The sequence below is a fragment of the Teredinibacter franksiae genome (assembly GCF_014218805.1).
GTDB classification, from domain to species: Bacteria; Pseudomonadota; Gammaproteobacteria; order Pseudomonadales; family Cellvibrionaceae; genus Teredinibacter; species Teredinibacter franksiae.
Genome location: NZ_JACJUV010000001.1, coordinates 3,927,033 through 3,984,703, shown reverse-complemented (window position 1 = coordinate 3,984,703; position 57,671 = coordinate 3,927,033). Strand labels below are relative to the sequence as shown.

The following is a 57,671-nucleotide window of genomic DNA, read 5'->3' as shown; positions in this document are numbered from 1 at the left end:
GGGTGTAATAGCCGACCCATCGGACCTTTTCGATCCAACGGAATACGAAGTAAAGGCGCAATGTTCCGGGCTAGTGATTGGTAAAAGCAATATCCCGTTGGTCAACGAAGGCGACGCCCTCTTTCACATTGCACGCTTTGAGGATATTAAAGAAGCTGCGGCTTCCGTTGAAGCATTCCAAAACACCGCAGAAAACACGCCCAACCCCGTGTTCGACGATCAGACCTTAATATAGTCCACCGGGTATCCCCCTGCTTGGAGCACATGTAAATGCCATCTTGGTTTGACCACCCACCGCAAGATCTTTGGACTTGGCTGGGCATTATTTTTTGTTTAACCCAGTCAGCGATGTTCTCTGGCTTGAACCTGGCCTTTTTTAGTTTAAATCGCCTGCAGCTTGAAGTAAAAGCCAGTGATGGTAACAAAGCCGCGGCCACTGTGCTTCAAATGCGCCAAGATTCGAATTTTTTGTTAACCACTATTTTATGGGGCAACGTAGGCATTAACGTTATATTAACCCTGCTATCCGACTCGGTAATGGCAGGCATCAGTGCATTTGCATTTTCCGCCGTATTTATTACGGTATTCGGCGAAATAACGCCACAAGCTTACTTTTCTCGTCACGCACTAAAAACCGCCTCTTTTCTAGCGCCTGCATTACGCTTCTATCAGATACTACTTTTTCCGGTCGCCAAACCCTGCGCATTGATTCTAGATTTATGGCTAGGTAAAGAAGGTATTACTTATATGCGCGAACGCGATTTACGCCAAGTGATAAAAAAGCATATGGAAGCCGAAGAAGCCGAAGTCGATGCAATTGAAGGTATAGGGGCACTCAATTTTCTTCAAATCGATGACATTCCGGTAAGTAAAGAAGGAGAAGTGGTCGACCCCGAAAGCGTTATTCAATTACCCACACGTTTGGATTTGCCGATATTACCAGAATTTGGTTCATCGCCCGACGACCCCTTCCTGCAAAAGATACAGCAGTCGGGCCACAAATGGATTGTTATTGTCAATGAACAACAACAGCCACTTTTGGTCTTGGACGCCGACGGTTTTTTACGCACTGCATTATTTAGTCAAGCAGCCGACTTCCAACCCTATGACTATTGCCACCGCCCCATATTAGTAACAGACCCAGAGCTACCCTTGGGCGATGTGCTTGGGCTATTCAAGAAAACACGCGATGCATTGTGCGATAACGTTATCGACAACGACATTTTATTGTTGTGGGGAAGCCAACGCCGCATCATTACCGGTGCAGATATTCTCGGCCGACTACTAAAAGGCATTCACGCAGCGACTTAATCCGCACCACGCATTTTGAGACATAAATTGTGAACCACATATTGCATTCAGTTGAGTTTCAAATGAGCGTGCTTTTATTTGTAGCGCTCAGTGGGTACTTACTAGCATCCATGCTCAAGCAACCCTCGGTAGTAGGGCAAATTTTAGCGGGTATCCTCATCGGGCCAAGTTTAATAGGCTTAATAACCTATACCGAATTTGTTCAAAGCCTTGGCCATTTAGGCGCAGCCATATTATTGTTCACCATTGGCCTAGAATTTAAAGTAAAAGACCTGTTACAACTGCGCTACGCGGTTATTGGTTTATTTGGTGTGTTAATCCCTTGGCTAAGCGGGTTTGGTTTAGCCTTACTATTCGATTTTGAGCCGGGGCGCGCGTCACTCATCGGTGTTGCGCTCTCGGCTACGAGTATCGCCATTACAGCCGACGTTTTGCGCGAGCTAGGCAAGCTCGACAGCGCAGCGGCACGTGCTATTATCGGTGCCGCCGTTATCGATGATGTTCTGGCATTATTGGCTCTATCCATTAGTATTCAGGCGGGTAGTGGCGAAACATCCCTACCCGACATCGGCCTTATGCTGGTAAAGGCTGTAGTATTTTTATCGGCCGGGATTTTCCTGAGCCAGCGCTATCTGCGTCATTGGATCAGCAAGTTGGATAACACGCTTTTCGCCCAACGTTATAAAGAAGCCGTTTTTGTACTCGCCATGATGCTCGCGTTTGCCTATGCCATTGCCGCAGAGCTGATGGGCTTATCCGCTATTGTGGGTGCATTTATTGCCGGTGTTAGCCTTGAAGGTGTACACCTTAAGCACAGCCGAAATTTCCATGAGGGTGCCGATTATCTTAGAATTGTTTTCGGGGCAATATTTTTTGTATCACTGGGCATTCTCGTCGATATGTCGATGTTTACCTCCGATATGATTGTATTCCTATTCGCGTTAACAACCGTGGCTATCCTCAGTAAAGTGATTGGCTGTGGTATACCAGCGCGACTCATGGGAATGAACAATAGAGATTCAATCGCGGTCGGTGTCGGTATGGCGCCGCGCGGTGAAATCGCAATGGTTGTGGCGTTATTGGCCCTAAATTCGGGCGCTATAGAACAAGCAGCATATATCGCCATGGTGTTAATGAGCCTGTTAACCGCGATATTCGCACCACTCGTGTTACGTAACTGGGTTTTCAACAAGCGACCTAGTCATTAATAAAATTTTTAATTAACGATAATGTAAACTTCTTATGACCGTTTTCACTACCTACCAGCTTATCGTAGAAATATTAGTTTATAGCTTTGTTTTAGTCGCAGGCCTGTGTGTACTCAGCATCATATGGATGTACATTGGCGACAAACTGCAAACCAAACAAGCCATACGCCATAACTTCCCCGTTATAGGTCGGTTACGCTACACGTTCGAACACTGGGGAACATTTTTCAGACCGTATTTTTTTGCCCAAGACAGAGAAGAAATGCCCTTTAATCGGGCGCAGCGTACCTGGGTCTACCGCGCGGCAAAAAACTTAGATAGCACCACGGCTTTTGGTTCAAGCCGCAATTTAAGCTCTCCAGGTACAATATTTTTTGCCAACGGCCTCTACCCGGTATTAGACAGCGAGCCAAGTCAACACACAACGGTAACCGTAGGTTCTGAAACCCAGCACCCCTATCACTGCGAACATTTCTTTCACATTTCGGCAATGAGTTACGGTGCTATATCCTCACCAGCGGTGAAAGCCCTATCGCGGGGCGCCAAAATAGCCGGCTCTTGGTTAAATACAGGCGAAGGTGGGCTTTCCCCCTATCACCTCGAAAGCGGCTGCGATTTAATTTTTCAAATTGGTACCGGTAAGTTCGGTGTTAGAGATGAGAACGGAAATCTTTGCGAAAAAAAATTGGCCGAAATTGCGGCTCACCCAACAGTAAAAATGTTTGAGATAAAACTTAGCCAAGGAGCAAAACCCGGAAAAGGCGGCATACTACCGGCAGCCAAAGTCACCGAAGAAATTTCACTTATTCGAGGCATACCCCAAGGCCACGCCTCCATTAGTCCAAATCGATTTTCCGAAATTGAAGGCCACGAAGACTTACTAAATTTGATTGACCGGGTACGAAACATTACAGGAAAGCCCGTAGGCATTAAATTATGCGTTGGTAACCCCGCCGAAATTGAATCACTCTGTGAGGCGATCACAAAAAGAGGCCCACAAAGTGCGCCAAATTTCATGACCATAGACAGCGGTGATGGTGGTACAGGGGCCGCCCCCATGAGCTTAATTGATAATGTGGGTATGTTGGTATACGAAAGCCTACCATTGGTTGCTGATATTTTAACCCGGCATGGTCTACGCGAAAACGTAAAACTTATCGCCAGCGGCAAACTAATTAACCCAGTAGATGTCGCCTGGGCGTTATGCGCCGGCGCAGACTTTGTAAACAGCGCGCGCGGCTTTATGTTTTCGCTAGGCTGTATTCAAGCCATGCAGTGTAATAAAAACACCTGCCCAACCGGCATAGCCACGCACAACAAACGCTTACAGGCTGGCCTTAACCCCATCGACAAATCTCAGCGTGTTGCACAGTATGCACAAAACATGGAGAAAGAAGTGGAAACTATCGCACACTCCTGCGGTGTTAAGCATCCACGGCTGCTCAACCGTCATCATGCCCGTGTCATTACCAGTAATGGAAGGTCTAAACCTTACGCGTAAATCAGTTCATTGATAGTAGAGCTGTCTGAAGCAGGCCTGTATCATGACTATTTGACGAGCCGTGACCGCGAGGGAAACACTTAAACACCATTCTCTATGGGGTGTGACAAGCTGGTAGAAAAACGTTAAACCTGCTCTTTCAGCTTCTCCAAAGCACGATAAAAACGCATTTTTGTTGCGCTTAGGCCTATTTTCATCACCACGGCTATTTCAACCAAAGACAGCTCACTCACAAAACGTAGCGTAAGAATTTGCTGCTCCTCTTCACTCAAACTTTTTACCATGCTTCCGAAGCTATCCTGCCACAGCGACTCCGGCGATGTATCGCTTTGATCGTTGCACTCATCGCCTTTTTCGTCGGTCAAATCGAAAAAGCGCTCTCGCTCTAGCTTAAGTTTTTGATGACGGCTAAAACAGGCATTCTTCACAATAGTTATTAGCCATGTTTTAAACGTCGAGCGACCCTCGAACTTCGGCAGCCCGTTAAATACTTTAAGCAATACTACCTGGCTAATCTCTTCGGCTTCTTCAGGGCTGCGTAAAACACCCAAACAGGTACGATAAATCAGCGGGTAATACCGCTTAATTAATCTCTCATAGGCGCATGTCACATAAGGCAACTCGACAACCGCTTGCGCAACGAGTGCGGCGTCATCAAGTTCAAGCAATGGCTCGACTGGGTTCACAGGCTTTTCCGATTTCAATAGCATAAAGCCGCCCCCCTAGGGTTGACGACATACCAGCGCTGTAAGCGAGTGCGACTAACGCATTACACTTACTTTTGCGTCGATTAGACTTTTATTCGAAACCGATACCAAAGCGCCATTATGCTGTTGAATTTGTGTTTTAACAGTTCCAATGCTATCTAGCGTGCCCTCAACATCTTCAACCTGCATCTGATCACCAGCACTATACAAATCACGCGCATACACGCCTGCCAGAATATTTGCGGCAAGGTCTCGGGTACCCAAGCCAAGCGATAATGCCGCAGCAATACCAATAGCACCAATTAAAATGGAAATAACGTTATCCAGTAAACCGGTATCCACTTCTAACTGGCCTATTGAAAGCGACACAATGACGACAAACAGAATGCCGTAAACCGCTGAAGACAGCGGTTTGGCATATTCCACACCAATACCTTCTGCACCACTGCGAATAAGATCTCGAACAAAGTGCGCTACAAACAACCCGATTATTAGAATAAGGGCCGCAGCAATAACCTTGGGCAGATACAATACAAACTCATCAATGGTTTCCGAAACACGTGGCAAGCCTAAGGTCTCGGTGGCGGTTACCAGGAAGGTGAGCATAATAATCCAAAACGCCAACTTGCCAACAATATCCGCAACGCTGAGTGTAATATTGGCGCGTGTCAGCGTTGCCGCAACACCCACTTTTTCACTGAGTTTATTAAAACCGGTTCGCTCCAGCCCTTTTGCCAAAATAAAGCCCACCATTCGGCTTATAAAATAGCCCACAACCAATAACAGAATGGCGCCAACTAAATTAGGCAGAAACCCAGCAAGCTTGGCCCAGAGCGTTGTCATTATTGTAAGAAGGGTTTCGCTCCAAATATTAACTTTTTCCACGGTATGTTCTCCAGCGGTGATCGTTCGAGTAAGGGGGAATTCAATTTTCGATGGCAGAGCTAAACTTTTGGCCCCTGCTTGTCCTTTAATGAGGCTGCTCGCGAATCAGATTTCTTTTTTCGCGAGACCGATGCAGCGACCAAGGGCGCGCCAAACATCAGTAACATTGCAAAAAATGAGGAAATGGCTAATGTCAGTAAATCTCGGGAACCCAACTGTACATTCGCCTGCCGTACACTTTTCTCAACAATTTCGTCTACCTCCGGCGGCTCTGGCACCGCATCAAAACCCAATTTCTTCAGGTATTGTTGTCGAAGATGCTTTTCGTCATCGGCTGCATTAGTCATAGCAAAACCTCTGTTGTGTACAAAGACGCGTGCGCGGCAGTAAAAATTACAACACTATTTAAACCCGTCAAATTTAGGACATTAGCCAGGGCCAAACTACCTTTGTGGTTAAAGGGAAATGGGCTGTCTTCACCTTTAAGCTGTACACTTCCACTTATTTCATAGGTTGAGGCATTAGCACTGTTTAGCGCAGAAAGCAGCTCAGGCAGATGCTCATCGTAAGTGACCGCAACGGGAACCGTCACCTCGCGGCGCTGCTGCGCAGGAAATCGTTCTTTCTGACGGATAATACCTTTTTTCACCGGTACATTATTGAGTACAAGGCTATATTGAATAGACTCAACCTCTATGTCGGTAGCATTCGGATTATGAACCACCAAGGTAATCGAAACTTGCGCACCACTGAAGTCAATCGACGTGAGGCTAATATCCTTCATTTCAACCCTAGGTGACTTAAGCTTATTCTCCGCCCCGGCGACAGTATAATAACTGGGCAGTATAACGAGTAGGAAGAGTAGCCTTAACACATACATGAGCGCGTAACGCTGTTTTTTCGGAAACGATAGGCTGATTAGGCTCTTGTCAAAACCCTGCTCCACCGCAGCAATAGTCATTTTGTTGGTTTGATACGTTATCAAGATTTGGTACTATTGTGATGTTGTCGAATTTCAAAAACCCCAAAGCCTATCAAAAAACCAATAGCAAAAGTGATGCCCAACATCAACGACCTCGGAAGGGTAAACTCCCAAAACAAAAAGCTCACGCTAATCAAGGCAATATTTTGAATAACAAAAATGGCTAACAAAACAAATATTGTGATATATAAAAATTTCTTTACCGTCATGGCTATTCCTTAACGCGGTTAATAAAACGAATTTTCATTGTAACAGCTAAATTTAAATCTCTAACCCAACAGGTTTGACAGCGCCGCTGCAATACCTAAAAAAGACATGAACCCGGCTATATCAGTGACAGTGGTTAAAATAATGGAAGACGACTGAGCCGGGTCTTGGCCCAACTTTTTCAAACAAATAGGCACCAAGGCACCGGCTGTTCCTGCAATGGTCATAGATATAACCATTGCCAATGCAATCACTAAAGCAAGCCCCGCATTCTTGCTCCAAAAATAAACACCAATACCGCAGGTAATCGCAATAGCAATGCCATTAATTAGACCGGCGCTGGCTTCTTTAAACATCACTTTATACCAGTGTCGAGTGGTGATTTCTCGTAACGTTAAACCGCGCATCGTCACAGCCAAGGCTTGTGCTCCGGTATTACCCGATTGCCCGGCAGCAACGGGCATTAAAATCGCGAGGGCGGTAAACTGCGCTATCGTGCTTTCAAACAAACCAACCACGGCGGCGGCCAAAAACCCGGTTAGCAAGTTAATTTGTAACCAAGGCTGGCGTTTGCGTACAGCAAAAAAACTACTAGAAAGTGCTTGCTCGTCGCGACTGGCGCCCACCATGGCCTGCAGGTCACCGGCAATATCTTCTTTTAGTACTTCAATTGCACTATCACCGCGGATAACTCCCAGCAGACGATTATGCACATCCACGACTGGCAGAATGTCAATGGCGTTTTTTTGCAGCTTTTCGGCAACATCGTCTTTAGGGTCTAACGCCGTTACGCTTACCGTAATGGACGAACTGAGGGCCGCAAGGGTTTGCTCTGGTTCAGCCGTAACTAGGTGCTCAAGGTCAACTTTCCCATGCAAACGCATATCACCATCCAAAGTGTAAATTCGGCGGCGCATAACAGCGGGATGTTGTTTCAACTGAATCATCGCCTCTGCAGTCGTCAACTGCATGCTTAACGCCAGCACACGCGTATCCATCATATGCCCAGCGCAGTTAGCCGGGTAATCCATGAGTTCACGTAACTCCTGTGACTGGCCTTCGTCCATTATTGTCAAATAATGTTCGCGTTTACTCTCCTCAAGGCGGGCCAGTAAACTGGCACATGGCCCCGCGTCCAATACAGCTAATAGCTCCAACGCGAATTCATCCGAGGTCATCAATAATATTTGACCGGCGGCAGGTGGCGTTAAATAAGCCCAAACTCGCTGCCGTAAAGTACTGGGCTGAGACATCAGTAACTCAGCGGCGTCTTCGGAGCTAAGCGACTCCAATTTACGCGCGGCATCACGTGGGTAGCGACTAAAAAATGCGTGCGTCAATATGGCAATCGACGGCAACTCCGGTACTTGCCCAACACTCGACAGCAATGCAGTTGGCAATTCAGCTCCCGGTAAAAAAGCTTGATCCTTTGTCATCGCCGTTCCCCCACATTTATAGCAGCCGTTTTATTGCCCTGCTGGCCACTAACCAACCCCAGCATCGCACTTAATGCACTCGAATAGACTTCACTAATACCACTCAATAAATCACTTTGCGGCACATGACCCGTTAATTCTCCAAAGCGCTCTAGGCTGCGCCGCAAGTCAAGATGACGCAGCATACCCACCAATTGTCTGTTGCGGTTAAGTACCATCATTATATCGCGCTGCCGCCATCCCTCATGACGAGAAGCGGACGCCAAACTTGTGCGACTGGATAACGCAGCCGGCACCTCGTGCATAATTTGGCTTACCGTTGTTTGCTCCTGTGCGCGCAATAAATCACGCATAGCGGCCGTGCCAGCCACCTGCTGTGATTTGTCGATCACCGGAATGGCTTCGCTATCGATTACACCCCCACTCAGAGCCAATCGCTGCAACGCTTCACCGGCTACACAATCAACAGGCAACATTACAATATCGGCGGTCATCCAAGCACCCACAGTATCTTCGGAATAACTCAGCATCAGCCGACAAAGCGCGGCGGTTTTTTCCGGCAGCCCCTTCACCAACGCTTTGCGGTTGGCATTGGGTAAACAACGTAAAATGGAAGCAACGTGATTAACGCCGCTTTCCACCAGTAAACCCACGGCCCTATCCACCGACAGTTGCGCACACACTCTTGCCGCGTAAGTTGGCAGCAACTGCTTCATAATCGCACGACCTTGGGGCAGCGGCAGTGTATTCATTAGGCTCGCCGTCATTTCAGGCAACTGCAATTCCAATTCCCTAGCAGCCGCATCGGGGTGGGCTTGAACGAAGGTTAACGCTAACTCCAACTCACTCGAATGCATCGTGATCGCCCTTTGTTTGAAACAGGTTGCCCATAAACGAACCACTACCCTCCTGTGATTCGGTAATTATTTCGCTCACTTGCTCGTGGAACAGTTTTGCCGGCACCGCAGCACGGCCCTTTTCGGTATCCAGTACAACCGACGTCGGAGTGATTTCCAACAAATAGCCCTCAACATCGCCGATCCTAACTAACTGACCTATTTGATACAGCTTGCGCATGGTTTGCGCACCAATAATGTTGGCCACAAAGTGCTTGGCACCCAGCCCAAACGCTAACGCGGCACCGCCCAGTAACACCCCGGCCACCACAATAAGCGTGGTGGTGAGAAACGCGACATTAATGCCCAGCTGCTCAACACCAATAACAATGGCCGTTAACAGCACAGTAATCTGCGCAATCCGCGCCAGTAAATCCACCTGCATAACACCGGTCGATTCCGCTGCACCAGCAACCGCCGAACGGGCTACACCACTTAAGGCAAACCCAGCCAAAATAATGAGCAAACCGGTAAGCACATTAGGCAGGTAGGTGAGTAGTGCCGTAGAAATACCCGAAAATATTTTCCAGTCCAGCATATTGGCGCTGGCGGCTACAAAAAACAGCAGCACGCCCCAAAAAATAATATCGCCCCCCAAGGCCGCGTAGGAGCGCACAGAAGACTGCGGCAATCCACGCTTTAGCGCCGTGCGCAGAAAGAGCGCCTCCAATCCTTTTACTAGTTTTTGCGCCACCACACGCAGCACCCACGCCAAAATCCAACCGGCAATCAGCAACACCAGCGCACCCACTATTTGAGGTATATGCGCGATCATTTGCTGGGTTATGTCGGCATAGGTTTCCGTTAACGCGTGCTGCCAATCAAAAGCCTGCTTAGCATCGGCCATGGCAATATCCTCTAGCGATTATTGAGAGCTGTTTGAAGGTTGGACTAGTCGCAATCGACTAAAGTCACATAAGACCGCATAACAATTACATTAATAATGTAGAAAAGCGCTGTCGCCGCAACCCGCCAGTGTGGCAAAACAAATAAATTGATTTTTGATGCCACTAGTGGCTAGCATGCCACTACACGCGGTACTTAAACCACACAGCTACAGGGGGATTCACAGGGTAGTCATTAGCGCCACGCCCCATTCCCCAACCGGTAGTAATCACCACCAAGTAAAGACAACTAACGTCCTTCTATTTGAGACAATATGAAAAACACTAACACCCCGGCTTTTAGATTTATCCCCTTTCGAGTCGCCGACATCATTGAAATGTGCCTGAAGGAAAATACCCTTCCAGGCGACCAGAAGGATTTTCGACCGTTTTTCACGTTGCTCACACATGTTTTTCACTATGAATTCAAAAACACGATGGATTCGCTGAAAGACGCCTACTCAGCGATGGACCCCGATACCGACACCCGCATAGCCTTCCCGAGCGGCAAAGATTCAACCGGGAAATTTGTAACGCTGCTAAAAAACACTCTGGAAAAGGCCAACTACGAGGCAATAACAGAGGAAGAGCTGAATCAAGCTATGACCAAAGCCTCGCTGTTCGATTTACGCTTACATGTAGATTTTGACGAATTCTCGGAGGTGCTGCTTTTTTGCCGCGGGCAGTCATTACAGCAGCAAGCCATTAGCCGTTGGTTTGGCTTGTCATCGAAGACAGTTGAATTTATTAACTACGATAGAGTAGTTGTTTACATTCGACTCAAAGCTTCACCTGCCACCGAAAGAGCGGATAAGGCACCGGCTAGAGCCGGCGCGTCTATGCTAAAGCTATTTCAAAATGTGCCAAAAGCCGACTTAGAAATGCTATTCCCCAATACCCAGTTGCGCATGAGAGTAAGAGACAAGCTATTAATCGGTGTTCCCGCACTGGTAAGCGGTGGCATTGTGCTAACCACCAAAGTTGGAGCCACTTTATTGTTAATGGCGTCCATGCTCGGTTTCTGGTTTGGCCTACGGCAACAGCCGGTAGAATTAAATGTAGCCAACCTAACCATACTGTTCGGTGGCTTTGGAGCGCTGGGCGCCTATATTTGGAAACAATTTTCTAATTTCAAAAACCGAAAATTGCGTTTTATGCAACAGCTCACGCAAAACCTCTACTTTAAAAACTTGGACAATAATGCCGGCGTTATCTATCGCTTGCTTAACGATGCCGAAGAGGAAGAATGCAAAGAAGCCATATTAGCCTACTACTTTCTATTAACCAGTAAAGTGCCTCTCGACCGCCAACAATTAGATTATAAAATTGAGCAATGGCTGGCCGAAAAATGGCAGTGCCGCATTGATTTTGAAATTGATGATGCATTGGAAAAGCTGGTGAGGTTAGGCTTGGTTGAACAGCGTATAAATGAATATTTGGCGCTGCCCCTTGAGCAAGCGATCCAACAGCTGGATAAACGTTGGGATGACTATTTTGATCATACCCCAGCGGCGTCTCGATAGCAGCCAATTTGGCCACAGAAAAAACAACACATTCTGCTAAATAACAAACACTTACAGCTTTACGCGGTAAGTGTTTGTACTGCAAAAGTATCCACTTTCAGAATGCCTGTAAACAGGTACTAGCCTATTAATTGGTCTCGTTAACCAAAAACACTTTGCGGTGTGGAAACGGAATTTCTATATTGGCTTCATCCAGCGCTTTTTTAACCAACTCAGGCACCGAATACAACACGTTAAAATAATCAGCACCGTCGCAAAACGGGCGTACCAGAAAATCCACAGAGCTATCGTTTAAGGTTTCTACCTCAATAAACGGCGCCGGGTCTTTTAATACGCTGGGGTGGTCGGCCAGCACCTTCTCAATAACCGCTCTGGCACTGTCTATATTCGCGTTGTAAGCAACGCCAAAGTGCATATCAACACCCCGCAATTTATAGTGCGAATGATTCACTATTTGCTCACCCCAAATTTGACTATTAGGAATGATAATTTGCTGTTTATCGAAAGTTTGTAGAATAGTGGTAAACATATCTACTTCAGTGACATTGCCAAAACGTCCTGCCGCGTTTATAAAGTCCCCTACTTTATAGGGGCGGAATATCAGCAGCATAACGCCGGCAGCTAAGTTAGACATAGCTCCCTGTAGTGCTAGGCCTATGGCCAGGCCAGCGGCACCCAGCAGCGCAACAATCGATGCGGTTTGCACGCCAAACCGATTTAAAACAGCAATACCCACAAACGCCAAAACAACATAACGCGCGACACTGCCAAAAAATCGGAATAAGGTATCATCAAGGTTGTCGTATTTTTTGCCCACATTCACAATAATGCGGCTCGCCTTATTGGCTAGCCAAATACCGATCATTAAAATGACAATGGCCAGCAAAAGGTTGGTTGCCCAAGCAATGGCCTCGGGTAAATATTGGTTTACATCCAAGTTTTCTATCATATCGTCCACAGTCGTATTCCTCGGCTTGATAGCGCCGTAGTTAGTTGCGTATTACCTAGGGACATTCCCATCGACCCCGCCAAATAACCCGGCTTATACTATATTAGTTGCGGGCATTTCGAGAACTCTGAGTGTAAAACCCTGTAAAATCATCGAAAATAAAACGTGACATAGGTGTGTTTGGCGTCTTATTCTTTCAATACGGAGGATTGAGAAACATGGTGAAATCCGAAAAGACCCCAATAAAGCCGCGTGTCGTCGTTGCCGATGACTCCAAAGTTGTCCGTAAGGCTGCCACCAAAATCCTTGGCGATAAATTCGACATACTTTTGGCGGCAGACGGCGCCGAAGCCTGGCAAATACTGCAGAAAGACCCTAGCGTACAGGTTGTACTCACTGACCTAGGTATGCCCAACCTAGATGGCTACCAACTCATTGAGAAGATTAGGCACGCCGAAAAAGAAGATCTCCGTAATATCCCCGTTGTTGTCATTACCGGCGCCGCCGAAGAAGAGTCGGTTAAAAAGAAAGTATTTGAAATGGGCGCAACCGATTTTGTTAGCAAGCCGTTCAAATCTACCGAGGTAATAGCCCGCCTAGAAGCCCATGCCAACTACCGGCGAGACAAAGTTAACCTGCAAGAACACGTTAATATCGATTTACTCACCGGTACGTTAAACCACAAAGCGCTGGATGAAAAGTTGGAAAAAGACGTCTCTTTCATCAATCGCCACAAGCAAAATATTGCCTTGGTGATGTTCGAAATCGACAATTTCAAAAATATCGTTGATAAAACAGGGCATCGCGGTTCAGAAAAAATAGTTCAAAAATTCTCTAAAGTATTAAGCTCGGCTATTAGACGGGAAGATAGTTTCGGTCGGTACAACGAGGCGAAATTCTTGACTATTTTGCCCATGGCCAAAACCGAGGGCGTGGTAATGCTCTCTAAACGCCTATGCGACCACATGAAGACATTCAAGATAAATGTCGCGGGCGAGGTAATTAACCTTACCTTATCCATTGGCATTGCAGCGGCTCCCAAAGGCTGTGCCAGTACGGCGAAAAGTCTTTTAAAAACCGCCGAGCAAGCCCTGCGCAACGCCCAAAAACTGGGGCCAGGTGAGGTACAGCTCCTAAAATTGGAAAATCAGCAAGCCGATAAACAATCCAAATTTATCTCTATAGACGACCTACTCAATGCCATTTCTAATGATGCCAATTCGGTCACTCAAACTGAATTAACCGCCGCTGTCGGCAGCTTGGCGCCCTTGATAAAACTGATGAGCAAAGAGCAAAAGCAGAAGTTACTGCGCGGTGAGTAGCAGCAGTCTAATGAACACAGCTGCCACCCCATAACGCCTAACACTACTCGGCCGTCCACCTAAATACACCTAGGTGAAAATCGCTAGCGCTGGTAAACATCGCAGCTAACACACTTTTTGTATCCGCCGCATTTGCTCATCGTTACGCATGCAAAGAGACAGTGTAGCGCACAAAGGCTTACGACCTTCCCTTTAAAGCAAGGCCTTGGCGGTATGTGAACGCTTACAAACTATCGGCTACCCCGCCGATTATACCCACCGCCAAATTACAGACGGGGGGTATATCGAAATTCCCGCAGGGGCTTAAAGCCTAAAAGCTTTAAAAATCAAAACGCCCGTCTTGCGCCTTTAACTCACTCCACACCCTGCGCAGCATCCAGCCATCCCAGGGTTGAATTGAATCGGCGGCACCCGCTTGCATAACAGCCGGTGGTAAGCCCGTTGGCGGGAATTGCTCTACGTCGTAAAAATCTGGCAGATTAAAACCGTGGCCAATTTCATGCTCAATAACATGTACGTGGTCAGCCGTTAATGTACTGAGAATGTACTCACTGGAAACACGCTGCCCCCAATCGCCACCCGCACCACCGCCAAAACCTTTAGTGCCCCATAGGCTCATATCGTAATGATTATCATAGCCACCGGGGCAGCTATTGTAGTTACCATCCTGATGGAAAAACCGGCCACAGGCTTCAGGGCATTGTGGCGCACCACCGGCATCCACATTACCTACATATATAGGCACGCCATTGTCGGCCCACTCAAGCTGATTACGATCGGCAACGGCCCAACCAACAATCTTTACGGGCACTTCGTCGTAGGGGAAGCAATCATAATCGCGCAGCCACTCAACCCAATGGGCATATTGGCGATTAATCATGTCTTCCATTTGGTCTCGCTGAGTTGCAGTCATTTGCTGGTCCGACTCCCAGCGCACGCAATAATTCAAACGCCCCTCCGCCGCAATCATTTGATCAAAGATCAAATTATAAAAATTCAACGCTTCATTTTGAATGCGCTGCTCCCAAACCCAGTCGATGGTTTCGGGGTTTACATCACTGGTATTCGGAGGCTCAGGTTTATTGCAGGCACCGCTCGAAGAAGAACTAGAACTAGACGAAGAACTACTGAAAGAAGAACTTGATGAACGGCTACTAGAAGAACTACTGGATGATGAGCTGCCGCAAGCCGCTGCTTGTCCGTTATTACCTATCAGCGTTAAGGAGTCTACGTTAGGGAACCCGGCGTTGTTTGTGGCCACCACCACAATAGTATTAACGCCTTCATTCAGTGCAATGTTTACCGACTCTACCGTCCAACTTGTCCACGCACCGGTACCTGAAAACGCTACAGTTGCGAGCGTTTGGCCATTCACTTGAACGGAAGCCGAGCGCGCGTCAGCACCATTAGCGTAGCGCCATTCCAATAGATAATTCTCACTCGCCGCAACATTTACGCTCCAGCTCACACTACTACCATTAGCATTGTCTGTATTCGCAAAACCACTGCCCGTAAAGCCACTATTGTTCGTATCTATAGAACCATCAACATCACAAAACCCCGCTTGGTTTTCTTGAAGAGTGAGTTCGGTATTACCGCCAGTACTAGAGGAAAAGCTAGACGAAGAACTGGAGCTAATACTAGATGAGCTAGAGCTACTGCTAGAGGAGGATGAACTGTTGTCTCCACCACCGGAACATGTAGGCAACGAAAAATTACCATTATGCGTACCCTGAAAACCGAAACTGGTACTCTGACCCACCGACAAATTGCCGTTCCAGCCTATGTTAGACGCTGTAACCGTATTGCCAGTGCTGGCAACATTCGCATTCCACGAACCACTTACGCCGGGGCTTTGGCTGAAATCTAACGCCACCTGCCAAGCACTAATGGCTGAGCTGCCATCATTGGTAACCGTAACATTAAGTACATAACCACTGCCCCAGGTATCGGCGCTGGTTGAACACGATAAGGCTACGGCATTATTAGCCATACACAACGAACCCAATACCAAAAGCCCACAGATATAAAGAGCATTTTTACCGCGCGGTAGTATTTCGCTGCGCTGCTTAGTAAATCGGGAGGGAAATAGATTCACTATTTTTTCCTACATTTATTTTTATTATTACGGTAACGGTATTTGACAAAATAAAACACACTTCGCAATCAAGCATTGACGATGTGCATTAAAGCCGCAGAATATTCTGAACAAACTGGCGTGAGAACAATAGGAAAACGATACGGTAACCGTCAATAATACGGAAACAACACGAAAACAAGAACACGTACACTTTTGGCGTGAAAACACTAACCCTAAAACAATAGCGCCAAAACGTTAGTACAAAAACACTAGTACAAAAAACAAATGCCAAAACATGCGTTTTGAAGACCCAGGCTAGGCCCTATAGTAGCCCAAATTAAGCTAATATCAACACCGCCACCCATCCAAATTAGACAACCCACCCAGCAACCGGCGACAACATCAATTTAAATCACCTCCCATAGCTAACCATTTGCATATATAAAAACCGGCCATCCACAAAAAAAGGCCGCCTACGCATCACACCCACTTGGTAACCTAAGGGTAACTGCACTAAACTGAGCCACCGCAACTTAATAGCGAACACTTTGTAGGCCGGTGGTTTACACGTAAAACCAACACAGCCGACAATAACAAGCCGCAAAAACTTAGCACCACACACACCTAAGGAACCTTAAGATGAAAAAACTACAAAAAAAATGGGCATTGGTAACCGGCGCAAGCCGAGGTGTAGGGCTAAGGGTAGCCAAAGCATTAGCGGTAGAAGGTTGCCACGTTATTGTTCACTCAAGAAATCTAAATAATACGCGGGAAGTCGTAACGCAGCTAACCGAAATGGGCGCGCCGGTATTTCCAGTAGCGGCAGAGCTGGAATCGGCCGAGGCCGTAGAAGACTTAATTCAACAAGTACGCAACATTAGCGCCAATCATTTAGACATTCTATTTAATAACGCCGCCATAATGACCCCTTCTCGCGCGCTTTTTGAACCCACAATAGAAGACTTTACCCGCAGTTATTTGGTAAACAGCATTGTACCCGCAAAACTCTGTGACGCATTCCTGCCGGGCATGCTAGAGCGCGACTGGGGGCGTATTGTAAATGTAACCTCTGGCATTGCCGATCAACCCAACCTAATGGCCTATAGCTGCTCGAAAGCCGCACTCGACCGTTACGTAAAAGACATGATACCCACCCTGGCGGGCACCAATGTGCTGATGAATTTACTCGACCCAGGATGGTTACGCACAGATCTCGGGGGCGAAAATGCCGACAACCACCCAGATTCAGTAATACCCGGCGCACTCATACCTATACTGTTAGAAAAAGGCGAAGGCAGTGGAAAAATGTACCAAGCACAAGACTATGCTTAAGAAAAACCGATTGCCATTGGCCAACCGCTGCAAACCGGCTGGCCTATTGCGCATAACCTTCTCAGCGGCCATGCCTTTATTAGCATCCTCTCTTTTGCGGCCCGTTCTACTTGTCGCACCGTTATTAGCCGCACCTTTACTGGCAACGCCACTCTTATCAGAACCACTATTAACAGCACCTTTACCGACAAACCCTTTATCCGCGATTAAGCAATCTTCAACCCACGCCGGTGGGCAATTTACTCACCCCGGCGCATGGAATAGCCAGCAAAATTTAGATTACGTAAAAAACAAAATTGCAAACAAAGAAGCACCGTGGTTGACCGAATTTGAGCGCATTAGGCAATCACCTAGTGCCTCACGCGCACCTCACCCTTTACGCCAAATACCGCTTATGGGTAACCACGACACCGTATTCAGAGACGATGCTATAGCCGCCTACACCCAAGCATTATTGTGGTATTTCACGGGCAACAAAACCTACGGAGACAGCGCCATTAGCATTCTTAACGCCTGGGCAAATTTTGAGGAATTTACGACGGGTTCACAACAGGGTTCAAACCAGCAGCAATTACGCGCCGGCTGGATAGGCGCTGTTTTAGCACAGGCTGCAGACATTATGCGGGGCTATTCAGGCTGGAGCGAAGCGAATGTTAACCAACTGCAGCTAATGTTCAAGCGTGCGTTCTACCCCCAATTAACCACCATGAGCCAATGGAATGGCAATGTAGACTTAACCCAAATAGAAGCCTTACTGGCCATAGCGGTATTTAACCAAGACGAAGCAATTTTCAATTTAGGCCTGGTGCGCCTTAACCAGCGTATTCCCGCCTATTTCTATTTAACCAGCGACGGCCCTCTACCCCAAGCCATTGCCGGAGACGGCAACAATTTACCCGCCTTCTGGTTTAACCCCCAACATATGCCCAACGGCCTAACCCAAGAAACCTGCCGCGACAACGGCCACCATACGCAATTTGGCTTAGGCTCTGCACTGCACGCAGCCGAAATTGCTTGGAACCAAGGCATAGACCTATACACACCCCACCAAAAACGATTTACCGCCGCGTTAGAGCTACTGGCATCGCAAATATTAACGCAGTCATTTGCCCCCTGTGCGAACGTTAAACCAACACAGAGCCTGTTCAATACCTGGGAGATAGGCTACAACCATTACCACAACCGGCAAGGCCTGCATTTACCCAACACACAAAAACTCATTGAACAGCACGTTCGCCCGCACAGTACCCGCGCTGTGTGGAATTTGGTGTATGAAACACTCACCCATGCCAAAAAATAAAACCCCAAAATAGCACAGATCAAAAAACACAAGCACCATAGCGGCTAACGGTATAAACCGATTAATAGGGTTACGCCGCTCTACCTCCAGCCAAAGACGCTAAAGCGTATTGACATTCACATGCCCATGGGAAGAGCCCAACTTAACTATGCCGCCGCCACCTTCCGCTGCACACGCTTTGGCACTCTTAAAGAAATCTGAGCGTATATTTTTTATCTGAGAACCGGTTAGCTGGCATACGCTGCTTTCAGGTAACTGCAAATGAACATCGCCATGTTTTACTTTACCCTCAATAAGCCCAAAGCCCGTACCCTGCTGCTTTAACTTCACATCACCATGGGAGTTGCTGAATTTCAATTGGTCGCTGATACCCGAATACTTAATACCGCTATGGGCATTTTCCAGTTTTACCTGTTCGGCTTGCGCTTGTTTAACACGAATGTCGCCATGAGAATTGTGTAACGCTAACGCCGTTCCCGTGTGCGTACCCAACAGGATATCGCCATGACTTTGGTGTACCTTCAAATTGCCCACACGGCTTGTTTTCGCCTTTATATCACCGTGGCTCCAGCGCACCTTTGCTGTATCGCTTATAAATTCATTCAGCAAAAAATCGGCATGTGCGCCCGCTGCTTCTATGTGTTGTGCTTCCAGTTGCTCAATACTGAACTTACCGTGCCTTAACTCAAACGCCGCATCGCTTGCCTTCAAGGCTTTAAGCTCGAGGTTTGTATGGGCGAGCTTTAACGAAAGATCGTTGGCGGCAAGACTATCCGCTTTTAGCGAACCGTGGCGATGCGTAAATACGAAGCGCTGTAAGGTCTGCGCTGGCAGTTCAATTGCAATTTTTCGGCTTATATTACAACGGCTTTTTTCAGCCAGTTTCTTGTCTATTTTGGTCAACACCTTTAAATCTGTACCGCTGGCTTTACCCTCTATGTGCTGCAAACAAAGCGCAGGGTCACCACTGCGCAAGTTTTGCCTTAGCGTAATACTCAAAGAATCGTACTCACCTGTTACGAGGCTGATGTCAGCATGATTCATATCCATCGTTAGCGCGTTAACTGTCTTCAAATCAAAGCTGCGAGCTTCTACGTGCTCCTCGGCGGCTAACACCGGTACAGCTACGGCCAAAATTACGCTGAATAATACCGATGGCATGCGCTTTCTGTTCATCTGTTAACTCCTATACATTAATGATCCACGGCACAAATGCAAACTTAAGGCCAAGTAGCTATGTACTTGTTTTTGTTAGCAATAACCTAACAGCACCCTAGCCATTAAAAGCCGTAAGCGTACATTGTGGCGATATTAACCAAGAGCTAGTGAAAAATACCCCGCCCACCGTCGGCACATTACAGGATACAGCCATTGGGCCACCTCAACATCCAAGGGAAACCCAAGCAATACACGCTAACCGCGTGCAATTACGTACATGCGGCAACACGCCCTAGAAGTTTTTACACACAAAACCGAATCCACTTTAAATACCACCCTTTCCCAGCTAATTGTTTGTGCGTCATCAAACCGCAGCATAGCCAAAGCGATCAAACTTTGGTTAAATCGATAACCAGCTCGCAGATGATAAGCACAGGCCAAAAGCACTTGAGGTGCCCTTAAGAGAGCTGCCCCAAGTATCAGGTTTATATGGATTATTTAACGGTGAAACGAGGGTGCAATGGAAAACAACGCTAGCCTTTCGCTAAGTTTAGTTAGCTCATGCGTAATATTCACGGCTCTTACGGCCTGTACCAGCAATACAACGCCCAAGGGCATAGAAGAAATTGTTGTATCGGGTATGCGCATGAGCGCAGCCGCCGAACCAGAATTGTGGCGTGACAAAACGCAAAAGAATAGAAACGACTTCGACACCTTTAAAACCAACCCCACAAATCAAGTAAGCGAAGCACCCGTTTCAACCTTTTCGGCGGTAAGCGCCAATCCAACCACACCCTACAAGGCGCGACATTAACATAATAACCTATAGTCTCCATTACTAAGGAGGCTATCATGTCCAAGCGCCGCACCTACAACTGGCCCCAACTTTTCGCAGAATTCGAGCGGTCAGGCCTATCGCAAGTCGAATTTTGCAAGCAACACGACCTCAATCCAAAATATTTCAACTTAAAGCTTTCCAAGCTCAAAGCGCAGGAAGACAGTGCGTTCGCGCATGTGGTTGTACAGCCTGAACTTTACTCGCGGCAGGGGCTTGTCCTCGAAGTGGGCAACTGTAAAGTTCATTGCCCACCAGCCATGTCTATTCCTTCCTTTGTATCATTGATTAAGTCCCTCGCATGATCCAGTGGTCCAATGCGATTCCCATATACCTGCACCGCGACCCAGTAGACTTTCGCAAAGCGATCAATGGCCTAGCGGTTATCGTGAGTGAGGAGATGGAGTTGGATGTATACAGCCAGGCGTTGTTCGTGTTTTGCAATAGAAACCGCAGTCAGCTCAAAGTGCTCTATTGGGACAGTACGGGTTTTGCCCTGTGGCAGAAACGCCTAGAGAAGGACAAATTTAAGTGGCCGAGTAAAGACCCGCTTGCAACCGCATCAATTACCTACGAGCAATGGGATTGGTTATTGCGGGGTTTTGACTTTGCTAAATTTAGACCACATAAGCAGTTAAAATTCACCGAGGTGGCCTAATATTTTGTATAATAGCCGCTATGAAATATGCGGCGGCTTTACAGAAAGAAAATGATTTATTGCGCGAAAAGATTGCCGCGCGCGATACGCAAATCGCCGTATTAAACGAACAGCTTAAACACCTGCTGAGCAAACGCTTTGGATCTTCTAGTGAAAAAATATCGGCTGATCAGCTAGGCTTATTTAACGAAGCCGAAGCATGTGTAGTTGAAGTTGAGGCCGCCGAAAGCGATAGCACCACTGTAAAAAGTTATACTCGCAAGCGTAAGCCTCGCGTTACTATACCCGACAACCTTCCCCGTGAAGACATCATTCACGACATCACCGAAACGGAAAAAGTCTGCCCTCACGATGGCAGCACTCTTAATATCATTGGCAGCGAAGACCATGAACAACTGGAAATCATCCCCGCTAAAATCAAAGTGGTTCGCCACAAGCGACTAAAATATGCCTGTCCCTGCTGTGACAATCACATTGTAACGGCAGGCAAGCCCAAACAGCCTATCGAAAAAAGTATCGCCAGCCCCAGTCTACTCGCTTACATCGCGGTGCAAAAATATGCGGATGCTTTACCTTTATACCGTCAAAGCGAGATATTCAAACGAATCGGCATAGAGCTGGACAGAACTAATATGGCGAACTGGATGGTGAAGTGTGGTGAGCTGACACAGCCCCTTATCAACCTGTTAATTGATTACCTCCACAAGCCACCGTACATCCACATGGATGAAACCACACTACAGGTATTGGAAGAGCCGGGAAAGACCGCACAAAGCAAAAGCTACATGTGGGTAATGACCAGCACAGGTCCACAGTCGGTTTACGTATTCCACTATGCGGATAACCGAGGGCAACGGGTACCCATCGAGCTACTTAGCGCCGAAAATACCTCCATTATGGTCGACGGCTACGAGTGGTACCAAAAAGCCTGTGATGAGTACGGTATTACCCGCTTAGGTTGCTGGGCTCATGCCAGAAGAAAGTTCAAAGAGGCTCAAAATTTACAGAAAAAGGGTAAAACAGGCAAAGCTGATCAAGCCTTAGCCTATATCCACAAGCTGTACGCGATTGAAAAGAAAATAAAGGACGAACCACCGGATAAACGCTACCAAGTTCGCCAAGAGCAGGCAAAACCCATCCTCGACAAAATCAAAGAATGGTTGGATAAAAGCTTACAGTCGGTGGCACCGAAAACAAAACTCGGTATAGCATTGGTGTACCTGAACAACCAGTGGGATCGATTAATCGCCTACCTGGAAGATGGGTGCTATCCCATCGATAATAATGCTGCCGAACGTGCAATACGCCCCTTTGCTATTGGTCGCAAAAACTGGATGTTCAGTAAGAGTCAGGCGGGCGCTAAAGCTAGCGCAAATCTTTACAGTCTGATAGAAACAGCCAAGGCTAACGACCTGAATACGTACGACTATTTGCAACATATTTTTGAAGAACTACCCAATGCGCAAAATGTTGAGCAGATTGAGGGATTGTTGCCTTGGAATGTCCAGCTTGGTTAGGGTGTGGTTGGTTTGGCGCTTACTTTCGGCGGATGTAGATACTGCTAACTACAGCTTTACAGCGCTGTAAAATTACGACTTAGTTTTGCGCAGGTAACAGCGGCGCCATAAGCACCTAAGGTGGAAGTATCATGAAGACATTATATACAATTCAATTGTCTGGACTTCACTCTTGCAGCAGCTACAGAGCTGCCCAATAACGACATCAGAAAACAGAGTCTTACTCCAAGAATGTATCAAGCCTTTGAAGCTGCGTTAGATACATACCCTGATAGAATATCAGACGAAATCAGAATCACCTTTAATAAATTTAAAAATATTCACTAAGGGCTAGATGCATTTATAAAATAGCCAAAATACAGAGACTACGCTATTAGCGACTTATCTGACGATATACAGGGAATCCAAAAGGAGCCGAATGGCAGCATCTTTAGCTAGAGCCCCTACCTAAAAATCCTTTTGGATTAAATGCCATTGACGAGGCAATCGAAGACGGCTTTCTTCGTTCGGTTACTCGCGATTAATAGATGGGTGACGTGAGGAACCTAAGCCATTCGGTAAAGAGATCAACACCGGAAGATCAAACGCCCACCCTTTTATGGCACCCAATGAGTCCTATATTCTTTGGGATATTAGACGAGATAGCGAATACGGTAAAGCCGATATCTATGTCAGTTTTCGACAGCAAGATGATTAGTGGGGCAAGGCTATTAATTAGGCGAAAAAATAAACACAGAGACTTCGGAATCAGCCGCACGGGTGACGCCGGACGGAAAATATCTTTTCTTCAATAGAAATATGGGCTATACGGACTCCGTCAAATATGAAGATGTATTCTGGGTAGACGCAAAAATCATTGAGACACGAAGACCCAACCTATAATCCATATCAGTCATAAAGGCCCACACTTTAAATGATCTTAGGAAGAAGCATATTGCTGCTCCCATCAAGAGTTTTACTCCCGCATCTGGATAGTAGGTCTAGATATAGGATGAAATACACTTAAATGCTAATGTAAGCATTAGCGCTAGCTGAACGAGCATATAACATATGAAAACAGTATCTTTGGTTCTTGGGAGTGGGGGTGCTCGTGGATTGGCACACATTGGTATAATTCATTGGCTGGAAGAGCACAATTACCACATACAATCCATTTCAGGATGCTCTATGGGGGCTCTTATTGGTGGTATTTATGCTGCTGACAAGCTGGATGAATTTGAACAGTGGATTCGTTCAATAACAAAACTCGATATTATTACGCTACTGGATATTTCATGGGACAAAAGTGGCCTAGTTAAGGGCGACAAGATTATCAACACTCTCATAGACCTCGTAGGTGACATAAAAATAGAAGACCTATCAATTAATTATACTGCTATTGCAGCAGACGTAAACCAGGAGAAGGAAATATGGATTAATTCAGGGCGAATGTTTGATGCCATACGCGCCTCAATTTCTCTGCCTATGTTTTTCACGCCACACTATTACAACGGGTCGCACTTAATCGATGGCGGTGTACTTAACCCAGTTCCTATCGCTCCGACGTTCAGCGACAACACTGATATCACTATTGCTGTAAACCTTGGTGGTAAAATGATCACAAAGCCCATTACAGTAGATTTTATCGATCAAAATAAAAACAGTAATGATGGGATGAGTGAAAAAATCAACAACTATATACAACAGCTTAAGAAAAATATGGATACCCCACAGGAAATAAACTGGGGAGCATACGAAATAGCGAACCAGGCATTCGACGCGATGCAAAGTACTATAGCTAGGCAAAAGTTAGCGGCCTATCCACCAGATCGGATTATCGAGATCGCGCGAAACGCTTGTGGCACGCTCGAATTTGATCGAGCCGAAGAAATGATCGCACTCGGCTATCGGAAGGCTCAAGAAAGCTTCACCTAATTAATCATATAAATTTTCAACCTACAGCGCTTATAGATCACGCAATTGTGACTTACGTCGACCCATTAACTAAACTCAATATTTATACGCAATTTCGAATGAAAGTACTATTTTTGACAGCCGCACATGCAAGGCTTTACATTCTTATGTTTTGACTCACCACAAAGGGACAAGAGAATGGAAAAACCCATCGAACAAATAGAACACTCACGCCAAGTTATGTCCAACTATAGTACAGCGCATATTTAAACGTAAAACGCCTATGAAACTGACCATCGCACTAATAGCATTGCTTTCTCTCAGTGCGCACTCGAAAGAATGTGGCATTGATAAAGTATATGCATTGATTGAAAGACTAAAGACTAAAATTTTTGGCGTATTCCATAAAAATAATTAGCAAACATACAGCCGACGATTTTGTAATTCCTTCCAAACTTAGAATCCAATAGCAGGTAACAATGAAAAAATTAGTTTTAGTGTTTTTAGTATTTTCATTTTCTATTATGGGGTGTAGCACTGCACCTAAGGACCAAAACGCTGAGCATAAGCAACTATTGTCTGCTATCCGGAGTCAGGATTTAAGTGCCGTAAAAAGCTTGGTCGCAACAGGTAATATCGATCTAGACCCACCCACCCGGCCGAACCAAATAAATAAGGCGCTAGCATACGCCTCCATTTATGGGAACCTAGAAATAGTGAAATATCTACTGGCTCAGGGCGTTGATATTGACGGCAGAATTTCTTACGGAGGCACGGCATTGCTAAGAGCTTCAGAAATGGAAAATAATGATATTGCTGAATTTCTCATTCGTTCAGGCGCCGACGTAAATAAAGCCAATAGTTTCGGTATTTCAGCAATGGTTGGTTATGCTATCACTTGCAATACCAATCTAATTGATTTGGCATTGGAGTATGGTGGAGATATCGATCTAGCTCATAAAATGACCGTGTCGACGGGATACGGTGAATTAGCCTACAACCCCATTCAGTGGGCAGTATTAAAGGGGGAATTAGAATGCGTTAAGCATTTACTCTCTAAAGGGGCTAAAACAAACGTTATTTCTAGAGATAATGAAACACTATTAGAAATGGCTATTAAATACGGTAACACAGAGATTATTGGTCTCATGGAGAGTACGCTCTAACAAAGGTAGTCACACGAATAAATGACGTCAACTTCATATTATATGTAGACATTCAATCTCCACATGCAATAACGTATACCCAAATATTAATTTTTATCACAAGGAGTGTAGCTATGCCAAAGAAAAATATTTTTGGCCGAATACAAAGGAAGTAAGTTCACTGTTGAAAACACCTGGTTTAGTGGCGCCAAACTCTTTCACAATGGCGACCTCGCCGCTTCAAATAATGACATTTTTGCGATTAGAAAAGACAAGCCTTTAATGACGGCCAAGGTGGTTATAGACGGGAAAAAAAGGCGAGTCGAAGTTTTTGCCTTTGCAATATTCACAGTAAAACTGAAAATCACGGTAGATGGTATAAAAATAGCGGGGAATGATTTTTGAAAATCGGCACCTTAAAAAAATATTGGGTTCAACCCCACTGATCATATAAGCACTAGCGAAGTAACCGTATTAATAGAAAGAGATAACCCCAAGAAGTACTATCAAGAAGCACTATATTGACGCTTATTTTTTTCCTAAGGTTGCAGGCTAAAGATGTTCTAACACAAAACCGGTTCAGTGATCTCAAACATTTCAACGCAAGAATGGCGTAAATTTCAACGCCCGCAATAGGGGTTGCAATTGCGCGCCACTCGATCAAAAACGCAGCGATGTTAACGTTGCAGGCTGAATATCTGCGATCCATTTAATTAAATGTCGGTTACAAACGGTTACACTGCCAGAGATACAGATAGAGTAGCCTTTGTTATAATCCCGAGTTAAGTAAAGCTTTCAAATATTTATTTTTCGACTAAAGGAGCAGTAACACATGAGGAGATTTACCCATTCTATTATGGCTTGCCTAATCGGTGCAGTATCGCAAACAACCCTTGCCGGGAATGAAGAGGGATTTTATGTAGGGGCTTCATACGGGGAATTACATTTCCATAGTGACGGGGATAGCGGTGCCTATAAAGTTTTTGGTGGCTATAATTTCGACCTACTTCCAACGCTAGATCTGGCTGTTGAGGCAGCTTATGTCGATTTCGGTGAGACTAGCGGAGAGATCGCTATTCGCACCATTGTTGACGACGAATCAATATTTATTGATGGCCACCAAACCACTTCAACAACAGGCTGGAATGTATTCGGTGTTGCAGACTTCAGCTTGGGGCCTGTCTCACTATTTGGAAAATTGGGAATGGCCTCATCGAACTCCGAAACGGAATTAAGTATAGCGGGAAGGGATAACCTTCGGAATACGGAAACTGGTCTAGCTTACGGGGCTGGTATAAAAACACAGCTATCCATTTTTTCTATTCGTGCCGAATATGAAGGATTTTATGCAGAACAATTTGGTGAATTCGATATGCTATCGATTGGTGTTTCCTACAGTTTTTAGCCGTTACTAATTATGTCTGTTACATCGCGAAAATTACACCCACACTAACGGACATACAAACGAGCAGCCGTAGCGTGATAGCATTAGTGCAAAGATAACGTCGGTAGCATTTACTGCGAAGTGATAGTATTTCTATCTACATATAGGCATGCTGCACATCAACCGCACACATACCCCCAAAGGCCACGCCATGAAAGGCCTTATCACGACGCTGGCCTGCTTCTCAAGGGAAATACCCCCCGCTACGCAGTCCGCCTTACACTAAATATATTAGGCCGCACATTCCGTAACCCCCTTATTTATGGGTACCCTATTGGCGTTAATTTTATTCGGAGACGCTATCCGTGTAAATAAAGTTCGAAGATTTGGAATTAGCATACGAATCTTCTTCAACGTGCTTGCCCGATGAGAACGCTGCCTATCTATTCAAAAAAACAGGCATAATTTACTACGATTCAGATGCGTCTAAAGACGCGCTACCCGAAGACATTGACACAAATAGTAGTTTTATACGTCTACCAAACAAATGGGAACTGACTTAGGAAAGTTCTTGGTTTTTAGCTTTATTGAAGAATTTATGCCATCCAACATGCAAGAGATTTACAAAACATTTCGTCGGAAAGGTTCATACTCTAGCTATAAATTGTTCTTGAAAAGACGTAACTTTGCAGAAAAATGGTACAGGTACGAGAAAACGGAAACGAAAAACGCATTACTTAATTGGTGTAAAGTTAACGGGATTAACGTAGACATTTAGGAGCTCTCTCCATTTAATGTGAGGGCCTTTCATCCCCTCCTGATAACACCTACCGCCCACGCTGCTATATGGTAACCGAGCATACCCACAAGGTATTTTTAACCACATAGAAAAGTACTACGATAAAAGCATGGCGGTGGCAAGAAAGTCGATTATTAATGAGTACCGTGAGGGTATAGCTGACACGCTCACCTTGCTTACCTTTTTAGTTGAATCCGAATCAAAAATTTACGAAGCATGGCAACAAGAAGATTATCTCGTTTCTCAAGGTCTCTCTATTGTAGAATTTTTAGAAAGGGAATTCCCTCGATTGTCTAGAGAAATTAACGACGAGCTATTAACGCGCGAAAATGATTGGGCTAACCCACTGTAAGTTTAGGTAAGCAGGAGCGACCAACCTGCTCTCTTGTTAAAAGCTAGGCTTTTCAGCCTGGCTTTTTTTGCCTTTACATTCTGCTAACCTTCAATTTCATGTGCTCGAATAGCCCTACCGTTAATATTCGCACGCTGGATATTGAGCGTATTTTTGCCAGCACTCCCATACCTCTGGCCCAACCAAATCCTGTTTTTTCGTTAGACCGGCATGTATAACCACATGGCAGTGATCGCTTACGACCAAATACCCAACCACATCAATACAGAGCCCCTACAACTAGGCATATAATACGCTAATCAGGCCACTGACAGCGAAGCGGGTATACTCATTCGCCAACGCAATATGCCACACAGAAAGGCGCTAAAGCTGACCAAAATAGAACGCTTAAGCCGGTTTCACTTTAAGAGGGTACACATTGAGTCATTGAGCGATTGCGATGGTAATATGTAAACCACGCCTGTCGTATGTTGGCTAGGCTTGTATTAAATCCAAATAAAGCGTGTTCCATACAGATGAGCGCGCCTACTTCTCCCTCTATTAGGAACCTTGAAAGGCGTATAGTACTTGAAGACTACATAGCTTACGCTGCCATGAACACAGATTAAGGGCCTAGAAGTATGTATTATTTCTTACATATAGAACCACGCAGTTTCAAACCTTGGGTATTTTGTTAGACAATAGGGTTATGGGCTAATGAGCAAAATATTAATCATTTATTCAACCACTGACGGACATACCCGAGACATTTGCTCCCGGCTAAATAATGTAGTTGAAAATGCACATAATGACGTGACATTGGTTTCAATTGAAAATGAAAATAAAGTCAACCTAGATGAATTTGATAAAATAGTATTGGGCGCTAGTATTCGCTATGGAAAACATAGCTCAAAAATGTATACTTTTATAAAAAACAACGTGCATATTTTGGAAACAAAACCCAACGCTTTTTTTTCCGTTAACGTTGTTGCCCGTAAACCCAAAAAAAATACACCCGAAACTAACCCGTACTTAGTAAAGTTTTTAACTCAAATCCCATGGAAACCAAAAAATCTCGCTGTTTTTGCAGGAAAAATTGACTACCAAAAATACGGTATATTAGATCGCAACATGATAAGAATGATAATGTGGCTCACTAAAGGCCCTACCGATCCAAAGACAAACATTGAATTCACCGACTGGGATCAGGTTACCCAATTTGGAGAGTTAATTTGTGATATGTAATTGAGCTACTAAATAGGCCTGCATATTAATCACTTTTTTCTTCAAGCGCCTCTGCTTGTTTACAAATGGCCTTTGTCATTCCTTTAAAAATAACCCAATGTGCCGGTTCCAAGGCGTACCAATACAGCAAACCCAAAACACCTGCTGGGTGCCAATAGGCGGTGGCACGGATACATGACTGCCCGTCATCCGTTTGGCTTATTTCGAACTCCAACACACCCGCCCCAGGTGCACGCATACCAAACTGCAGAGTTAGGCGTTGCTCTTTTTCCATGCCCATTACCGTCCAGGAATCTACTTTATCCCCTAGGCGGAGTTCACTGGGGTGCCTGCGTTTCCGATTGCGCCCAATGCCACCAACAGCCCAGTCGATTAGCTCGCGTAGGGTCCAAAGAAAATTCAGGTAAAAATAGCGTTTATTTCCCCCAATCGTACATAACACTCGCCACAACGACTCTGGCGATGCCAGTGTAAAGGCGCACCCGCCCGCTTTTTTGGCATAGTAGGCAACGTCTATGCGCTGCTGACGAATGCTGAATGCACCCTCCACCCAACGTGATTGCAGGCCGTTTTTTCTTTCAGTAGCAAAGACCCGCTCCACACTGGTACGGAAGTCGAGCAATGGCAGAGGAATGAGTTCGCGCAGCGGTGCATCCTGCGCCTTAAAGTCGTGCCGCAAACCCTCAATAAGTGCGCACGCAATATTCGTAGGGACCGAGCTGACATATTTCAGCCAATAAGAAGACAATTTGGGAGAAAGCAGCGGTACGGCGATAATATGCGGCGTACGAACCCCCGCCACATTGGCGAGCACGCGCATCATCTGTTCGTAGTTAAGGTACTCGGAGCCTGCGGTATCATAAACCTTGTTAAAAGCCTGCTCGTTCAACGCGATTAACACTAAGTATTGAAGCAAATCGTCGAGCGCGATGGGTGGTGATTTAGAGCGGACCCATTTCGGTGTGAGCATAACGGGCAGGTGAAAAACCAAATCCCGCATAACTTCAAACGCAGCAGAGCCTGGGCCAACAATTATGCCCGCGCGAAGCTCTGTAACCGGCACTGAGCCGCTGTTGCGCAGCATCTCGCCTGTCGCCTTACGGGAGTTTATGTGTTCTGAATCAGCCCCTTTGGGAACCAGCCCACCCAAATATACAATATGCTTTACACCGGCCTGCTCAGCAGCGGCTGCAAAGTTGGCTGCCGCCTGCAAATCCAAACGTGCAAAGTGCTTGCCCGCCGACATGGAATGGACCAAGTAATAGGCAACTTCGATACCGGCAAGCGCATTATGCAGGGAAGCTGGCACCAGCGAATCGGCCGCCACTACCTCTACCTGCGGCCACTCTCGCGCCTGCAGTACCTCTGCAGACCGGGAGCAGGCACGAACCTTAAAACCGCTACTTGTTAGCAAAGGCACCAAATAACTACCTATGTAGCCACTCGCGCCGAAGACAAGCGCCCGTATGGAATGATTGGGCTGAACGGGCATAAAAGTCGCCTTAGCTGAAAGAGAGTGTATGGCTCATTATGCCGCCCAAATGCATAAGTCCAAAGCGCTTTAAGAAGTGGGCTACAACCAGAAAGTGTATTGTTTATTGCTGATTGCCAATCCAAGAGAAGGTGGCGGCTAAAAAGTCTTACCGTGATCGGACAAAACTATTTTGATAAGGGCTTAACCTAGTGACGCTTAGAAATGCACCCTTCAACTACAAACCTGATAAAGCACAGGATTTTCCAAATTCAGATAAGGGCAGAGCAGTCTAAGGCGCAAGGCAAGCTTTATATCGGCCGTATAAATAAGATTTTACGCGCTCTATTCTGCTATTTGGTGCAAAACACACATCCCTGTGTGCGGCTTACATTAAGGGTAATAAACAACGCAAATTCCAGGTTCTTGAATCACCCCTGGAAATTCACAAGTTTTAACGCAGCTTTGTGTAATGCTGGTAGTCATTTCGCCGGTTTTCGGGTCTATTACTGGTGCCCCGCCAACGCCATTTAACTGTATTTCAGGGTATGTGCACCCATACTGCGTTTTGCAGGCACCGCCACTAAAACTGTAACCTTCTTCGCACTTGGCGTCAGGCTCTATCGGAAGGTAAAACTGTTGAACAATAAATTCAACTCCTGTGCCAGCAAAACCTTTGTACTTGTATGTGCGTCCAGACGCATAGAGCACCTCGCCATTAGCTAGCAGCTGCTGTGCTTCGTCAATTTTTTCTGCATCGGCGTTTACTTTATCGAAATTGATACGGGAGACCGGGGTCTCTCGCATTCTATTGAGCACTGTAAGGTCATAAGTGAAACAGGGCGATGTAATACACATAATGCCGTTGTTCTCGGCACCGTAAAATGTACCTACAGCAGATTCATCCGTCGCAGATTCAAATGCTCCTTTTGCATTGAAAACACCCAGGTTACCAAAGCCCTCGAACTTTTTATCCTCGATTATTCCAACCAAAAACAACGGCGTGGAACTTCCAAGAAGTTGCTCGACTGCAGTGCCTACAGGCAGGTTCAGTTCTGCTACATAGCACTCATTTTGCTGCGTGCCATCGGCGCACTGGGTACGTTTTTTATTGACCGATTTTACAAAATAACCGCCACAGAGAGGGGAAACGCATTTTCTAAAGTCAGGCCGGGCCACATAAAATGCAACATCATCACTAGGCTTCGTTACAACCTTAGCACTAAAGCGATACTCTATAAGAGGCCCATCAAATGCTCGTGCATCAACCACCCCTTTAACTAACAGTGAACTTCCGTCATAGTCAAACGACGCCTCTCGGCTAACCCCACCGCTATCTTCATTAGGGTCGGCTGGCAGTTGAAATGCCAAGCTTGGCTGCGTTTCAACGGTTGATGATAAGAAAAACAATTGCGTTGCGCCAGCGGGCAAGAACGCGACAAAACGACCGGTTAAGGCCGCCGCCGTTGGCGCACAACCATCTGGGGCACAACGTGCGGGGGTTAACAGAACATCCCCATCTGTAATTTCGAATGCATAAGAATCCCGCTCTTGCGCAACGGCATATAAAGGGAATAAAAAAATCAGGATGAAACCTCTGAACGTCATAGTCATGGAATATTTCATTTTGTCCTCCAAAATATTATTCTTGCTGTTTATCTTTAGGAACTATATGAATGGTAACGGGTATTTATGTGTATGCGAACACAGTTGTAGGCATTCACTGGGGAGAGAGTACTAACCAACCAAACTTTATTATGTAATTAAGTGTTAGGTGATGTTTACCGTGACAACAAAAAGCAGAGCGCGATACAAATTCATTTTCAACCTGCTTAATAATTCAAAAACTTTATCGACACGCCATATTAAATATACTTTTTAGTCTAATGATTGGCCCACAAGCATAGATGAGCTGTAATACCACATGTTACGCACTGAAAATTTATGCCTCACTTCGAACTTCCCAACCATTCAACTTTAATCGAAAACTAACAAACGTTATGGCAGGTGTGAAAACTGAATAAACACCATATCCGTGACTCTTCTTTGGCATCAAAAGCAATGAAAAAACACCCCAAGATGCCGCTATTGAGTGAAAAACAATTACTCAACTAACGTACCAACTAGAGATGCACGGCACATAGAATACGCAACGCATATTGCGACACGCAACACAAATCATCGCTGAACTATGTTTAACCAAATCAATCAACATGTGAATTAGGCCCATGTGTCGCTAGGAATAGAAAGGCACAAGTAAAGAGTGAATTATTGACACGAAAACGCTCTAAATATGACGAGCAATCGGGAATTCCGAAAGTTCGTTTCGCTTAGAGTCAATAGCGCCTACGCCAACAACGGCCAATTGAGGCGTAGGCGCCGCCCAGCCGAACTATAATTTTTTAGTCGATGCCGCTTGATCACTCACCGTCCCCTTTCATTTTATCTTTCAAGCCGGCAAAGGGGTTAAAGGTGGCAGCCTCTCTTGTTGTTTCTGAGCTATTGCCATACTGCACATAGTTTTCGAATTTTGTGTGTTCTTCGTCATGGCAATAGATACAAAGCAACTCCCAATTACTGCCGTCGTTTGGGTTATTACCATGGTTGTGGTCTACATGGTGAACAGTTAATTCAGAAAGGTTTTTTCGATTGAACTCTCTGGCGCACCGACCACAAATCCACGGAAAAAGTTTTAGCGCGCGTTCTCGATAGCCCGATTCCCGCTTTGCATTATATTCCAATTGCTCAGCCCGCACTTTTTCAAATTTACTCTGCGCTGGGGGTTTACTGTTCATAGGCCTGGAGTCTCTTTTAGTAAAATAGATATGCACTCTGGGCACAACCAATTGGAGTACATTATATTTGGGGCAAGCTGCCCTTCAACTCAGGGCATCTTAAGGTATTTAATTTAGTGAGTACCTCTATTAATTGCTTTTGGCCGCTGGCTTTGTGTACGCCTCGTGCGCAAGGCAAAATTTACAGGGACGCTTGGTGGCCTGGCAAACCTTATTACAGCGTTGGCCTTTTTGAAAAGGCAACCAGTCTTCCGCTGCACAGTCCGCCTTATACTAAGGCCTGCCAGAGGCTACAATCAATTAATAGCGCTCCCTGCCGATTGAACCGGATCTCCCCCTAGGGCGATAATACGTTTTATACATATACGTCAGTTATGCGATGGCTAGAATGTATTAACGCCCCCCTCACTCGATTTTTTAGGGGGCTGACGGCTCGCACAAAGCTCTACAAAACCAAATGACACAACCAGCACCCATAATAGACGGCGTTGACTACCATTGGAATGGTCTAACAGCATCGGCTTATCACAATAGCGCTTTTTGATGCATACATGCCATTAACACCCTGCAGGCAGGGTAGCCGAGCCCCCCCCGCCACAGCTTTCTACAATAGTGCCGCCCTCAAGCGCGAAGCACTCCAAACAAATCAAGCTCACCAAACAGGTGCTTAACTAGCTCACAAGCGGACATCTACTTCTAAAAGAATAATCGCACCTAACCTGCATGCTATTTTAGTAGATCTGCTCCGCTCATTCCATCACCCTATAATGGGTATCCAGCCTTCTAAAGGAATAATCAGAGAGCATTGGCGGGATAAGAAACGCGCGTACAGTACAAAAGAAGGCCGCTAAAAAGAGCATTAATACATATCGACGGTTTCAGACCGATAGATTGGACACAAAGTATCTTGTGAGGGCAAAGGATGGCTGCCTTTTATAAGGTAGTTATTCGGTTTCTCTTTTAGACCTGTAAAACATTTACCCAAAACCTCACTTGAAACGCGCTAACCTCCGCACTAAAATATCAGAATAGTGAAGCAACATACTCAAAAATAATTTGTGCTCAGTATTCTGATATTTTCGCTGGCGATAAGGTCATTAAATCGTTGGGTAATCAGCTTTTAGGGCAATGCTTGGATTGAACAAAAAGCGAAATCAGTGTTCGAATAAAATAACTTGTGCAAAGGAATAGCAACATGAAATGCTCAGCTTATATAGCGACAAGTGCCGACGGGTATATTGCAGACCTTAACGGCGGTGTTGACTGGCTTCACACGGCCGGAAATTTAGACGCGGATATGGGCTCTGAAGACATGGGTTTCAGCGATTATATGGCGTCTGTGGATTGTATGATTATGGGACGTAAGTGTATGGAAATCATTTCCAGCATGAAGCTAACCCCCGAACAATGGTTTTACGGTGATCTGCGGATAGTTGTATTAAGCAACACAGTGAAAGTGCCCCCCGAAAACCTACATGGAAAAGTAGAGATGTACTCAGGAGATACTCAAGATTTACTTCTTACACTAGAGTCCAGTGGTCTGAAGCATGCCTACATCGATGGCGGCTCAACTATTACTCACTTTATCAAGTTGAAACGCCTTAACGAAATAACCATTACTAAGGCACCCATACTTTTAGGTAAAGGTATTTCACTTTTCGGTAATTTTGATGCCCACGTGAAGCTTGAAAATACTGCAGTATCGGTATTCCCGAACGATTTCTCCCAAGTAAGGTACAGTGTAAATTATTCCTAGCTGTTTTTTTGCACCTGCTACTCTCCCAGTATTGGGTGTCTAGGGGTTTCCAAAAAGAAGAATACGTTCGGTCGATAGTAAAAGAAAACGAAGCTAATTCAAAACATTAACCCGTTCGCCCAAGATTTATATAAACGGATATACCTACTTTAGGTGGCGATGCCAACTGAGCCAATCGGTTAAGTAACCAGGTTTCTTTACGGCGGGGCCTCTAGGGAATTGGGTTTTCTGTAGCTATGTTTTAGCTTGCCTGCAGAAAATTCCCGATTGTAACCGACAGTTTCATCGACCCTTCAGGTGCTCTTTAGAGCTATAACGAGGCTGTTAATAATCGTGGGCTCCAACCCCAGACTACCAAGCACCTTACAACGCTACCGGGCTGCTAGTAACACACTAGGAATCACTGATGAACATAGAACAAGTAAAAGCGTTCTGCCGCACATACCCTGGCGCAATTGAGCGTGAGAGTGGCCACCCCTCAAACCTTTTAGCGTATTCTATAGGCGAAAAAAAATTCGCCTATTTTAAAACGAGCGCCCCAGAAAAATGGCGGTTCAGCTTTCGTGTTATACCGGAGCGATTTCTGGAGCTAACCGATCAGCCCGGCGTAAAACCTGCCCGATTTATGCATAGATTTCATTGGGTTTCAGTCGTAAATGTTGAGCTCTTTGACGAAGGCTACCTTAAACATCTGATAGACTGGTCTTACAGTCGCGCAGTGAAAAGCTTGCCTAAGAAAATTCAAGCACAAATCGGTAACCCGTAACAACGGTAGTGGCCGTTCCACCCGGGTAACCGTGATTGAGCCGTTACGGGGTAAGTAGCCACGACCCCTGTAGCCACAATTTTCGGTGCCTCCAACGGTAATGTAACTATGCAAAACCCTCAATTCTACGCTTTCGCGGTTCTCTTTTTACTGCTTTTGATATTTTTCAACTGCCTGATTAGCCGAGATATATACAACTGGGTCCCGTCAACAAAACAGCAAATTGGGCTCCTTTTCTTAGTATGGTCACTACCAATAGTGGGCTTTTTTATCGCTAATATACTGGGAAAACTGGGCTGGTTTAAGAAAAAGAAATCGCAGGGCGGAAGCTCGGCCGTAACAGGCGGTTTTATGGAAATGGATTCAGTACTTAATCCCGGCGTTAGAAATCAAATAGAAATCAAATAGAAATGGTTGAAAAGCGAGATTCGGAAATCCATCAAGAACACAAAGTAAAGAACACCCAAGGTAAGAATACTAAAGCTCGAAAGACCGCTCCATAACTTGGGCCGCCAAGGCCTATTGAGTAGGAGGTAAACGCCCCCCCTTTGGTGACAACTTAGAGGGCGGATAAATCAGCTTTCATATACAGGCCACTTCCATAAACGTGCTAAGTAACTCATCAAAACTTTAGTTACACGCCAAGCAAGGATTCACAATGATCGTAGTATACGGTATTAGGGAAAAGCTAAATCCCATAAAAGCACAGCTATCTAATGTGATTCATAGTTGTATGCACTCGGAGCTGGGACTACCAGAAGATAAAAGAGCGCATCGTTTTATTCCAATGGAGACCGAAGACTTTTACTATCCCGGCGGGCGCTCTGATGCTTATACCGTTATTGAAATAAATATGATGTCAGGCAGAAAAAGCGAAACTCAAAAGCGGCTTATTAAAGCCCTCTTCAACAAAATTGAAGCCGAACTATCCATTTCACCTGTGGATGTAGAAATTGTAATTAAAGAACAGGCGCCACATCAATGGGGGTTCCGTGGCATCACCGGCGATGAAGCCAACGATCTCAAATATAAAGTTGATGTATAACGAGGCGTTTCGCATTCTACCAACCGGGTTAACGTGTACTTACCGCTACTATAACGACCTTCGCTAGCCCCTCTTAGCTGCACACCCAACAAGTGCGATTGTAAAAACCGTAAGTGAGGAGCCCACCCCATGCGCTTAGGGCGCCCCTATTCCCACCTGCGTGAGCGGGTCAATTAACCGTAGGCGCTGGCTCGATGGCGCAGCTTGCGGTGGGGATCAGGTTGCCAGAACCGCCGAGAAGAATAGAATGAAAATGGCTTTATAGCAATTTACATGCCTCGAAAAGGCTCCGCAGCCAAATAACTGAAGTAAGCGATAATATCGAACTCCAGCGTTTACTTGCGGACCACTCCATCAAGCCTTTAAAACTGCCGAAGCGCAAAAAAATTGCTAAGATTTTATGCTACCCCTCACTAACAAAGGATACAAATACAGAACACTTGTACCCACTACAATGCCTGGTAAGCCCTCATACACCATTCCATGCAAACCGAGCAGCCGCCACGAAAGCGCAACAGCAAAACCCGTAATTATGGCGACGATGCTTGCCATTTGCGAAGGCCGCTTCCCCAAACATAGAAATAACAGCAGTGGCGCGAAGGCGCTGGCCAAGCCCGACCAGGCCATAATGACCATACTAAATACGCTTTGATTGTTTGAGAGTGCCAGCAAGAGAGCCACGCCGGTAATCAATAACGTGGTAAGTTTTAGCAACCGGGTGCGCTCAATATTATGGGGCAGTATATCGTGGGTAATCGCTGCCGAGCAGTTGAGCACAAGCGAATCGGCGGTGGACATCGTTGCAGCAAAAATACCAGCAAGTATTAAGCCGACAAAAACGGGAGGCAGTAACTCCAGAGCCATGGTGGGTAAAGCCAACTCTGCATCAAACGCCCCTGTATCTGACAAATAAATGCGTGCAAGCAGGCCTACACCTGTAGCCATGCAGTAAAAAACCGAAAACCATAGGTAGTACCATAATTTTGCCTGACGCATATTTGACGAGTCGTTTAAGGCCATAAAGCGCACCATAATATGGGGCTGCCCTATTACCGAGAATCCAGCAAACAACCAACTCAAAATAAACAACCCGCCGCCAAGCCACCCAGGTAATACCAGATCTTTTGGCAGCCAGTCCATAAATCCTTCTACCGCGTGCATTTGTTCGATCGCGCTGGACGCACCGCCCAAATTGACTACCGCCACAACTAACAGCATGCCCATAGCAATAATCATAACAATAGATTGGGCCGCATCGGTCCATATGGATGCGCGAATACCACCAGCATAACAATAAAGGCTGACCAGAATGGCCCCCGCAACCGAGCCAGCCCATAGCGGCCAACCCAAAAGCACATGCAAGGCTTTACCGCCTGCGACTAACTGCGCAGCGGCATAGGTCAATAGTAAAAGCAGAGAGACTAAACCAATTAAACGCTGAAGCGCCGTAAAATTTTGCCCATACCAATGACTGAGCACACCGGCATAACTGATTTCACCGCTTCTCTCGGTTGCTTGGCGCAAACGGTTGTGAACAAACAGTGATGCCACAAAATCGCCGGTAATCCAACCAACCATAAGCCAGATGGAAGCCAAGCCCGTTGCGTAGGTATAACCGATAACACCAATAAACATGTAGCCACTATTGTTCGTAGCAACCGCCGACAACCCAACTAACCAGGGGTGTACATTACCGCTGGCAAGGTAGTAATCTTCCTTTGTGCCTCGGCTACGCCATAGAGACGCCAAGCCAATACAGGTAAAACACAGTAAAAAACCAACGAACGAATAGACCATAAGGGGGTTCCAATATGCGAAACCACCCGGCTGTGCTGGCGGGTGGTGAGCAGTCGTTAATTGAACGAAAATGTGATTATAATTATAGCGCTCAAAAGTAAAAGGGATTTTACTCCGCTATGCCCTCGGCCTCTAACGCGTAAGCGCCTTCTGCATTATGAGTTTCTTTGCCGTTAAGCGGCGGATTAAAAACACAAGCCATGGTCATTTCTTTATGGGCACGCAGGATGTGCTTGTCATGCTTATCCAAAATGTAAACTGTCCCCGGATTAATGGGGTATTTTTTCCCATCCGCCAATGTTTCTACTTCGCCTTCCCCAGCAATACAGTACACCGACTCTAGATGGTTCTGATAATGCATTTGAAAATCAGCGCCTTCGTATATGGTCGTGATGTGAAAAGAGAAGCCCATTTGATCTTCTTTAAGAAGCAAACGCGTGCTTTCCCAATTACCATCAGGGGACACTATTCTTCGCTTAGTTTGGTTTGCATCGGATAAATTACGAACGATCATCACATTGCCTTACTGTTACAATTTCTCTGTTTTTTTAAGGGTTCTATACGTCGAAAAACAGGGTGTGGCCGCCCGCTCTAATAGCGAAGCCACCCCCCTGTTTTTTACTTTTATGGTTGAGTTTAACTTATTCGCTGGCCACAATAAACTGCCCGAAACGTGCCTTTCACCCGGCATACAGTAGCACTAAAGCGCGGATTCTATGCCCACTAAGGGCCTAGCTGGCTTCGAAATAGACACACTCTTCAGGAATATCTTCTTTGGCACACACCATTCGAATAGCTTCCTCGACGATATCAATACCTTTTTTCAGGTTTTCATCGGTAACCACTAAAGGACACAAAAATTTAACCACGTGATCATCGGCGCCGCTGGTTTCTATAATCAAACCTTTCTTAAACGCGCTACGGGTAATTTGCCCAGCTATTTCTCCGTTAACGCAATTAATACCTTGAAACATGCCGCGCCCCTTAGCGGTGAAGTTACCTTCGCCATACTTACCAACAATGGCTTCAAGGCGCTCGGAAACATAGCGCCCTTTGCGCTTAACCTCCTCCGAAAAGGAATCGTTCGCCCAATATTGTTCGATTGCCGCTTTTGCCGTAACAAAGGCGAGGTTGTTACCCCGAAAAGTACCGTTGTGCTCGCCGGGCTTCCATTGGTCCAACTCTGGCTTCATTAGCACCACGGCAAAGGGTAAACCGTAGCCACCAAGTGATTTAGACAAGGTTATGATATCGGGTTCGATACCCGCTTCTTCAAAACTGAAATAGTCTCCCGTACGACCGCAGCCGGCCTGAATATCATCAACAATCAATAGGATTTTATGCTTTCGGCATACCGTCTGAAGGTTTTGCAGCCATTCGATGCTGGCCACATTAATACCGCCTTCGCCTTGCACGGTTTCCACAATGACGGCCGCAGGGGAATTAATGCCACTACTTGAATCGGAAAGTACTTTGTCGAGGTATTCCGTGGTGTCGATACTGTCGCCCAAATACCCGTCGTATGGCATACGGTGGGTACCGGTTAAGCTAACGCCAGCGGCATCCCTGTGGTGAGAGTTCCCTGTTGCCGCCAGAGAACCGAGACTGACCCCATGAAAACCATTGGTGAAGGTAACAATGTTCTGCTGCCCGGTGACGTTGCGTGCAATTTTCATGGCCGCTTCAACAGCGTTGGTTCCGGTTGGCCCGGTAAACTGTACAACATATTCCATGCTACGAGGCTTGAGGATATTGTCGTTAAAGGCCTGTAAGAACTCGCCCTTAGCCTTGGTGTGCAGATCTAAACCGTGAGTAATACCATCGTTTTCAATATATTTTATTAACGCCTGCTTAAATAACGGGTTGTTATGGCCGTAATTTAAGGTTCCCGCACCGGCAAGAAAGTCTAAATACTGCTGCCCGTCTTCATCCCACATAAACTCACCTTGAGCACGATTAAAAACACGCGGGAATGCGCGGGCATAGCTTTGCACTTCCGATTCGATTTCATCAAAAATTTTCATGGTAAGTCTCTTGTTTGAGCGAGATTAAAAGGGCCAATACGAACCAACAATTCTGAGTCATGCTGGTTGTCAAAATGTACTTGTTTGTCCAGCCATGTTGCGGACTGAATATTTGCACCCAACTTTTTCGCCAGGCTTTTAAACAGGCCCCAGGAGGGCTTGTTGTCTTGTGTAATGGTTGTTTCTATAAAGCTAATACCGCCACACTCAGGGCGATGCAGTATGTGCTTTAACATCTGAGAGGAAAGCCCGAGCCCGCGCGCGGGCTGGTCTATGGCTACTTGCCAGATAAACAGGGTATCTAGACGCTCTGGCACTATGTACCCCGATGTGAACCCTACTAGGTTCCCGTCTAGGTGCGCCGCAACAGACGTGTTAAAAAAATGCCCGCACTGAAGAAAATTACAATAACTGGAGTTGGTATCGAGCGGTGGGCAACGCTGAATCAACCGGAATACGGCGATACCGTCCTCGAGTACCGGTACTCTAAGGTCAATATTTTGAGAAGAAGGCAAAGAATCCCCCACAAATAGACATATTAATTAGTTCTCTAAGAATAATTAGGGCATAAGAAATGGTGTTTTTTACGATTTTTAGTAAAAAATTGCTTTGATACTGCCAGGATAATATTTTGAACACTAAACATAGTACACTAAAGAATACTTTATCTCCATGCTGTAGCTAACAATCACAATATGTAGCGGCGGTTTCTAGGAAATATGATGACTCAGCCTGCCGCTGAGCATAAGAAGTAGAGGTGTTACAGGGCAGTAGATCAACGTGAGAAAGCCGACACCCGCGCAGCACCCAATATAACAAGCTAAGGCTATGGCACTGTGGACGAGGATTGCCGATATGAGCCGTTATAGGCATAGCGGCAGTATTGAAACAAATAGTTTGTTTAGAACTCCAATTAGTCCAATATATGATCCACTTTTTAGATCACTACACCGGGAATCGCTTTTGACTAGTATTGAAGAAGTTTTGGTTGCTCTGAGACGCGTTATTAGAGCCACTGACTTGCATTCCAAACACTTGGCTAAAACCACGGGGCTTACAGCACCTCAAATTCTGCTGCTACAAACCATTCGAGACAAAGGCGAAGTGACCATTGGCGAGCTTGCCAATGAAATTAGCCTAAGCCAAGCCACGGTTACCACCATACTCGACCGGCTGGAAAAGCGTGAACTCGTGTATCGAGTGCGGTCAAAAGAAGACAAACGAAAAGTGCACGCCTATCTTACCGACCAAGCAGCAGAGACACTAAAAGAAGCGCCCATTCCATTGCAGGAACATTTCACCCGTCAATTCGGCGATTTACAACAGTGGGAAAAAACTATGATAATTTCTTCACTGCAGCGCATAGCCCAAATGATGGATGCGCAACATATTGATGCGTCCCCCGTGCTAGATATCGGCATACTCGACCGCCAAACTACGGCCATCGACAATCCAGACGCATTTCCTGAGCGACTGAAGGGCACGCCTAACAATTGATTTTAGCCTTTGTGCGACCTTGTGTGCGATTCATAGAGGGCTCGTGAAGGCAAATTAAAAAGCATTCGCCATAGGGCCCGCTATTAATTGAGGCGAATCAGGTTCCCATAATGCCTGAGTCGCTTGAGATAAAAGCCGTTGTATTTTTTAACGAAGGAACCGGAAAGAAAAACCTTAACTCCAGTATCTTAATTTAAGACTATGGCTTTCAAGTGGGCGCTTAACTAAAATAACTCTTCTGCTTGATCACCAAATACTGGCGCTTCAATTTTATACAACACACCGCTTCCAGCCGTTGTATCTAGCTCTGCGGGAGAGCGCATTTCGTAGTGACCGAAATCTAAAACATACAAGCTGTTATCTGGCCCAAAGCACACATCGATGGGCCGACTAAACGTATGACCGAGCAATATTTCTTTTTTGCCGGTTGCCATATCTAACCGCCCCACACATCGACCAGCACGCGGGCCAGGCGGCCCCGTTACAGGAAGTTTATCGCCAAACATCGCCAACACAATGCGATTAGCGTTCGGTTCAAAACAGAATTTGGTTGGTGCAGCGTGCTTTACAAATGTATGCAGGGGTTTTGCGGGCGCACCTAATTGTTCGTGGTTACCCAGTAAAAAACTGGGCGTTTGCCCCGCAAGTGGTCCGCGCTGAGGCTTATAGTCTTTCGCTGTTACCGGTATGCCCGCCGCAAAGTCTGGCCAGCCATACCACTGCTTTTGTTTTACCTGATAAAGACAATCTGGCACATTCCCAATGGGCCGGCTTCCACGGTCATTAATGCCAATATCTATCGCAATAAGATCGCCCTGGCGATTAAAACTTATCCCATACGGATTGCGTAAACCCCAAGCGACCAGCTCTAACGCCGAACCATCTGGCCGGCAACGCATAATTGCGGCGGTGCAGGGTAACGCACCTTTAATGGTCTGCCCTGCCCTACCTTCAATACCGTATTCCTGGAACGCGCCAGTGCTCACCTCTTCATTTTCGGAGCGGCCATTCCAACCACTAAGCGAAATGTCACAACCGGGTATATCACAAGGATGGCGCACTTCTTTTAGCCACGGCATCATTGCGCTATCGGGCCCAACGACACCACTGTTGGTTAAAGCTCCCTGACCAAAGTAGAGCCAACCATCATCGCCCATAATCGCCATATTGGTGTGGTAATTTCCACCACCGGGCAGGTTATCAATTACAGTTTCACGCTGAAGAGTATTTATATCTACGACAGAGATTCGGCCTGGGTTACCACCTTCCGATATATACAGGTCATTTTCGTATACGGAAAGCCCGTTCACCGGTGGGCGTAGGTTTTCAACAATACAGCGGCGTGTACCATTTTCTAATATCTGAAATACTCGACCTCCAGTGGGAGCAGAGCCAAAAGCTAAGCCGCTCTCTGCTACATAAAGCCTACCGCTGGAATCAAATACAATGCTTGTTGGAATATTTAAGTCGCTTACCACGACCAACTGCGCCGAACCGGGCAGCCCGGCAGACCGCGCAAGGATCTCATTGTTTACTGACATTAAGCCGGGCACCCCGCAGAAACCCATTCATTGTAGGTGGCAAGAAAATCGCCACTTAAAGGCGGGAAATTAGCCGGTGGCATTTGCGGTGGCTGAACCTCCCCGGAATTGTCGGTAGATGGGTTAATCAGGCTTTGAATCAACTTAGCGTTTCCAGAAACCGCTTTGTAATCCGTTAAGTCGAATCGCCACATCATACGCTCTTGATACTGTTGAAATATGGGTTTTATGTCTGTTGCAAAGCTAAGAGCCATAGTGTATTCCTTAGGCTAACTCGCCAATAATTACGACCAACGCTACGCCCGCCAAACAAAACGCGCTCAGCAGGCCAGGCTTTTTATTGGCCATGAAGGTATGTGTTTTTATCCATTCACCAAGAACCAAACCCACTCCGCAGGTAATAACAGAAATGGCGCCCATGACCAAAACCATAATACCAGAGGCATAGAAAGCAGCGCCCGCCAACAAGTTATCCAGCCCTAACAGGAACGGTAAAAAATAGATTAGATAAACATGATTTGATTTTGAGGTAGCCAAACGGCTGAAAAACCTACTGTAACGTACGACGAACAGCACCAACAATACGGCTATAGTGAGACCCAATATTTCAATAGCTTCGATAAGCGGCGCAAACGCAACAAGGCGCTCGGCGGCCACTAGTCCCACCAAGGGCAGACACACTTCCGCAACAAAATATAACGCCATTAAAGTTACTTTCTTTTTTTTCGAAAGCGATAGCTCCCCCAAGCCTGCGGATACGAAAAAATTATCTAGCCCTAACAGAATACCCATCACTAGTATTTTTAGTGTGAAGAGTTCCATTTTTATTTCCCTCCATCCAGCTGAAATATTTGTAATATCCCACCGTCGCTGCCATAAATAAGGCTGCCGACCACCACGTAATCCCCTGATACAGCCGGACCTAGGCAGTAACCATAACCGCCGTTAAAGCCACCGGTTTGGTCACCAATATCGGTAGACCACAACGGTGTACCATCCGCAACACTAAACGCATATAAGGCAATTTTTGAAGTGGAACAAAAAACCACATCATTCACAACCGCAGGAGATGATAAACCCGATTCCGCAACAGTTTGATACATGGGGGGCGAGGGTTTTACGTAGCGTTTAGGGTCTTCGTTACTGAGTTCCCACGCGTCATCTAATGTGTTCCAATCGAGCGCACGCATAAAGGGGGTAGTCTTGTAGTCGATGCCGGGCGCAACGTAGTGGTAATTATTGCCCCCTACGCCAACGAATATTCTTTGCGTACCCGGGTGAATGGCTGGTGTTGAGTAGGTGCCATAAAAATTTTCTGCCGGATGCTTATTCGATTCTTCGTTAGAAATTACCGGATTGGGGTTGGTAGCCGTATCGGGGCCGTGAGGATCTACCGTTGGAATTTGATCGCCATTGTTCATGTAGGGCAATAATTGGCGATAACCAACGACCGGCTCCATAGTATCGGCATCTACGATAAACAGTGCTCCATTTTTACAGGCCGCCGCAACCACCTTTTGGCCGTTGCGGGTAAACACAACCGGAGCCGCGCCAAAATCCACATCAATATCGGAGGGGCGGTAGCTACTTTTGGCGTCTGCCTGATAAAAACCTCGGTACTCACCAGTAATAGCATCTAACGACAATATGCCGTAAGACCAACCCACTGCGGGCAAACCATTATCGATAGGTGTGGGGTTGCCGGTAGTGGCGTAAATTCGTTTTAAATCTTCATCGTAAGAAATGGCTGTCCACACGGAGCACCCAAGTGTAACAGGTGCGCCCTCGAAAATTGTGTAGCCAGAGGGCACTCCACTCGGCACTACCGCGCGCGGCAATTGATTAACCGGATTTGGCTGACTGCCTTCATACTGGTTAGTGCAATAAACCCAAACAACATTTCCCGTTGCACTATCTAAGCAAAAAATAAAAGCATACAGGTTTGGATTTTCCCCCTCACCTATCCCCACATATATCCGCCCATTCACTACGAGCGGTGACGACCAACCTTCGGCTTTGGGAGATTCGCCATTATCGTTATTAATAGGTTGATTGTGTGCGCTGTCGGTATTACGCAAGTTCACCACCCACACCTGAGTTAAATCGTCGGCATTCAAACAATATACACAGCCATTAAAGGCACTGAAGTAAACAAAACCATCGACAACTGCAGGTGTACAACCCATTCCGCAAAAGCCATGGGTATCGCCTTCATCCGCATCGGTTGGCCAAAAAAAAGTATGGGTAATCTCTCCACTGCTTAGCGCTATTTTATGGAGATAACCGCCATCATCGGTACTATTACCTGCTTGCGGGGTTACACTATTGGCGGTACCCACATACACATAACCACCGGCAATAGCCGGGGTTGATAATATGGGGCCGCCCAACTGTAGGGCCGCTGTTTTTTTGAGCGTATTCACATTAGCTGCCGTTATTTTCGAACCTGGAATATTGCCGGTACGCCCTAAGTCACCGTGAAACGTCCACCAGTCATTTTCTTGAGCCATAGTGTGCTCTACTCTTTGTTTGTAATAGTTTTAAATTAACCCAGAAAAAACAACTTCCGTTTAGTGGGCACGATTTTGTAATACCCAACTGTAATCCGATTTACCGGCGTCGTAATGGCAGCTCATACAGCTATTTCCGCCCAAGGGTGCACCGTCTGTCGGTGTTTGAACATAGGTTTCCATAACCGTATTTGTTGCACCATCAACGGGAAAAGGCTGGCCGCTGTCTGCAGGGTATTGCGCGCATCCCTGCAGCGTTGCACAGCCCGTTCCTTTAACCCGAAAATCTTCTGGGTTAGTGGGCCATTGGGTGATAATTAATTGGTAGTACGCCAGCGGTGACGGCTGCGCTAGTTGTACCAACAAGCTTTGATAAAGCCTATTAATATCAACCGTGGATGCTCCTGCAGGTGTCGTAGGAATTTCATTAACGCGGCTGACCTGCACAGGCTTAAGTTGATCGGGACTTAACAACGGCGGCACTAATGCCGGATGATAATCCCAACCATTGGCAGAATTGGGCTTTCCTGAATTGTTAAATGAAGCTGTAGTTCCAGGGGCCGCGCCATGGCCCGGCGCCAAATTATCCACCTGCTCAAAGCTAGACCATATCCACTGTGGAAATTGTTTAAGCTTTTGCACAATGTGCATACCCACCAACCCCATCGTGGCGGGAATACAGGCATCGGCTGCAGGATTAAGAATTTGCGCCTGCACGGTTTGGTAACGCGTTAAATCATCTTTGGCGGTCATTACTCGCCATGTCGCCTTCACCATTAATGCACCCTCGGTAGACGGATCGGCGCTCTCTGGCATATCAATGGGCTGCCCAGCAGCTAAATTAACGGCAAGGTAGAATTTATTCATTAATATGAAGTTATACATCGCCTCATTAAACCGCACCTCACTCCAGGTGTAGTTGCTGTTTTGATCCACCAATGGAAACGAAAAGGCTTCGTTAATTTCGTCTAATAACGTGCCACTTTTACCAACCATTACAAACGTTTTATTACCTGCGTGATCGGTAGAATCACTGGCACTTTCTGGACAGGGTGAAACAGGCACATCGTAAGAACTCCAAGGCGTAGGCGTGGAATCACCCTGGCCAAACAACTCAAACGCTTCTTTGTAGGAACTGAACACCGGTGTTGATCCCGCAGGCGGATTGATAAGCGTGCTGGGGTCCAGCGGACTTACTGGCTCACCACGGTTGCTAAGTAACGACGGCCACTGCATGGCTAAAAAAGATTGCCAGGAAAAAACATCAAACCAAGGCCGTGCCTGCTCGGGAGTAATAGAGGATGGAACATTAACACTTAAGGGTAATACGCCGTTTATACCAAACTGTATAGCAGACGGTAGCGATGGGGCATACTGGGCTAGATTTTTTTCCCTCGCATTATTGGTAAGAAGGTTATTCTCAGAATGAGCATGGGGTGTTACTTCCGCATTAGTCATTCGAACGCTTGTTTTAACGTCAGCCGTATTTGTATCACATGAGACAACAAAAACAATCAGCGACAACCACAGAAACCTTCGTTTATTTTTTGCCATATCACGCCCCTAAGGAAAATACTATTATGTTATTTTGGCTTTATATAGTAGGACTAAAACTAGCACGATTTATAATTACCCACTAGGGTAATTAATTTTTTGTCATCGAAATTCTTTAATTGGTTTTCATTTAACCTTTTAATGCTTATCGACAAAGCGTTGAATACACCGCAGCAACGCAGTACTTGGCATTATCTTACTAAGCTGTTTTTGGCGCCCACTTTAAATGTTTGATACCAAGATGCCGATACAGAAGGCTGCTGCTCCCACAGAAAGTCCGAGTAATTTCGCGGCGCCTCACCATAAGTGCCAATATTCTAATGTACCCATTATTTATTAACGTGTGGATCTAATCCGAACGGATCAGTAATCTATGAGCTATCTACCTAGCAGGAAAAAAATAGGAATAGTGCCCATGTCGCGAAACACCGTGCTCTTTGACGTTAACGAAACCGTGCTTGATATTGGCACACTAAAGCCCATATTCAAGGCTGTATTTGGAGAAGAGTCAGCCGCAGCCACATGGTTTTCGATGTTGTTGCACTCAACGACCGTTTGCGCACTAACCCACGTAAAAACTCGCTTCGCAACTGTAGCCGGCATCATGTTGCACACCCTCGCGGCTCGCCGGGGTATTTTGCTTTCCGATGACACGCAACACGAAATTCTAAATAATTTCGCTAACTTACCGCCCCACAAGGATATTAAACCTTCTTTAAATAAACTTCGGTTGGCAGGTTACAGAACGGTGGCATTCTCGAACTCGTCAACTGAACTCATGGGCAAGCAGATCGATAACGCCGGGTTAACGAATAATTTCGATCAACTTATTTCGGTTGAAGATACCGGCAGTTTTAAACCAGCTACCGAGGCGTATTCGTTTGTTGCACACCACCTTCGCCAACCCATACAGGACTTACGCCTAGTGGCAACTCACGACTGGGATACCCATGGTGCTTTATGTGCGGGGATGAAGGCGGCCTATTTGGACCGGTCAGGCGCGCCCTATCATGCCTGTTACCGAAAACCAGACATTGTCGCAAAAAACATGAATGATATCGTTGCAAAAATTATTGCCATGAACGGCGAAAGCCAAGAAACCTCGGATTAGCTTGTGGGTACTTTAAACTGCTACACGCAAGAATCAGACACCTTTACCAATTGATTTTAGCTTTTCTGCACCCTGTGGGGCTTTAAGTGCGATTCATGCACGACGTTACATTTTTCACTAGGCCATACGCCCATCTGCATATTTTACTTGCACATAAGCCGTACCCAAAGCCAGAGGACAAAAGCCATTAAAAGAGATGTCCTGTAATATGCCTATAAAATTAAGCTGAACCCCTTCGCTATTGCCCAGCGAGTGCCTGTCACACCAAACCCAGCCAGCGTCGGCTGGCTTCTATTCTTCGCAGCAGCCCCCATTCCAATATAAGTAATGCTATAAGTGAAGCAGCCAATACTGGCAGTAGCAATGCGAGAGTAAATAAAATAACCCAAAGCCCAAGACGTTTAGAACCCGAGAGCACAGGCGGAGCACCAAGCTCTCCGCGAGGGCGACGACGCCACCAAAGAACGCTGCCACTCACACACAATACGATTAAACCCGTACCGGTAAGCAAACCTAAAATAAGATTCGCAACCCCAAACAACTGGCCTTCGTGTGCGGCAATACCAACACCTACAATACGGTCTAGCAGTGCTTTTTCGCTAAAACTTTTACGCTTACTCAAGTGGCCACTGGCCTCTACCCAAAGGTCTGCTCGTAACGGGCGATTTTGGGTTTGTGAACTGGCTTTCCACAACTGGCTTTGTTCATTTGCCACACTTAAAAAAACGGGGCTAGCAAGCTTCTGGTTTTTAACGGTAGACAATATTGCTTCGTTAAGCGCGTAATTTTCCACAGGCGGGCTCTGCCACGAAGGGCCGGAGCCGGTTTGCCAGCTTTGTTGTTGTGGCGGCGCGTCAGCTAGTTTACGTAGGTCTTTAAAAACACCTCCCCATACCGAGGTCCAAGGTAAACCACTAACCAATAAAAACAATACGAATGCAGAAATCCAAAAACCTGTTACTGCGTGTAAATCTCGCCAAAACAAGCGTTTTCCCGAACCAAAGCGCGGCCATAGCACCCCGCGTAATCGCCGCTCGCGAGGCCACCAAAGGTAGAGCCCACTGACCACCAGCAGAATAGCCCAGCAAGCTGCCAGCTCAACAAGAATAGAGCCAACCTTGCCAGCAAGAAGTTCACCGTGTATTTTTTTTACCAACGCCATCAGCCCCGAATTCTGTCTACGTATTTCGAGAAGTTCTAGCGTGTAAGGGTCGATATACACCAACCAGTGCTCACCGTTTTCAATACGTATCATTACCGCTTCGTGGTCAGCACTCGGTAAACGATAACTCACAAATCGGCCACCACCGACAACCGCAATTGCCGCGTCGATCTGTTCATTTGGTGACGCGCGCTCAGCGAGTATTTCACGGCCGTGCAGCGACTGCTCTTGCCAGTGTTCATAATAGGGCTTGAACAGGTAGGCCATGCCCGTTAGCGACAACAAAATAATAAATGGAATACAGTAGAGACCGGCGTAAAAATGCCAACGCCAAAGTGTTCGATACAATGATTTTACGTTGGTATTCATCGCTGATAACTCAAACTCATATACACCGTTCGCCCAGGCCAAGGGTGCGCAACATAAGCAATTTCGTTAGTTATGTTGTCAACACCCAATGCCCATTTAAGGCTCTTTGTTACCGCATATGCAGTGCGCACACCGATGCGTGTATAGCCATCCTGTGCGCCCATTACATTATTTTCGGTATCCAGGTTGTCGGGCCGACCAAAACTGTTTGATGCATACTGCACATTCGCACTTGCACTCCAATCGTCTGCTAGATGATAAGTGGCCATTACATTGCTACGCCAGTGGGGCATACGCGGATAGTCATTTCCCTCAATAGTTGCTGCCGGATTTTCGCCTTCGGCGGTGCTGTTATCGACAATGGTAGAATCGAGGTAGCTGAGATTAAAGCGTATATCAAGTGCGTCGCGCATAAAGCCATGCTGATTAACAATAAATTCAACACCGCTAGTATCCACTTGATCAATGGCAGAGAAGGTTCGAACCGTCCCGCCACCGGGCAAAATCGTAGACTGCGATTCAATCACATCACGAATACTCTCCTGAAACACATTTACCCGCAGGTAGCCGCCTTCGATGCTGCGCTCTAACATCAGATTGTGGTGTTTACCGTCTTCAGGCTTTAGTACCGGGTTGGCCTCGCTGACAGAATTATAGGCCTGGTATTGGCTGAATAGCTCCTCCACGATAGGGAAACGGTAAGCCTGGCCATAGGAATAACGGAACAACCAGCTTTCATTAGGCTGATAGGCCAAACTGAACTTGGGTGAGAATTTACTGTGCTCGGTACTGGGCACATCAACCAAATCGAACTCTGGAGTGCTTTCATCATTATCGCTGTAGTAACCGCTATGACTGCGCCAATCTTCGTAACGCAAACCTATGGCCGCACGCCACTGGGCATTGATATCCCAATTCAGCTGACTGAACAGCGCACCAATTTCTGCTTCGCCACCACTGCGGCTGCTATAGCCGTTATTCTCACCACTGTGCCACCGATCGGATTCAAATACCGACAGATGTAAACGATAGCGCTCGTATCGCCCGCCCGTAACTAGCGCTACCCCCTCCCCAAGCTGCGCATTCAACTTTACGTCAAAGGTTTGCCAACCGGTGTCATCAAAATCGGTGGCTTGACCATTACCCGTAAAATCACTTGCCGCCGGGTTGACTGCACTTACGTAAGTAATATCTTTAAGTATACGAAAATCACTGATATTACCTTCAACACTCACCGCTTCGCTAAGATTACCCCTTATGCGCAACCCGAGTGAGAGGCTCTGGCGATCTAGGTCCCTTGCGCTCAAACGACTGTTGCGAATATTTATACCCACATCATCTTGCACCACGCTGCCACCCCAAACGGGGCTGCCTTGGCTATCTGTTAAATAGCTATTAGCTTGATTACGCGAAGTATTCCGGTCCTCAAAAGCAATATTCAGCAAGCCACTCCAGTTGGCAAAGTCGTGACCGAGTCTAAATTTAATATTATCGGCACTGACTTTTTCCACCCCTGTATCACCAAAGTAGAGCACTTCGTTGCCGTAAATATCTTTGCCCGCTATAGCGCCTTGAACAGGCTTAGCGGTATCTGTTGGTTCGCGATTATCGTAGTAGTAACTCTGGGGCTGGCTGCTGTTTCGCAAACGGTTGTACGAGAGATAAAGACTGGTATCACCTATTTTGTCAGCAACAGAAATAAATGCCTTATTTCCAGCAACGTTATCGTCAAAGCCGTAGTCCGAAAAGCTCTGATTGAAGTAGTCGAGATCGATGTGCAATTCTCTTTTTTCGGGTATAGCGGTTTCGATCAGCACCACCCCACCCATTGAGTTACCGCTGAATTCGGCCGAAAAAGGCCCGTACAGAATTTCTACTTGGGCAATTTCGCTAGCACTGACCATCGTCCAGCGCGGCGCACCGTTCCAGCGTGACTGCAATAAATAGTGCAGCGGTACGCCGTCAGCGAATACCATTGAGCGAGAAGTGGCGAACATATTTGAGCCACGCAAACCCAAAGTACCATTTGAATCACCGATATAACGCCGGCGAATCACAATACTGGGCTCGTATTTCACCAGGTCTTCGGTGGTGGCCACGTTAATCGCCTGCATGTCCTCCTGTGTCAGCAGAGAGTTGGGACTTGTATAGCCCGCGCTAGCGGAATCTTGCGCCTTACCCCAAACATTCAGCTCTTCCATGTGAGTATTTTGCGCGGCAATTTGTGTCGGCTCTTCCGCCTGAGCCAGACTAAAAGCAAAGATAGCCAATAAAAAACTGTTGAATCTCACTGCGAATCGTCCCCATTATTATTTTAGGGCGACTTTATAGAAGCCAGGCGCACGGGCATAGTGACGGATTGTCGCAGGCAGCCCCTTGGGCTCACGGAGAGCGAAATTCCGGATGTAGATTAGGTAAATTACTTTTCGGGGCAAGGCATTCCACTATGGATGCTTTTTGCGGGGATCAACGAAGAACAGAATAACCACAAATAAACTAACAGGGCTTTGCACCCCAAAAACTTAAGCGACACTAGTTAGCTTTTAGCGCCAGCACTGATGCCAAACTTAGTCACCTTCTGACTCAGGGTACTTCTACCAATGCCCAGTATTTCTGAAGCATGCGTAATATTGCCCGAGGTTTTGGCCAACGTTTCTTCAATAATACGTGACTCCAGCTCAAGCAATGCCTGCTTTAAACCGTTTTCTGGGCAAGCGAGGTTGGTCGCAATAGCATAAACAGACTTATTTTCACGTGTTCTAGGGATAAAGCTAAGAAACACATATTGGTTTTTTTCCGTACTTGCAAAAAATAGAACCCAAATAGTTAAGCAGACGGTAACAGAAATAAAGCCCGAGGCGTTCACCTTTAAACCTAGTGCCATCAACAAAACAACCAATATTCCAATCACTGCCATTGGAGCGAAAGCAAACATATATGTTTTGGCAAGCGTTTTAGCTTCGCGCTGCTTGCTCGCGAGCATCATATACACTAGGACACTAATCAAGCCGACTAACGGAAGAAGTAGGCCTAGCTGAATAACCAAATAGAGAGGCCCAGGAACTCGTGTAACAGAATAACCAATACTTTGAACTCCAGCGATACCTGCGCCAGGGACTAGCAGCACTATTTCTACCAATATAAAAACAGCCGCTAAAGGGTATAACCACCACTTTGTTTCGATTGGAGTTGTAGATAGTACAAGCGCGAGCGTAGCGTAGGCCGCAACCAGTGCAAACACATAGTAAATTATGAGTGCCGCAAACCCATCACCATTTTTATTCACTACATGAAAAACACTCAACTCGCAAATATTCATTGCAATAAACGCAAAAGATAATACATAAACAAATGGCGAAGCCTTATGTATCAGCCCTCTGACGTTCCAGAGGGCTAATATTTTAAGCGCTAAAGCTAATACACTAACTAGTACGAGGTACTGCACTGAAATCAAGTCCTATCTGACAGATGCTCAATCCGCTTCCGGCCCCTAGAAAAAGAATTTTATCATTCTTTTTTGGTCTATTAGCATCGTAGTTTACTGCAAACGTTGCGCTAGTCAAATTACCATAGTAGTCATAAGTGATAGGTGCCTTATTAATTGGCACACTAGCCATCTGCGCCATCTTCCTGTGGGGTCTCGCGCCAACCTGATGACAATAAAGTGCGCCTATTTGCTCCGAACCCCAACCTAGAGAGGCATATGTCCCCGGCATCATTTCTTCATGCTCAGCGATCATTGCCCTGCTAATAGTTTCCATGTTCATCTCGAATTCAATATAGCCATCTTGCTGCTTTGCGTAACACAGGTCGGCATGCCTTGAATTGGTTTTGAAACGCATCACATCCAACTTGGGGCCTCCTCCAGACTTTGTGACAACAAACGCCCCACCCGCATCACCCACAGTGAACGCACCTAGCAGGCGCCGGAAATTTTCTTTCGACCTATCGCCCTTTAACTGTTTAATTACATCGTAAGTAACAACACTGGGCTTCTCCCCTGTGCAAACGAGTATATTCTCCGCTGCACCGCTTCCTATATATAGGTCTGCGATTGAGACTCCGTTAAGCAAACCAAGACATGCATTAGATATATCTAAGCAAGCCGCATTATGAGCCCCCAACATTCCTTGTATTTCGTGAGCCGTGGAGGGCTCGGGGTACTCGGTATCAATCCCGCAATAAATTACCCCATCAATATCGGTAGGCTCTATACCGGCGTCTGCTATAGCTTTACGAGACGCCTTGTAAGCAAGTGTGGCGTAATTATCATCCTGAAGTGCTACGCGCCGCTCCTTGATGCCTGTCGAGCGCTCTAAAAATTCAAAGCGTACCCCAATCGCATCTGATTTCGCCTCTCGCATCAGCTCTTCTGAAGACACAACCGTTTTTGGTAAGTAAGCACCTGCGCCTGAAAGCATGGAATTACCTTTTTGATTAATCATTTTTCTCTCCTGGTTAAAGATGTTTTTTTGCGCTGTAACCGCAATATCCATCTTAAAGAGAAAAATGTTTGTATAAAAATCAATTTTTTGGCGTCAAATTCAGCGTCGAAAAACGGACACTAGCGATTTTTGGCTCTTTTTCCGCCGTTTTTCTCTGTAATCGCCGACAGATATCCCTTAACCCATTAAATAACGGCTTTTGTTTGCCTTGTTTCGCTATTTATTAGGCGAATTTGGCAGTAATGGCAGCTGATTGGCGCGCCATTACCGTCCAAAACCTGACGTCGGCCTATTTTGAGGGGGGCTATTGACAGAAAAAAGAACGGAATTAATCTCTAGTCAAAGCAAATTGCTAAGAATTTAACGGAAACATTGGCTTAACATTCAATAAGGCTGAGTTATGAATAAATTGGATATTGACAATACAGTGGTAGAAAACGATATAGACGATGTAATTTCAAAACTACTCGAAAATGTGCCAGCTGCGCAGGTTCGCTCTTTGATCACATTTGCGCGCTCCATAGAGCTCTACATGAATACCGCATGCGTAGGCGTTAATTCTGACTCTACACATCTACGTCACCGAGAGAATGACGCCAAGCAGAATAAGCCACGCGCCCAAACCGCTCAGCTCATTCATTTACCCCGCTCTGGCCCAAGAGCAGAGGCCGCAAACGAAAGCATCACAGAACAGGCATAAAAGCGGCAGAGGTACTTGGCGGTGTTTACACAGGATAATACCTAGCGCACTTAGACCGTTATGTGCGCTAGGCTCAAGGCCGCCAAAATCCACACAATGATTTAGGTGCAACCGTCACCACTTTTAAAAGTGACCACGATACTCATAACGACGCAGGTTAAATACGTTCAATACTTGCCTGCAGTGTGCTCTATTTATACAAAGGCTGCAGGGATGCTCTATTAATGGATTTTAGCCTCTGCTTCAGCAACCTAAAATAGGCGTAGTTCCGGCGAAACACTAATCCCGCCATTTTATCGAACACCCCATACTGGCAACCTGCTTTTCTGGTCCGCCGCCGGTTTTTGCAATTAAACGCATTGCACTCATAAGCTCAGGTACTCGACCGCCAGAATCACCCATTCCAGCATCGTCTAGTCGCCCACGGTACTGCAGCTCACCCTTGCGGTTTAATCCAAAAAAATCGGGCGTGCATACCGCACCGTATTGCTTGCCAATAAGCTGATTTTCGTCGATAAGGTATGGAAATTTAAAACCGTACTGCTGGGCAAACAGCTTCATGTTATCGGGGGAGTCGGCTTCGACTAATGTATAGTCGTTAGACATTACCGCCAATACATTTATGCCCTCTGCCATCAACACTGCTGTATCGCTAGCTAACCGTTTGGCTATACGTTGTACGTAGGGGCAGTGATTACAAATAAACGCGATAAGCAATCCCTTATCGCCTAGGGAATCACTCATGGTATAGCTTTCACCATCGGCATTTTTTAACGTGAAATTGGGAGCCATCCAGCCATAATCACATATTGGAGTATCGAGCAGCATTACAAAAATCCTTACTATAGAATAGGGCTATTCAGCCGTTTTTGTCATTTACTTGGGCTGAAGGTACTGATTAACCCTGTGCGCCCGTCACAGCTTTGGTACATTTTCTTTGTTTTGAGCTGTGTTAGAAGTTTTCCAAAACAATTTTGCCAATTGACGTACCCGATTCCAGCTCTTTGTGCGCTGCGCGTAAATTTTTTGCACTAATGACGCCCAAATTTTTGCCCACCGTCGTTTTTATATATCCCTGATCGACCAAATCGGACACCCGATTAAGTAACTTGCTTTGCTCGTCCATGTCAGCCGCATTAAACATAGAGCGTGCGAACATAAACTCGATATGCAACGACAAGCTTTTACGTTTTAGCTGCATTACATTCAGCGCGCTAAAAGATTTGGGGTCGTCGATGAGTGCAATCTTGCCGAACGGCGCCAACAACTCTATGTACTGCTCAAAATAAGATTCCGTACTATTAAGGCTGGCTACGTGCGTTACCGGGCCGAGACCCAGCGCCTCTATTTGCGGTTTAAGGGGCTGTAGGTGATCTATTACGTGGTCTGCGCCAAGCTTTTTAACCCATGCCTGCGAGCTTTCACGTGATGCTGTGGCGATAATAGTTGCACCCGTAAGCGTATGTGCCAGTTGCAGCAAGATCGAGCCAACGCCTCCAGCCGCGCCCACAACCAATATAACCTCGGTGGTTCTGTCTGTTGAGCTAGGTAATTGCTGTTGAATGACCAAATGCTCAAACAACAGCTCCCAGGCCGTTATAGCCGTAAGCGGCAAGGCTGCGGCTTCAGCGTATGTCAGG

Annotated in this window: 53 protein-coding genes (2 of these 53 cut by a window edge); 24 read left to right on the top strand and 29 right to left on the bottom strand. The window is 46.2% G+C overall.

Translation table 11 applies throughout. The annotated features are described in order from the left end of the window. The 4 genes from H5336_RS16690 to H5336_RS16675 form a co-directional block, all read left to right on the top strand. Positions 1-235: the 3' portion of a succinylglutamate desuccinylase/aspartoacylase family protein gene (locus H5336_RS16690; protein WP_185235368.1), read on the top strand. The gene continues 827 nt to the left of window position 1, outside the view; the window shows 235 of its 1,062 coding nt (coding positions 828-1,062); its start codon lies off the left edge, out of view; the stop codon is at positions 233-235. Between the two features lie 35 nt (positions 236-270). Then, positions 271-1,311, top strand: coding sequence for a DUF21 domain-containing protein (locus tag H5336_RS16685; RefSeq protein WP_185235367.1), 1,041 nt, complete (start codon positions 271-273; stop codon positions 1,309-1,311). A gap of 62 nt (positions 1,312-1,373) precedes the next feature. Further along, the gene (locus H5336_RS16680; RefSeq protein WP_185235366.1) at positions 1,374-2,519 is read left to right on the top strand and encodes a cation:proton antiporter; all 1,146 of its coding nucleotides are present in this window, start codon (positions 1,374-1,376) and stop codon (positions 2,517-2,519) included. A gap of 34 nt (positions 2,520-2,553) precedes the next feature. Then, positions 2,554-4,020, top strand: coding sequence for an FMN-binding glutamate synthase family protein (locus H5336_RS16675; protein ID WP_185235365.1), 1,467 nt, complete (start codon positions 2,554-2,556; stop codon positions 4,018-4,020). A gap of 125 nt (positions 4,021-4,145) precedes the next feature. Here H5336_RS16675 and H5336_RS16670 read toward each other — a convergent pair whose 3' ends face one another. The 8 genes from H5336_RS16670 to H5336_RS16635 are packed head-to-tail and all read right to left on the bottom strand — an operon-like array spanning position 4,146 to position 9,980. Beyond that, positions 4,146-4,730, bottom strand: coding sequence for a sigma-70 family RNA polymerase sigma factor (locus H5336_RS16670; RefSeq protein WP_185235364.1), 585 nt, complete (start codon positions 4,728-4,730; stop codon positions 4,146-4,148). Positions 4,731-4,781: 51 nt separating this feature from the next. Beyond that, positions 4,782-5,612 (bottom strand): mechanosensitive ion channel family protein, encoded by an 831-nt coding sequence (locus H5336_RS16665; RefSeq protein ID WP_185235363.1) that lies wholly within the window; start codon positions 5,610-5,612, stop codon positions 4,782-4,784. Between the two features lie 59 nt (positions 5,613-5,671). Next, a complete protein-coding gene (locus H5336_RS16660) occupies positions 5,672-5,959 on the bottom strand; it encodes a hypothetical protein (protein ID WP_185235362.1) in 288 nt (95 codons plus the stop codon). Continuing rightward, the gene (locus H5336_RS16655) at positions 5,956-6,597 is read right to left on the bottom strand and encodes an LEA/WHy family protein (protein WP_185235361.1); all 642 of its coding nucleotides are present in this window, start codon (positions 6,595-6,597) and stop codon (positions 5,956-5,958) included. The genes H5336_RS16660 and H5336_RS16655 overlap by 4 nt, the downstream gene beginning before the upstream one ends. Next, positions 6,594-6,803, bottom strand: a complete 210-nt coding sequence (locus H5336_RS16650) for a lipopolysaccharide assembly protein LapA domain-containing protein (RefSeq protein WP_185235360.1) — start codon at positions 6,801-6,803, stop codon at positions 6,594-6,596. The genes H5336_RS16655 and H5336_RS16650 overlap by 4 nt, the downstream gene beginning before the upstream one ends. A 60-nt stretch (positions 6,804-6,863) precedes the next feature. Further along, complete coding sequence (gene mgtE, locus H5336_RS16645; protein WP_185235359.1) at positions 6,864-8,237, bottom strand: magnesium transporter; 1,374 nt, start codon at positions 8,235-8,237, stop codon at positions 6,864-6,866. Beyond that, entirely contained in the window at positions 8,234-9,094 is an 861-nt protein-coding gene (locus H5336_RS16640; protein WP_185235358.1) for a magnesium transporter MgtE N-terminal domain-containing protein, read from the bottom strand. The genes mgtE and H5336_RS16640 overlap by 4 nt, the downstream gene beginning before the upstream one ends. After that, positions 9,081-9,980, bottom strand: a complete 900-nt coding sequence (locus H5336_RS16635; RefSeq protein ID WP_185235357.1) for a mechanosensitive ion channel family protein — start codon at positions 9,978-9,980, stop codon at positions 9,081-9,083. The genes H5336_RS16640 and H5336_RS16635 overlap by 14 nt, the downstream gene beginning before the upstream one ends. A gap of 312 nt (positions 9,981-10,292) precedes the next feature. On the opposite strand from H5336_RS16635, the gene H5336_RS16630 reads away from it, so the two are divergent. After that, on the top strand, positions 10,293-11,540 hold the full coding sequence (locus H5336_RS16630) for a TMEM143 family protein (protein WP_185235356.1): 1,248 nt from the start codon (positions 10,293-10,295) through the stop codon (positions 11,538-11,540). Positions 11,541-11,667: 127 nt separating this feature from the next. Here the strand turns inward: H5336_RS16630 and H5336_RS16625 are convergent, their stop codons facing one another. After that, positions 11,668-12,489 (bottom strand): mechanosensitive ion channel family protein, encoded by an 822-nt coding sequence (locus H5336_RS16625; RefSeq protein ID WP_246439318.1) that lies wholly within the window; start codon positions 12,487-12,489, stop codon positions 11,668-11,670. Positions 12,490-12,707: 218 nt separating this feature from the next. On the opposite strand from H5336_RS16625, the gene H5336_RS16620 reads away from it, so the two are divergent. Further along, a complete protein-coding gene (locus tag H5336_RS16620; RefSeq protein WP_185235354.1) occupies positions 12,708-13,811 on the top strand; it encodes a GGDEF domain-containing response regulator in 1,104 nt (367 codons plus the stop codon). A 319-nt stretch (positions 13,812-14,130) separates the two neighbouring features. Here H5336_RS16620 and H5336_RS16615 read toward each other — a convergent pair whose 3' ends face one another. Continuing rightward, complete coding sequence (locus H5336_RS16615; protein ID WP_313557537.1) at positions 14,131-15,909, bottom strand: cellulose binding domain-containing protein; 1,779 nt, start codon at positions 15,907-15,909, stop codon at positions 14,131-14,133. A gap of 621 nt (positions 15,910-16,530) precedes the next feature. Here H5336_RS16615 and H5336_RS16610 point away from each other — a divergent pair. Both H5336_RS16610 and H5336_RS16605 read left to right on the top strand, forming a co-directional pair. Further along, a complete protein-coding gene (locus H5336_RS16610) occupies positions 16,531-17,223 on the top strand; it encodes an SDR family NAD(P)-dependent oxidoreductase (protein WP_185235353.1) in 693 nt (230 codons plus the stop codon). Beyond that, positions 17,216-18,523, top strand: a complete 1,308-nt coding sequence (locus H5336_RS16605; protein WP_185235352.1) for an alginate lyase family protein — start codon at positions 17,216-17,218, stop codon at positions 18,521-18,523. The genes H5336_RS16610 and H5336_RS16605 overlap by 8 nt, the downstream gene beginning before the upstream one ends. A gap of 99 nt (positions 18,524-18,622) precedes the next feature. Here H5336_RS16605 and H5336_RS16600 read toward each other — a convergent pair whose 3' ends face one another. Beyond that, positions 18,623-19,699 (bottom strand): DUF4097 family beta strand repeat-containing protein, encoded by a 1,077-nt coding sequence (locus tag H5336_RS16600; protein ID WP_185235351.1) that lies wholly within the window; start codon positions 19,697-19,699, stop codon positions 18,623-18,625. Positions 19,700-20,201: 502 nt separating this feature from the next. Between H5336_RS16600 and H5336_RS16595 the strand changes: the two genes are divergently transcribed. From H5336_RS16595 to hemG, 10 genes are all read left to right on the top strand, one after another. Further along, positions 20,202-20,495 carry a hypothetical protein gene (locus H5336_RS16595; RefSeq protein ID WP_185235350.1) on the top strand — a complete coding sequence of 98 codons (294 nt, stop codon included), beginning with the start codon at positions 20,202-20,204 and terminating at the stop codon, positions 20,493-20,495. 38 nt (positions 20,496-20,533) lie between these two features. Next, the gene (tnpA, locus tag H5336_RS16590) at positions 20,534-20,821 is read left to right on the top strand and encodes an IS66 family insertion sequence element accessory protein TnpA (RefSeq protein ID WP_185231017.1); all 288 of its coding nucleotides are present in this window, start codon (positions 20,534-20,536) and stop codon (positions 20,819-20,821) included. After that, positions 20,818-21,174, top strand: coding sequence for an IS66 family insertion sequence element accessory protein TnpB (gene tnpB / locus H5336_RS16585; RefSeq protein WP_185231015.1), 357 nt, complete (start codon positions 20,818-20,820; stop codon positions 21,172-21,174). The genes tnpA and tnpB overlap by 4 nt, the downstream gene beginning before the upstream one ends. Positions 21,175-21,194: 20 nt before the next feature. Then, positions 21,195-22,691 (top strand): IS66 family transposase, encoded by a 1,497-nt coding sequence (gene tnpC, locus H5336_RS16580; RefSeq protein WP_185235349.1) that lies wholly within the window; start codon positions 21,195-21,197, stop codon positions 22,689-22,691. Positions 22,692-23,741: 1,050 nt separating this feature from the next. Then, positions 23,742-24,605 carry a patatin-like phospholipase family protein gene (locus tag H5336_RS16575; RefSeq protein WP_185235348.1) on the top strand — a complete coding sequence of 288 codons (864 nt, stop codon included), beginning with the start codon at positions 23,742-23,744 and terminating at the stop codon, positions 24,603-24,605. 458 nt (positions 24,606-25,063) lie between these two features. Further along, a complete protein-coding gene (locus H5336_RS16570) occupies positions 25,064-25,750 on the top strand; it encodes an ankyrin repeat domain-containing protein (RefSeq protein WP_185235347.1) in 687 nt (228 codons plus the stop codon). Between the two features lie 132 nt (positions 25,751-25,882). Further along, positions 25,883-26,134 carry a hypothetical protein gene (locus H5336_RS16565; RefSeq protein WP_185235346.1) on the top strand — a complete coding sequence of 84 codons (252 nt, stop codon included), beginning with the start codon at positions 25,883-25,885 and terminating at the stop codon, positions 26,132-26,134. A gap of 427 nt (positions 26,135-26,561) precedes the next feature. Further along, positions 26,562-27,134, top strand: a complete 573-nt coding sequence (locus H5336_RS16560; protein WP_185235345.1) for an outer membrane beta-barrel protein — start codon at positions 26,562-26,564, stop codon at positions 27,132-27,134. 887 nt (positions 27,135-28,021) lie between these two features. Further along, positions 28,022-28,264: a hypothetical protein gene (locus H5336_RS16555; protein ID WP_185235344.1), complete on the top strand. Its 243-nt coding sequence runs from the start codon at positions 28,022-28,024 to the stop codon at positions 28,262-28,264. A 696-nt stretch (positions 28,265-28,960) separates the two neighbouring features. Beyond that, positions 28,961-29,488, top strand: a complete 528-nt coding sequence (gene hemG / locus H5336_RS16550) for a menaquinone-dependent protoporphyrinogen IX dehydrogenase (protein WP_185235343.1) — start codon at positions 28,961-28,963, stop codon at positions 29,486-29,488. Positions 29,489-29,513: 25 nt separating this feature from the next. Here hemG and H5336_RS16545 read toward each other — a convergent pair whose 3' ends face one another. From H5336_RS16545 to H5336_RS16535, 3 genes are all read right to left on the bottom strand, one after another. After that, a complete protein-coding gene (locus H5336_RS16545) occupies positions 29,514-30,980 on the bottom strand; it encodes an SDR family oxidoreductase (protein ID WP_185235342.1) in 1,467 nt (488 codons plus the stop codon). A 372-nt stretch (positions 30,981-31,352) separates the two neighbouring features. After that, positions 31,353-32,585, bottom strand: coding sequence for a DUF6748 domain-containing protein (locus H5336_RS16540; RefSeq protein WP_185235341.1), 1,233 nt, complete (start codon positions 32,583-32,585; stop codon positions 31,353-31,355). Between the two features lie 794 nt (positions 32,586-33,379). Beyond that, complete coding sequence (locus tag H5336_RS16535) at positions 33,380-33,754, bottom strand: YajD family HNH nuclease (protein ID WP_185235340.1); 375 nt, start codon at positions 33,752-33,754, stop codon at positions 33,380-33,382. A 1,195-nt stretch (positions 33,755-34,949) separates the two neighbouring features. Between H5336_RS16535 and H5336_RS16530 the strand changes: the two genes are divergently transcribed. The 3 genes from H5336_RS16530 (at position 34,950) to H5336_RS16520 (ending at position 37,321) form a co-directional block, all read left to right on the top strand. After that, positions 34,950-35,510, top strand: a complete 561-nt coding sequence (locus H5336_RS16530) for a dihydrofolate reductase family protein (RefSeq protein ID WP_185235339.1) — start codon at positions 34,950-34,952, stop codon at positions 35,508-35,510. A gap of 406 nt (positions 35,511-35,916) precedes the next feature. Further along, positions 35,917-36,276 (top strand): MmcQ/YjbR family DNA-binding protein, encoded by a 360-nt coding sequence (locus H5336_RS16525; protein WP_185235338.1) that lies wholly within the window; start codon positions 35,917-35,919, stop codon positions 36,274-36,276. 658 nt (positions 36,277-36,934) lie between these two features. Then, the gene (locus H5336_RS16520; protein ID WP_185235337.1) at positions 36,935-37,321 is read left to right on the top strand and encodes a tautomerase family protein; all 387 of its coding nucleotides are present in this window, start codon (positions 36,935-36,937) and stop codon (positions 37,319-37,321) included. A gap of 390 nt (positions 37,322-37,711) precedes the next feature. Here H5336_RS16520 and H5336_RS16515 read toward each other — a convergent pair whose 3' ends face one another. The 4 genes from H5336_RS16515 to ectA form a co-directional block, all read right to left on the bottom strand. After that, complete coding sequence (locus H5336_RS16515; protein WP_185235336.1) at positions 37,712-39,118, bottom strand: sodium/proline symporter; 1,407 nt, start codon at positions 39,116-39,118, stop codon at positions 37,712-37,714. Between the two features lie 109 nt (positions 39,119-39,227). Next, entirely contained in the window at positions 39,228-39,632 is a 405-nt protein-coding gene (locus tag H5336_RS16510; RefSeq protein WP_185235335.1) for an ectoine synthase, read from the bottom strand. Between the two features lie 217 nt (positions 39,633-39,849). Then, complete coding sequence (ectB, locus tag H5336_RS16505; protein ID WP_185235334.1) at positions 39,850-41,142, bottom strand: diaminobutyrate--2-oxoglutarate transaminase; 1,293 nt, start codon at positions 41,140-41,142, stop codon at positions 39,850-39,852. Next, positions 41,139-41,657, bottom strand: coding sequence for a diaminobutyrate acetyltransferase (ectA, locus tag H5336_RS16500; protein WP_185235333.1), 519 nt, complete (start codon positions 41,655-41,657; stop codon positions 41,139-41,141). Before ectA ends, ectB begins: the two co-directional genes overlap by 4 nt. Positions 41,658-42,105: 448 nt before the next feature. Here ectA and H5336_RS16495 point away from each other — a divergent pair, with 448 nt between their 5' ends. After that, entirely contained in the window at positions 42,106-42,639 is a 534-nt protein-coding gene (locus tag H5336_RS16495) for a MarR family winged helix-turn-helix transcriptional regulator (protein ID WP_221628076.1), read from the top strand. Between the two features lie 224 nt (positions 42,640-42,863). Here H5336_RS16495 and H5336_RS16490 read toward each other — a convergent pair whose 3' ends face one another. The 5 genes from H5336_RS16490 to H5336_RS16470 are packed head-to-tail and all read right to left on the bottom strand — an operon-like array spanning position 42,864 to position 48,244. Next, a complete protein-coding gene (locus H5336_RS16490) occupies positions 42,864-44,180 on the bottom strand; it encodes a PQQ-dependent sugar dehydrogenase (RefSeq protein WP_185235331.1) in 1,317 nt (438 codons plus the stop codon). Next, entirely contained in the window at positions 44,180-44,434 is a 255-nt protein-coding gene (locus H5336_RS16485) for a hypothetical protein (RefSeq protein WP_185235330.1), read from the bottom strand. Before H5336_RS16485 ends, H5336_RS16490 begins: the two co-directional genes overlap by 1 nt. A 10-nt stretch (positions 44,435-44,444) precedes the next feature. Next, positions 44,445-45,002, bottom strand: a complete 558-nt coding sequence (locus H5336_RS16480) for an MntP/YtaF family protein (protein WP_185235329.1) — start codon at positions 45,000-45,002, stop codon at positions 44,445-44,447. A 2-nt stretch (positions 45,003-45,004) separates the two neighbouring features. Beyond that, complete coding sequence (locus H5336_RS16475; protein ID WP_185235328.1) at positions 45,005-46,690, bottom strand: outer membrane protein assembly factor BamB family protein; 1,686 nt, start codon at positions 46,688-46,690, stop codon at positions 45,005-45,007. A 60-nt stretch (positions 46,691-46,750) separates the two neighbouring features. Next, positions 46,751-48,244 carry a hypothetical protein gene (locus H5336_RS16470; RefSeq protein ID WP_185235327.1) on the bottom strand — a complete coding sequence of 498 codons (1,494 nt, stop codon included), beginning with the start codon at positions 48,242-48,244 and terminating at the stop codon, positions 46,751-46,753. Positions 48,245-48,659: 415 nt separating this feature from the next. Here H5336_RS16470 and H5336_RS16465 point away from each other — a divergent pair, with 415 nt between their 5' ends. After that, the gene (locus H5336_RS16465; protein ID WP_185235326.1) at positions 48,660-49,355 is read left to right on the top strand and encodes a haloacid dehalogenase type II; all 696 of its coding nucleotides are present in this window, start codon (positions 48,660-48,662) and stop codon (positions 49,353-49,355) included. 259 nt (positions 49,356-49,614) lie between these two features. Here H5336_RS16465 and H5336_RS16460 read toward each other — a convergent pair whose 3' ends face one another. From H5336_RS16460 to H5336_RS16445, 4 genes are all read right to left on the bottom strand, one after another. Next, positions 49,615-50,886, bottom strand: a complete 1,272-nt coding sequence (locus tag H5336_RS16460) for a PepSY-associated TM helix domain-containing protein (protein WP_185235325.1) — start codon at positions 50,884-50,886, stop codon at positions 49,615-49,617. Beyond that, the gene (locus H5336_RS16455; RefSeq protein WP_313557521.1) at positions 50,883-53,177 is read right to left on the bottom strand and encodes a TonB-dependent receptor; all 2,295 of its coding nucleotides are present in this window, start codon (positions 53,175-53,177) and stop codon (positions 50,883-50,885) included. The genes H5336_RS16460 and H5336_RS16455 overlap by 4 nt, the downstream gene beginning before the upstream one ends. Positions 53,178-53,422: 245 nt before the next feature. Then, on the bottom strand, positions 53,423-54,205 hold the full coding sequence (locus H5336_RS16450) for a helix-turn-helix domain-containing protein (RefSeq protein WP_185235324.1): 783 nt from the start codon (positions 54,203-54,205) through the stop codon (positions 53,423-53,425). A gap of 103 nt (positions 54,206-54,308) precedes the next feature. Further along, positions 54,309-55,382 carry a 3-oxoacyl-ACP synthase III family protein gene (locus tag H5336_RS16445; protein ID WP_221628075.1) on the bottom strand — a complete coding sequence of 358 codons (1,074 nt, stop codon included), beginning with the start codon at positions 55,380-55,382 and terminating at the stop codon, positions 54,309-54,311. 349 nt (positions 55,383-55,731) lie between these two features. Here H5336_RS16445 and H5336_RS16440 point away from each other — a divergent pair, with 349 nt between their 5' ends. Next, the gene (locus H5336_RS16440; RefSeq protein ID WP_185235323.1) at positions 55,732-56,031 is read left to right on the top strand and encodes a hypothetical protein; all 300 of its coding nucleotides are present in this window, start codon (positions 55,732-55,734) and stop codon (positions 56,029-56,031) included. Between the two features lie 279 nt (positions 56,032-56,310). On the opposite strand, the gene H5336_RS16435 is transcribed toward H5336_RS16440, so the two are convergent. Together H5336_RS16435 and H5336_RS16430 are read right to left on the bottom strand one after the other, a co-directional pair. After that, positions 56,311-56,859, bottom strand: a complete 549-nt coding sequence (locus tag H5336_RS16435) for a thioredoxin family protein (RefSeq protein ID WP_185235322.1) — start codon at positions 56,857-56,859, stop codon at positions 56,311-56,313. A 124-nt stretch (positions 56,860-56,983) separates the two neighbouring features. Next, positions 56,984-57,671, bottom strand: partial view of a zinc-binding alcohol dehydrogenase family protein gene (locus H5336_RS16430; RefSeq protein WP_446697311.1) — the 3' portion only. It continues 365 nt past the right edge of the window; 688 of the gene's 1,053 nt are visible here — the last part of the coding sequence; its start codon lies beyond the right edge, outside the window — the gene reads right to left on this strand; its stop codon occupies positions 56,984-56,986.

Coding starts and splice junctions, on each gene's coding strand:
- H5336_RS16685 (WP_185235367.1), top strand. CDS start 271: ATGCCATCTTGGTTTGACCACCCACCGCAAGATCTTTGGACTTGGCTG.
- H5336_RS16680 (WP_185235366.1), top strand. CDS start 1,374: ATGAGCGTGCTTTTATTTGTAGCGCTCAGTGGGTACTTACTAGCATCC.
- H5336_RS16675 (WP_185235365.1), top strand. CDS start 2,554: ATGACCGTTTTCACTACCTACCAGCTTATCGTAGAAATATTAGTTTAT.
- H5336_RS16670 (WP_185235364.1), bottom strand. CDS start 4,730: ATGCTATTGAAATCGGAAAAGCCTGTGAACCCAGTCGAGCCATTGCTT.
- H5336_RS16660 (WP_185235362.1), bottom strand. CDS start 5,959: ATGACTAATGCAGCCGATGACGAAAAGCATCTTCGACAACAATACCTG.
- H5336_RS16650 (WP_185235360.1), bottom strand. CDS start 6,803: ATGACGGTAAAGAAATTTTTATATATCACAATATTTGTTTTGTTAGCC.
- mgtE (WP_185235359.1), bottom strand. CDS start 8,237: ATGACAAAGGATCAAGCTTTTTTACCGGGAGCTGAATTGCCAACTGCA.
- H5336_RS16640 (WP_185235358.1), bottom strand. CDS start 9,094: ATGCATTCGAGTGAGTTGGAGTTAGCGTTAACCTTCGTTCAAGCCCAC.
- H5336_RS16635 (WP_185235357.1), bottom strand. CDS start 9,980: ATGGCCGATGCTAAGCAGGCTTTTGATTGGCAGCACGCGTTAACGGAA.
- H5336_RS16630 (WP_185235356.1), top strand. CDS start 10,293: ATGAAAAACACTAACACCCCGGCTTTTAGATTTATCCCCTTTCGAGTC.
- H5336_RS16625 (WP_246439318.1), bottom strand. CDS start 12,489: ATGATAGAAAACTTGGATGTAAACCAATATTTACCCGAGGCCATTGCT.
- H5336_RS16620 (WP_185235354.1), top strand. CDS start 12,708: ATGGTGAAATCCGAAAAGACCCCAATAAAGCCGCGTGTCGTCGTTGCC.
- H5336_RS16610 (WP_185235353.1), top strand. CDS start 16,531: ATGAAAAAACTACAAAAAAAATGGGCATTGGTAACCGGCGCAAGCCGA.
- H5336_RS16605 (WP_185235352.1), top strand. CDS start 17,216: ATGCTTAAGAAAAACCGATTGCCATTGGCCAACCGCTGCAAACCGGCT.
- H5336_RS16600 (WP_185235351.1), bottom strand. CDS start 19,699: ATGAACAGAAAGCGCATGCCATCGGTATTATTCAGCGTAATTTTGGCC.
- H5336_RS16595 (WP_185235350.1), top strand. CDS start 20,202: ATGGAAAACAACGCTAGCCTTTCGCTAAGTTTAGTTAGCTCATGCGTA.
- tnpA (WP_185231017.1), top strand. CDS start 20,534: ATGTCCAAGCGCCGCACCTACAACTGGCCCCAACTTTTCGCAGAATTC.
- tnpB (WP_185231015.1), top strand. CDS start 20,818: ATGATCCAGTGGTCCAATGCGATTCCCATATACCTGCACCGCGACCCA.
- tnpC (WP_185235349.1), top strand. CDS start 21,195: ATGAAATATGCGGCGGCTTTACAGAAAGAAAATGATTTATTGCGCGAA.
- H5336_RS16575 (WP_185235348.1), top strand. CDS start 23,742: ATGAAAACAGTATCTTTGGTTCTTGGGAGTGGGGGTGCTCGTGGATTG.
- H5336_RS16570 (WP_185235347.1), top strand. CDS start 25,064: ATGAAAAAATTAGTTTTAGTGTTTTTAGTATTTTCATTTTCTATTATG.
- H5336_RS16560 (WP_185235345.1), top strand. CDS start 26,562: ATGAGGAGATTTACCCATTCTATTATGGCTTGCCTAATCGGTGCAGTA.
- H5336_RS16555 (WP_185235344.1), top strand. CDS start 28,022: ATGGCGGTGGCAAGAAAGTCGATTATTAATGAGTACCGTGAGGGTATA.
- hemG (WP_185235343.1), top strand. CDS start 28,961: ATGAGCAAAATATTAATCATTTATTCAACCACTGACGGACATACCCGA.
- H5336_RS16545 (WP_185235342.1), bottom strand. CDS start 30,980: ATGCCCGTTCAGCCCAATCATTCCATACGGGCGCTTGTCTTCGGCGCG.
- H5336_RS16540 (WP_185235341.1), bottom strand. CDS start 32,585: ATGAAATATTCCATGACTATGACGTTCAGAGGTTTCATCCTGATTTTT.
- H5336_RS16535 (WP_185235340.1), bottom strand. CDS start 33,754: ATGAACAGTAAACCCCCAGCGCAGAGTAAATTTGAAAAAGTGCGGGCT.
- H5336_RS16530 (WP_185235339.1), top strand. CDS start 34,950: ATGAAATGCTCAGCTTATATAGCGACAAGTGCCGACGGGTATATTGCA.
- H5336_RS16525 (WP_185235338.1), top strand. CDS start 35,917: ATGAACATAGAACAAGTAAAAGCGTTCTGCCGCACATACCCTGGCGCA.
- H5336_RS16520 (WP_185235337.1), top strand. CDS start 36,935: ATGATCGTAGTATACGGTATTAGGGAAAAGCTAAATCCCATAAAAGCA.
- H5336_RS16515 (WP_185235336.1), bottom strand. CDS start 39,118: ATGGTCTATTCGTTCGTTGGTTTTTTACTGTGTTTTACCTGTATTGGC.
- H5336_RS16510 (WP_185235335.1), bottom strand. CDS start 39,632: ATGATCGTTCGTAATTTATCCGATGCAAACCAAACTAAGCGAAGAATA.
- ectB (WP_185235334.1), bottom strand. CDS start 41,142: ATGAAAATTTTTGATGAAATCGAATCGGAAGTGCAAAGCTATGCCCGC.
- H5336_RS16490 (WP_185235331.1), bottom strand. CDS start 44,180: ATGTCAGTAAACAATGAGATCCTTGCGCGGTCTGCCGGGCTGCCCGGT.
- H5336_RS16485 (WP_185235330.1), bottom strand. CDS start 44,434: ATGGCTCTTAGCTTTGCAACAGACATAAAACCCATATTTCAACAGTAT.
- H5336_RS16480 (WP_185235329.1), bottom strand. CDS start 45,002: ATGGAACTCTTCACACTAAAAATACTAGTGATGGGTATTCTGTTAGGG.
- H5336_RS16475 (WP_185235328.1), bottom strand. CDS start 46,690: ATGGCTCAAGAAAATGACTGGTGGACGTTTCACGGTGACTTAGGGCGT.
- H5336_RS16470 (WP_185235327.1), bottom strand. CDS start 48,244: ATGGCAAAAAATAAACGAAGGTTTCTGTGGTTGTCGCTGATTGTTTTT.
- H5336_RS16465 (WP_185235326.1), top strand. CDS start 48,660: ATGTCGCGAAACACCGTGCTCTTTGACGTTAACGAAACCGTGCTTGAT.
- H5336_RS16460 (WP_185235325.1), bottom strand. CDS start 50,886: ATGAATACCAACGTAAAATCATTGTATCGAACACTTTGGCGTTGGCAT.
- H5336_RS16450 (WP_185235324.1), bottom strand. CDS start 54,205: ATGAATATTTGCGAGTTGAGTGTTTTTCATGTAGTGAATAAAAATGGT.
- H5336_RS16445 (WP_221628075.1), bottom strand. CDS start 55,382: ATGGATATTGCGGTTACAGCGCAAAAAAACATCTTTAACCAGGAGAGA.
- H5336_RS16440 (WP_185235323.1), top strand. CDS start 55,732: ATGAATAAATTGGATATTGACAATACAGTGGTAGAAAACGATATAGAC.
- H5336_RS16435 (WP_185235322.1), bottom strand. CDS start 56,859: ATGCTGCTCGATACTCCAATATGTGATTATGGCTGGATGGCTCCCAAT.